The organism is Flavisericum labens, from assembly GCF_045446075.1.
Taxonomy (GTDB): domain Bacteria; phylum Bacteroidota; class Bacteroidia; order Flavobacteriales; family Flavobacteriaceae; genus Flavisericum; species Flavisericum labens.
Window position 1 is genome coordinate 173015 of the sequence record NZ_JBJJBQ010000003.1, and the last position, 57213, is coordinate 230227.

Below are 57213 nucleotides of genomic sequence, written 5' to 3' on the forward strand. Positions count from 1 at the left end.
CTGAATTTGCCAAAAAAACACGAGGGGAACAGTATTTTTTTGTCAATAACCGATTCATAAAAAGCGCTTATTTAAATCATGCCATTGGATCTGCCTTTGAGGGTTTACTGAAAAGTGGAACACACTCCAGTTACTTTTTAAATCTAGAAGTTAATCCGCAAACAATAGACATAAACATCCACCCCACAAAAACCGAAATTAAGTTTGATGACGAACATACGCTTTACGCCTTGTTGCGTTCGGCTGTTAAACATAGCTTAGGACAGTTTAATATCGCTCCGGTTCTCGATTTTGATCGCGACCCCAATCTAGATACACCATACAGTTATAAAAGCAATAAAGCTGAAACTCCAAAAATTGAGGTTGATAAAAGCTTCAACCCTTTTAAAAATGAAACGAAATTTTCAGGCTCTGGGAAGCAGTCCGAATCATTTAAGCCAACACCAAATAATTGGGATAGTCTGTATGTGGGCTTAGAATCAAAAGAAAATGAAGCACAAAACGATTTTAGCGAAGTGCATTTTGAGAGTGAGGAGCATACTGCCAGTATGTTTGAAGGTGAAAACGAAGTCAGTTCAGCAAACACTACCTATCAGCTTCATAATAAATATATTGTAAGCACCATAAAATCGGGAATGTTGGTAATCGACCAGCACCGTGCGCATCAACGTATTTTGTACGAAGAATTTCTTCAAAACATAACCATTAAAGAAGCTATAAGTCAACAGCTTCTGTTTCCGTTGCAATTACACTTTTCATCCCAAGACATTCTTATTGTAAAGCAGCTTAAAGAAGATTTAGAGTATACCGGATTTGTATTTTCAAGTGTTGAAGACAATCAAATTGAAATAACAGGTGTGCCCGTTGGTGTTCCAGAAAGTGAAGTGTCTATCATTTTAGAGCAACTTATAAGTGATGTTGAGAATGAAGTGCCCGAGAGTAATTTTAGTGCCACCGATTTGCTGGCAAAATCTATGGCTAAAAGCCTGGCCATTAAAGCCGGGCAGTCATTAAAAAAAGATGAACAGGAACATTTGGTAAACCAGCTTTTTGCTTGCAAAGAACCTAATGTGTCTCCTACAAACCGAACCGCTTTTGTTACCATGAGCGTTGACGAATTGGATAAAAAATTTATATAAACTATGATGCGAATTTCAGAAACCGTTAAGCACTTAATCATTATAAATGTGATTATGTTTGTTGGAACAATTGCCATTGGTGATGGGTTACTGTTTAATAAATGGTTTTCTTTGTTTTTTCCACAAAATGATTGGTTTAAACCTTGGCAAATCTTAACACACATGTTTATGCATGGTGGTTTAATGCATTTGTTTTTTAATATGTTTGGACTTTGGATGTTTGGTACGCCAGTTGAACAGGTGCTTGGACGTAAGCGTTTTTTGTTTATTTATTTTTCAGCAGGACTCGGTGCAGTATTGCTACAGTTAGGGTACAATTTTTTTGTTTTTTATGATTTGACATCACCTTTGATTGAAAAAGGATATTCTCTTACAGACATTATTTCTGCAATGAACAGTAGCGGCTTAAATGAGGATTTGGTAAAATCAATCATTGGTAATGAAAATTTTAATAATCTTGAGGATACTTTTTATACTAGAATGGTTGGGGCATCTGGTTGTTTGATGGGTATTCTTGCCGCCTTTGGTATGATGAATCCCAATGCTGAATTGATGCTGATATTTTTACCTATTCCTATAAAAGCTAAATATTTTATTCCTGGTCTTATACTTTTGGATTTGATATCAGGTATTAGAGGTCAATCAATTTTTGGCTTTGGTAATATTGCCCATTTCGCCCACGTCGGTGGAGCATTAACGGGCTTCATCATTATGTGGTACTGGAAAAGAAATCAGTTTAATCAAAACCGTTGGTATTAAATGAGTTCGCTCTCTCAAGACATAAAATATAAACTTTCTAGACTTAATGTACTAGAAAAAATTATCGTTATAAACATAGTGGTTTTTGTATTGGGTTTGTTGTTAAAACCTTATATGATTTGGTTTAAGTTGCCCAGTGATTTTGGCGATTTTATATTAAAACCCTGGAGTATTATCACTTATGCTTTTTTGCATTTTGACCTCTGGCATCTGTTGTTCAATATGCTTTGGCTGTACTTTTTAGGACGAATGTTTTTAAACTTGTTCAGCCCGAAAATGGCATTGAATGTTTATTTTTTAGGAGCGATATGTGGAGGATTCATATTTATGTTAGGTTATACCATTTTGCCCAGTTTTTTTGGCGGGTATTCTAATTTGGTAGGAGCTTCGGCAGCTGTGCGGGCATTATTGATTTTTCTATGCGCCTATATGCCCAATCAAGAAATCCGTTTTTTCACCTTTAATTTAAAATTGTGGTACGTTGGGGCAGCCATTGTGGTTATAGATGTTTTGGGATTGTTCGGAGCTAATTCTGGTGGAAATTTGGCACATTTAGGCGGTGCTATACTGGGGTATTTTTATGCAAAACAATTATTTAAAGGTAATGATATCGGTAAAGGTTTTGAGCGCGTTATGGATACAGTGGCGGGTTGGTTTAAGCCATCCAAAAAAGGGCCGTTAAAGACCGTGCATAAGAACAAGGGTAAAATGGGCGGGTATACTAAAACAGATTTTAAGGAGTTTAATAATCAGAAGAAAATTGATGTTATTCTTGATAAAATTAGTAAAAGTGGCTACGATAGTTTAACTGCCGAAGAAAAGGAATTTTTGTTTAGATCAGGTAAGTAGTACCATGAAAAACTTAGGCTTAATAAACAAAATTATTTATTTAACAAATGTGGTTGCTGCGGTTCTACTTTTGTTGTCTTTTGTTTTTCCTTTTTTACCGCCCAAAACGTTTGCTGTTTTAGCCGTTGTGAACTTGGGGGTGTCGTTTTTAATAATTCTTAATGTGCTGTTCTTTTTCTATTGGTTGGTCAAGGTTAAAAAACATTTGACCTTATCACTGGTAGTACTCGTTATTGGTTATTTTTCTTTTGGGTCACTCTACAAGTTTTCATCTTCGAAAAAAATTGAAAATGCAAATAATATAAAGGTTATGAACTACAATGTTCGGTTGTTTAACCTTTACGAGTGGATACCTGAAAAAGGTGTTGAAACAAAAATAAAAGATTTTATAAAGGAAGAGGCACCAGATATTTTATGCCTTCAAGAATACCATCCACATAAAAATATAGATTTATCGTTCTTCAGTTATAAGTTCGAAAAGTTATCTGGAAAAAAGGCTAAATACGGACAAGCCATTTTTTCAGAATACCCAATAATTAATTCTGGCTCTATTGAATTTCCCAATACGGCTAACAATGCTATTTATGCCGATGTTGTAAAAGGCGTTGATACCATACGGGTTTATAATATTCATTTGGAATCATTGCGAATAAATACCAAACCTGAAAGTTTGCAAAAAGAAGATTCTGAGCGACTTTTAAAGCGCGTTAGTAATTCCTTTAGAATGCAGCAATTTCAAACGGAGCTGTTTTTAGAGCATAAAAAACAATGTCACTATAAAATGATTGTATGTGGTGATTTTAATAATACCGCTTTTTCATATGTATATCAAAAAATAAAAGGTGATTTAAACGATACTTTCAAAGAAGCTGGAAATGGTTTTGGACGGACCTACGATTTTAAATTTTTCCCAGTAAGAATTGATTTTATCCTTTCGGATGAGGCTTTTGAGGTTAATGGTTTTAAGACTTATGATCAACATTATTCTGACCATTACCCGATTATGACTACGTTGTGTTTGGGTGAATAAAACTAACCTTTTACATAAAAGAACAGTCCACACTATCTGCTATGATATGGATAGCCAACCCCAATCCAATTAAACGCGTTTTCTTTGGAACCAATAAAGCTAAATAAACAATCATGGCGTAATAGGTGTGCAGCGGATGAAAATGGATACTACAGCGATTGGGGTCAAAAATGGGATTGGCCAACAAGTGGTCTAAATCAATTAGTATCCCAGCGAACATAATTAAAAATGCTATTTTCCATTGTGATTTAAACCAAATTAAAGCCACAACCAAAGGAAGCAAAATATGACATCCGTAATGTGCAAATGTTTGAAGCATCAGGGAAGGTTTAGGTTTTGGGATTCTAAGTAATTCAGTGCGTTAGGGCCTTCATTAAAAAGTAAATCCAAAATACTGAGGTTAGAGATAAAACCATGCTTATTGCTGAACACTTGTGTGTAGGTCTCGAAGTTCTGAGGCACTTCTTTTTTGGCATGGACTAAAAACCGGCAATCTGTTTGGTAATCTGTTTTCTTTTGAAAAGTTTTGGTTTTTGATGTGTTTAAATCCAGTTGCAAACAATCGCCAATAGTTTCAAAACATTTTAGATTAAAATCTAAGATAAACTCTACTTTTTCAGTGAATAAAGGGTGAAGTTCGTCTTCATAAAATTCAAAAAAAGGTGATGTTCTGTAGGCTGAAAGTAATGATTTCCAATGCTGACTTTGCCAGTTTTCTTCATTAAAAATCTTTACGTCGCGATACTTTTGCCTGTTTTTTTGCGAATGCACTACCGGAATATTCAAAGCTAATTTGCCATTAGCTCCATAAACGTAAGCACGGTTACGGTAGGTTTGCTTCACAAAATTATCCTCCATTTCAAGAACAACTTCCGAAGCATTTACCATAGCCACAAATTGGGCGATGTTTGGAAAGTATGTGGGATGGATTAAAATGTTCATATACTTGTCATTCCTGCGAAGGCAGGAATCCAACTTAGTTAATTTAGTTTGATAGATTCCTGCCTTCGCAGGAATGACAAAATTAATTGTTTGCCTTCTTATGTTTCCTCCATTTGCTAAAACCTATCCATCCGAATAGTAATACTAAAAACGGAATGAAATATGAGGTAGCCTTGCCTTCTCCGCTAACGGTAGTGAAGAAGCGCTCCCAACGCGGACTAGCACCATCCCAACTCATCCAAATAAATACGGGTTTTCCAACAACGTGGTCAAATGGTACAAAACCCCATGCACGAGCATCTATAGAATTATGGCGGTTATCACCCATCATCCAATAGTAATTTTGTTTAAATGTATATTGATTGGTAGTTTCACCGTTTATTAATATTTGGTTGCCTTTTACTTGTAATGTGTTACCCTCGTACTCGGTAATAACACGTTTGTAAAGCGGTAAGTTTTTTAGGTTTATGTTAATGGTTTTTCCTTCTTCAGGGATATACAGTGGACCAAACTGATCGACATTCCAATTGTAATCTGGGTGATGCGGAAATATATTGGGGTCGCGAACACCTTTCTCTTTAATGTTAGGGGTTATACTAACAACATTGGGATGATTTTTGAATTTGGCCAAAGCTTCATTTGAAATCGCTGAAAAATAATATGTATTTTGGTTATTGATAATTCCGAAGCCATCAGTGATATCATAACGTTCTTTTACAAAATTAGGATTAAACCGATTGGTTTTTGGTTGCACGTAGTAACTAAACTGTAAATGTGCCCTGTCGGGTAATTCGTTTTTCTCGCCATTGATAAAAACAAAGCCATCACGTACTTCTAAAGTATCCCCAGCAATACCAACGCAACGTTTTACCAGATTGGTTTTTTTGTCGATGGGTTTGTAGTAGTTTCGGTCTGGATGAAAATCATTCATGTCCAGAAGGGTATCGGCTGGTTGGTTGAAAACTACAATGTCGTTACGTTCTATATCTTCAAATCCCGGAATTCTTAAATAGGGGAGTTGTAATTTGTTTTTCCATGAATTACTGCCTTTATGGTCGTCAAACAAATACGACTTTGTGCCCAATTTAGGAATGGTGTCGTGTACCATAGGAGCAGCAACCGTAGTCATTGGAACTCTTGCGCCATAATGGAATTTACTAACAAAAAGGAAATCACCAACTAAAAGTGATTTTTCTAATGAAGACGACGGAATGGTAAACGGTTGAATAAAATACGTGTGAACAATGGTTGCAGCTACGATAGCAAAAAGTATGGAACTTGTCCATTCACCAGAACCCGATTTAGGTTGTAAACTACGGTCTTCAATGTATTTTACATCGGCTGCATAATTTAAATAGTAATTGTAAAAACCTAAAGTGATGACTGCCAAAAAGGTGTCTAGAGTGGTATTTTTGCCAAAACTTCTGGCGGTCTCTACCCAAATTACAGGAAACATGATGAGGTTGACGATGGGCAAAAATAACAGAATGGTCCACCACCAAGGCCTGTTGATAATTTTCATTAAAACAGCTGCATTGTAAATTGGAGCAAAAGCTTCCCAGGCTTGTCGGCCAGCCTTAACGTACAATTTCCATGTGCCTAGCCCATGAATAACCTGAATGATTAAAATGAAAATAAACCACTGTGTCCACGTCATAATCTTAAAATTTTATTGTTTGTTTGTAGTAACACAAGTCTTTTTTGTTACACGTTTTTTATGTGTTAACCAATATTTAACACATCGTTCATGGTGAAAACACCTGTTTTTCCAGAAATCCATTCGGCAGCAATTACTGCACCCAAAGCGAACCCTTGTCTATTGTGGGCCTCGTGTTCAATAGTAATGGTATCTACCTCACTTTTATAAGTTACGGTGTGGGTTCCCGGAACATCTACAATACGTTTAGCAACAATAGGGATGGTGTTGTCAGCACTTTCGTCCAGTTTCCAATTTTTGTAGCTGCCGTGATTTTCAATAATGTCGTTCGCTAAAGAAATTGCTGTTCCACTGGGTGCATCTAATTTTTGGGTATGATGGATTTCTTCCATTGAAATGTTATACTGCTCTAAGGCGCTCATCATTTTGGCCAAGGTTTTGTTAAGCTCGAAAAAGATGTTAACACCTAAGCTGTAGTTTGATGCATAGATAAATGCACCATTTTTTTCTTTACATAAGGCTACGGCGTCGTCATATTTGTCTAACCAACCGGTAGTTCCAGAAATTACAGGAATACCATGGTTTAAACAGTTAGAGATGTTGTTGAAAGCCACATTCGGGATGCTGAAATCTATCGCTACATCGGCTTTTGTGATGTCGTAGTCGGTGTCATCTTTATCAATAGTTAAAACGACATCGTGCCCACGTTTTATGGCAATTTGCTCAATGGTTTTTCCCATTTTCCCGTATCCAAGTAATGCTATTTTCATCTTTATTTTTTTGTTTTTTTATCAGCCTAATCTAAAATTTAAAGTTTAGGGTTAGTCCCAAATTACTAGAGGCATCCATTTCGTTAAATTTATAATGCGGTGCCAAAGATAAGTTTTCGTCTACATTATATTGCATTAAATGGGCATCAACATTGGCGTCGATAATATTTAGTGCGTATAGACCAAATGTAACCAATAACGAAATTTCTTTGTTTCGCCTGTAAAATTTTTGAGCATCTTCAAGCCTGTTAGTGCTGATTCTTGGTGTTGTTAATTTGTTGCCGTTGCCATCAAAATAAAACTCGTCGGTTTCAAAACCAGCCAATCGACTTTTATAAGCATCACGGTATCGGTTATATTCTTTGTTGTTGTTAATGTAGAAATATACACCAGTACCAATAGCTCCGTAAACAATAGGGATTTTCCAGTACTTTTTATTGTAAGCTTGCCCTAAACCGGGTAAAATAGCCGATAGAAATGCTGCTTTGGCCGGAGCAAGCGGGTTGATGCGCTCTCGTACTTTTGAAATAGAATCGGTAGCTATAACGGGGTCGGGGAGTGTTTCCTTTACAGGGTCTTTATCTTGGGCTAAAAGCGACATACTGCACAAAAACGTGAATGCAGCAACCCATAACAATTTATTTGGAATCACCTTTAACTAATTTTTTAATACGATTAAAATCTTCTTCTGAATGAAAAGGTATGGTTATTTTCCCTTTCCCGTTTTTAGAGACTTTAACGTCAATTTTGTGCCCAAAGTATTCAGAAAATGCCGTAATACCTTTTTTAACAAATTTTGGAATATCGTCTTTTTCTGGCTTTTTGGAAGGAATTTCATTGCCTTCTGAACCATTGAAGGTCCTAATCAAATTTTCAGTTTCCCTAACCGAAAGTTTGTTAGAAAGTATTTTTTCGTAGATATCAAGTTGAGCAGATTGGTCTTCTACCGCTATTAAAGCACGGCCATGCCCCATAGAAATAAAACCATCACGCATGCCAGTTTGTATAATTGGGTCTAACTTTAACAAACGTAAATAATTGGTTATTGTAGAACGCTTTTTACCTACACGTTCACTCATTTGTTCCTGTGTTAGGTTAATCTCGTCTATTAATCGTTGGTACGACAATGCGATTTCAATAGGGTCTAAATCTTGGCGTTGGATGTTTTCAACCAAGGCCATTTCCAACGATTCTTGGTCGTTGGCAATTCTAACATAGGCTGGAATGGTTTCCAATCCTAATAATTTTGAAGCTCGAAAACGACGTTCACCAGAAACCAATTGGTATTTGTTCAATCCAACTTTTCTAACGGTTATAGGTTGGATGATGCCCAATTCCTTAACCGAAGAGGCCAACTCACGAAGTGATTCTTCACTGAAATTAGTTCGTGGCTGAAAGGGGTTAACTTCAATAAAATCTAAATCTAGCTCAACTATATTCCCAATGACTTTGTCGGCATTGGTATCTTGTGCCGATTGTATATCGTTGTTCGGGTCTTTTAATAGCGCCGACAAACCTCTACCCAAAGCCTGTTTTTTAGTTGCCTTAGCCATAATTTAGGAGTTTTTATTGATAATTTCTTTTGCCAAACTTAAGTAATTGTCGGCACCTCTACTACTGGCATCGTAATTTATAATACTTTCGCCGTAGCTGGGTGCTTCGCTTAAACGCACATTACGCTGAATAATGGTTTGGAAAACCATATCGTTGAAATGTTTTTGAACCTCTTCCACAACTTGGTTTGATAGTCGTAAACGCGAATCATACATGGTAAGAAGTAAGCCTTCAATATCCAATTCAGCATTATGTATTTTTTGAACACTTTTTATGGTATTTAATAATTTACCCAAGCCTTCAAGCGCAAAATATTCACATTGAATAGGAATAATAACGGCATCTGATGCCGTAAGGGCATTAAGCGTTAATAAACCTAATGATGGAGCACAATCTATCAGAATGTAGTCGTAATCATCTTTAATAGGTTTTAGTGCTTTTTTTAGCATATACTCACGTTCATCCTTATCAACCAATTCTATCTCAATAGCGACTAAATCGATATGGGCCGGAATAATGTCAAGATTTGGCGTTTCTGTCTTTACGATAGCATCTTTGGCTATATTGGAATGTTCTAAAAGCTGATAGGTTCCAATTTCAACAGATTCTACGTCAATGCCAATTCCAGAGGTTGCATTTGCTTGAGGGTCGGCATCTATTAGTAACACTTTTTTCTCAAGAACGCCAAGTGACGCTGCTAAATTTACCGAAGTAGTAGTTTTGCCTACACCACCTTTTTGATTGGCAATAGCAATGATTTTACCCATTAATTAATTAGGTTTGATGAAGCGCAAAAATACGATTATTTATTAGGAATAAAAACCCAACTAGTTAATATAATCGATAAGATAAAAAACATCAATTAAGTAGGGCTTTAATCGATTAAAATCTTTAAAACTTTAGTGGCGGCATCACTAATTTTTGTTCCTGGGCCAAAAACAGCTACGGTACCGGCATCAAACAAAAATTGATAATCTTGTTTTGGTATAACACCACCAACAATAACTAAAATATCGTCTCTACCATAGTTTTTTAATTCTTCAATAACTTGAGGAACGAGCGTTTTATGCCCAGCGGCTTGGGAAGATATGCCTAAAATATGGACATCGTTTTCTACGGCTTGTTTGGCGACTTCTTTGGGTGTTTGAAACAACGGGCCTATATCAACGTCAAACCCTACGTCAGCATAGCCAGTGGCAACTACTTTTGCACCACGGTCATGCCCATCTTGTCCCAATTTTGCAATCATAATGCGCGGACGCCTGCCATCCTGTTCTGCAAAAATATCGGCTAGTTCTTGCGCTTTTTTAAAGCTTTCGTTGTTTTTTATTTCTTTACTGTACACACCTGAAAATGATTTTATTTGTGCTCTGTACCTGCCAAAAACAAGTTCTAGAGCACTGCTTATTTCGCCTAAAGTGGCACGTTGGCGAGCTGCTTCAACAGCTAAAGCTAATAAATTTTCTTTACCATTTTGGGCTGCTGCCGTTAATTTTTCAAGAGTAATTTTTGCGTTTTCGGCATTTCTAGAGGCTTTAATTTTTTTTAGACTTTCAATCTGTTGGTTTCTCACGGTTTGGTTGTCGACCTCAAGCGTAGAAATGGAGGCTTCTTCATGGAGTTGATATTTATTAACCCCAACAATAATATCTTTTCCAGAATCAATTCGAGCTTGTTTTTTAGCGGCGGCTTCTTCAATTCTAAGTTTTGGTATGCCAGCTTCGATAGCTTTTGTCATACCACCAAGTTCCTCAATCTCTTCAATAAGTTCCCAGGCTTTTTGGGCGATATCGTGCGTTAGCTTTTCAACATAGTAGCTGCCCGCCCAGGGGTCGACAGTTTTCGTTATTTTGGTTTCTTCCTGTAAAAATATTTGAGTGTTTCTAGCTATTCTTGCTGAAAAATCGGTTGGTAATGCCATGGCTTCGTCCAGAGCGTTTGTATGCAAACTCTGGGTGCCACCAAATGCAGCAGCGGCAGCTTCAATAGTGGTGCGTGCTACATTATTGAATGGGTCTTGTTCGGTTAAGCTCCAACCACTAGTTTGACAGTGCGTGCGCAAAGACAAGGATTTTTCATTTTTAGGGTTGAATTGTTTTACCAATTTAGCCCATAACATCCTTCCAGCCCTCATTTTGGCGATTTCCATAAAATGATTCATCCCAATACCCCAAAAAAAAGATAGCCGTGGAGCGAAAGTGTCAATATCCATTCCGGCCTCAATGCCTTTTCTAATGTATTCAAGACCATCTGCGAGGGTATATGCCAACTCAATATCACACGTTGCACCGGCCTCTTGCATGTGATAACCAGAAATACTGATACTATTGAATTTGGGCATGTTTCTACTCGTATATTCAAAAATATCCGATATGATTTTCATAGAAGGCGCAGGCGGGTAAATATAAGTGTTGCGCACCATGAATTCCTTTAAAATATCGTTTTGAATGGTACCGGCTAATTGTTCTGGTTTTACGCCTTGTTCTTCGGCGGCAACAATGTAAAATGCCATGATTGGTAAAACAGCACCATTCATGGTCATAGATACGCTCATTTTTTCCAATGGGATTTGATTGAATAGTACCTTCATGTCTTCAACCGAATCGATAGCCACACCTGCTTTGCCTACGTCGCCAACAACACGATCGTGGTCGCTATCATAACCGCGATGTGTAGGTAAATCAAAAGCCACCGAAAGTCCTTTTTGGCCTGCAGCCAAGTTACGCCTGTAAAACGCATTGCTTTCTTCTGCTGTTGAAAACCCAGCATATTGCCTAATGGTCCATGACTTTTTAACGTACATGGTGCTATATGGCCCACGAAGGTATGGCGCAATACCTGCGGCAAAGTTTAAATGGTATACATCTTCAATATCTCCTTTGGAATACACAGATTTTACCTCAATACCTTCAGCAGTTTGAAAGTTTGTTTTCTCTGGTTCTGTGCTTCTTGCTTCAGATTTTAATTCGATATGTTGAAGATTTTTTCTCAAATTTTAGTTGTTGTTTGAAGTATGGGCGTCTAAGGGTTATGGCTTAGGTGTTTTATTAAAATCAACTTTTTCTTCTTCAGCAGGTTTATCGAAATTCACTTTCGAGAAATCAAAATCAAACATCTTGGCATAAAATAAATCTAAGGCAATGTAAAGTGCCAAATATTTGTCGTTCATGGCCGAATTATATTTAGTAATTAATGGTGCACCAAATAATTTTGGGCTCATGGTTTTTGTTGATAAAAGAGCGTCTAATGTAGTTTTTAAAGCTTGGTCTTTAATGTTATTTGAAATACACCCCATGGTTTTGCCGTCATAGTTTAAATGGCTTTTGTTGTTGTTAGCATCCCAAAGGGCGGTTTCGTTTTTTAGGGCTTCAAATACTTCGTAAGTATGTTTGGAGACGATTTGGTCAAACTTTAATTGCGAATTAACCGATGTTCTTATGGTTTGTATATAAGATCTAGCTAAAGTTGTATTTTGGTTGCCTTTGCCGTAAAAATTTAAAATGTCGTTTTCAAATGAATAAACGGCTTCGTTGTACAATTTTGAGTTCACGCCTTCGCATGATATAACAGCAGGTTTGTCGGCATATTTATAATTGGTAAATGTTTTGTCTTTTTTACAGCCAACTAAAGTGAATAGTGATAAAAATAAAATAAGTGGAAGTTTTGTGTTCATTTTAATCTTCATTTTTTAATCTTTTTTGTTCTAAATTTTCAGTTAATCGTTTTTCTAATATTGGTTCAATAAGTGTTTTTCTAAGATTCGTCTTTAAAAAAGGATAAAGCTCAAGTTCGCCTTTCATTTGATCGTTAGGATTCACGTATTTATTGGTTCCTACTAAAATTTCTTCTTCATTATTGAATTGTTCTAGCTCTTTTGAGGCGCTTTCCTTTATTTTCCGTTGGATGGTGCCATTTTTTAACTGTTTTAAGAAACCGCCTTGATCTTCAATTTCTTTAAAAAGATTCAGTGCTTTTTCGGCAAGTTGACTCGTTAAACTTTCAACGTAATATGACCCATCGGAAGGGTTGTTAACCGTATCAAAATAGCTTTCGTGCTTTAAAATAAGCAATTGGTTTCTCGAAATGCGCTCTCCAAATTTGTTGGTTTTATGGTAAATACCGTCATAGGGTAAATTACAGATAGTGTTTGCCCCACCAAGCACAGCACTCATACATTCGGTTGTGGTGCGTAACATGTTGGTATTGTAATCGTAAAGGGTTTTGTTACGCTTTGAAGGCGAGACAAAAATATGGCAGTTGGGATTTGTGTTGTATTCTGCAGCAAGAGTTTCCCAAAGGAGACGTAAAGCTCTTAATTTCGCAATCTCGAAAAAATAATTGGTACCAACGGAAACATTAAAAGTTGCTTTTATGTTCTCGACGGAACTTTTGTTTTGGTTTTCAAAATGGTTTAAATATTCATTGGCATGGGCCAATCCGTAAGCTAACTGCTGAACCATGTTGGCTCCGGTATTTTGGTAAAGTGCCATGTCGACGGAAAACGATTTTGTGGTTTTTACAATGTTCCCGAATTCTTGAAAATCATGGTTTAAGTTTTTGAAGAAGTTGCCTGTTTTGGTCAAATTACCGATAATGTCGGTATGGATTTTTGCTTTCTCTGGAAGTTTTTTGATAAAGGCTTCCGATAGAAAAAGCGGTTTAAAATGAATTTGAATATGGTTTAAGTCGATGTTTTTAATAACATTTTTTACAGAAATATCTTCAGAAGGGATTATAAATAGAATACTTTCAGCACCGCCTTCAATAGAATGAATGGCGTTTAAATTCGATTTTTCAACATCGGCAACATAAATAGACTGACAGATGTTCCATTTTGAGGCTTTAGTGTTAGAAATTTCAGGAAGCGCAACAAAATCATCTGCATGGTAGAATGGCTTAACATCAATGCCCTCATTCGATTTCCAAATGAGCGTGTCGTTGTAGTTGGCTCCTTGTAAATCGTACTGTATTTTTTGCTTCCACTGTTTGGCAGAAACTTTGTTAAACTCGCTAAATAGCGATTTACTCATTATCCTCGGTTTTTAAACTGTCTTCGTATTCTATGATATAAATTTCTTCGTTGTCGCGTTTCATGTAGTATTCTTCGCGAGCAAATTTTTCTAAGCCATCTTCCGTGCTTAATTTTTCTAAGTCGGCTTTATCTTTTTCTATTTCCTTTTTATAATACTCTTTTTCATTTTCCAAGTCTTCAATTTCGGTGTTGAGTTCATGATGAATTAGCCATGAATTGGCATCAAAAAAGAACATCCAAACAGCAAACAATACTAAAATAAGCAGAAAAATATTTTTAAACGGTTTTAAATATTTATTGTTTTTAAGGCTCATGATTATAGCTTTTGGGTGATTATAGTTCTAACAATATCAATAGCCACGTTGTTGTATTTATTGTTAGGTATAATGATATCGGCATATTCTTTCATAGGTTCAATAAATTCATCGTGCATAGGTTTTAGCGTAGTTTGGTAACGAGTTAGAACTTCGTCTAAATCTCTGCCACGTTCCGAAATATCACGTTTTAAACGTCTAATTAAACGTTCGTCGCTATCGGCATGCACAAATATTTTAATGTCGAACATATCTCTCAATTCAGGATTGGTAAGAATTAAAATGCCTTCAACAATCATCACTTTCCTGGGATGGGTTAAAATAGTGTCGTAAGTTCTGTTGTGCTTAACAAACGAATATACGGGTTGGTTTATAGGGTTGTTTTTTTTTAGCTCCTTTAAATGAGACGCCAACAGGTCGAAATCTATTGATTTTGGGTGGTCAAAATTAATTTTCACCCGCTCGTCATAACTTAAATGCGTGGTGTCTTTATAATAGGAATCTTGCGAAAGAATACCAACTTCACCTTCTTTAAGTTCGTTAAGTATTTGATTGACCACCGTGGTTTTGCCACAGCCCGTGCCACCTGCAATTCCAATAATGAGCATGATTTTTGCTTTTTACAAAGTTAGTTAAATGAACTCATATTGACTTTTTCTATTTCCTAAAAAATGGCTTAAATTTACCCAGATTTCTTTTCTTTTCTTAACCGTAGCCATGCTATGCCTTTCAAAAAGAGCCTCATCTGGAAAAATTTAATCTCATTTTCGGTAAAACATAAAAAGTCAATATGAGTTCAATGAAAAAATCATAACGATTGAAACCTGATTTATTTTTTGATTTTAGCAACTTCCTCCTCAGTAACCATTTTTTCGTTTTTATTGCCCCAACTATTGGTGATGTAATTCATAACGTCAGCTACTTCGTCATTACCTAAGCCCATGGGAGCCATAAAGCCGTTATACTTTTGGCCGTTTACCACAATTTCGCCTTTCTGCCCAAATTTAATGCCTTTAATACTGGCAGTTCGGTTGTTCATTAAATAGTCTGATTTTGCTAAAGGCGGATAGGTTTTTCTAACACCTTCTCCTGAAGGAAGGTGGCAACTCACGCAAAAATCTTGATAAATATCACTTCCGCGCTCCATACTTTCTTCTAAAGGGGTGGTTTGCCAATATGCATTTTTTTCATCCTCAACTTTAGATATAAATGATAAAATTGCAAAACAGATAATAATGATTTTCATTTTGTAGGTTTTATTTTTTAGGAATTATTTTAAAAATGCCTTGGCCTTCAACGCCTATGTAAATATAACCATCTGGTGCTTGAACAACGTTTCTCAGCCTTCCAATGCCTTCAAATAGTTTTTCGCGTTTTGTTACTTTGTTGTTTTCTATTACCAAACGCTCTAAATATTCAAACTTTAAAGCACCCACAAGCGCGTTGCCTTTCCATTCAGGGTATTTTTCAGAAGATACAATGGTCATTCCGCTAGGAGCGATAGATGGCACCCAATAAAACAAAGGTTGTTCCATGCCTTCTTTTTCGGTAATTTCAGTAAAGGTTGTGCCACTGTAATTAATACCATATGAAATTACTGGCCAGCCATAGTTTTTTCCTTTTTCAACAATATTGATTTCGTCTCCACCTCTGGGCCCATGTTCGTTTACCCAAATTTGTCCCGTAAATGGATTTTTTACCATGCCTTGAGGATTGCGGTGCCCATAGCTAAAAATGGCCTTTTTAGCACCTTGGGTGTTAACATAGGGATTGTCATTGGGAATGCTTCCGTCGTCATTCAATCTGTATATTTTGCCGCAATCTCGCATTATATCCTGAGGGTTTACATCTCTGTTTCCACGATCTCCAACTGAAAAGTAGAGGTAGCCATCATTGTCAAATGCTATGCGCGACCCCCAATGTTGTCCTTTTTTAGAGTTAGGTACTGCTTTATAAAGTAGCTGCTTTTCAATTAATTTGTTGTCCTTTAATTTGGCACGCATAATAGCAGTGTTGCCGCCGTCACCTTCGCCTTTAGCTGAACCAAAGGTGATGTAAATCCATCCGTTATTTTCGTAATCTGGATGGGTTTTTATATCCATTAGGCCACCTTGTCCGCGTACATAAACATCTGGAGCACCTTCAATATTTGTTTTGTTTCCGTCTTTAAAGAGGATGATTTCACCTGTTTTTTCGGTAATGAGCATGCTTCCGTCAGGTAAAAACGTCATGCCCCACGGAATCATCAAATCCGGAACAATCAATTGGGTGGTGTACTCTAAATTTTGTGGTTCCTCTGCTTTAACGCTTGACTCTTTCTGTTGCCCACAGGCCGAAATCGCTATAAGTATTAATACAAAAAGGGAATTTAAATTCTTCATGTTCATCTTGTTTGTTTTAACATTTCCTTAAAATAAGTAATTTACATTAAAACCAGCGTAAAAATTTAAGGGATTACCTGGATAAAAATAGCGAGGGGCATTACCTCCAAAACTTGATGCGTTAATTAAAATTTGAGACGCATAGACCGTATCAAATATATTGTTTAAACCGAAAAAGGCATTTAACTTTAGGTTTTTATTAAGATTTGTACTGTAGCCCAATTTGAGATTGGTTAAGCTGTACATGTCGGAATAGAGTAGGTTGCCATCCGTAATGGGCATTTTTCCAACTTGTTGAAAATTAACGTTTCCATACAAGCCTATTTTAGAGTTAACATCAATCCCTAGGTTAAATACATGCGATGGAACCCCAGTTAAATCATTGCCAGAGAAATCGTTATTACCATCTATAAAATCTTTAAAAGTAAAATGGTTCCATGTTAAATTAGAGAATATGTTTATAGAAATACGTTTGCTGCCTTTAATTAAATATTCTGCGGATGTTTCCAGTCCGTCGTGCTGTGTTTTTCCGGCATTAACGCCTATAAACTGATCTTGACTCGTTCTTCTGGAAACTAAAAGATTTTTAATGTTTAAACGAAACACAGATAGACTGTAACGAAATCGTTCGTTTAATGCGCTGCCTCGCGAACCTATTTCGAAGTTCCAACCTGTTTCTGGTTTTATATCGGGGTTAATTTGGCCGTCTGGAAGCAATGTTTCGTTCAGTGAGATTGGAGAAAAGCCGTGATTAATATTACCGAAAATATTTGCGTTTTTTGATATAATATAAGAAACGCCAAATTTTGGCGAAACAATATTTTTAAATTCAAATCTTCCTGACTGGTCTGCGTTTGTATCTGATACCGGGAAATTATCAGATAATCGATATCCCGTTTTGTTGAGGTTAATGCCAGTTGATAATGTGGTTTTTTCAGAAAGCTGGAAATTAACTTCGGCAAACGCATTATAGTTATACCGCTTTTCTTTGAAGTTTGATAGTTGGTTGCCAGCTACGCTTCCTGTTCCTTCAGGGAAATTTTTATATAAATTTTCAAACGTCTCATAGTTGTATGAATCCCTAAAAAGTTCTCCACCCAATGAATAATTTACTTTTTTATTGAATAATTTTGTACGCCCCACGAATCGACTTCGCAGTCCGTAGGCTAGGGTTTCCTCTTTCAAAATATTGAATGGTCTGGGTTCGTAAGCGTTTCTGAAGGATAGAAAAACACTAGAGATTAAGTCTGTATTTTCATTTAAATTATGGTTCCAAGAAACGCCAAAAACACCCCTTTTTGAGTCTTCAAAACCCTTTGCATTTTTCCAATTTGTGTCTGCCATTTCTGGAGCGTTCAAATATGTGGTTTCGTTTATTGAACTCGGAATAAATGCCTTTAAATCAATATAACTGGCTAAAACCGATATTTCGTTTTTTAAGTTAATATTGTGATTCGAGTTTAGTGTTACGGTTTGCCTGTTATATTGATTGTTTTCTCTAAATCCATTACTTTGTGTGGTACTGCGTGTTAGGTATAAGTTGTTTTTATCCTGTCCGTAATTTAATGTCGTTACACTTTTTAACAAGCCAAAAGAGCCGGTAGTGAGTTCAGAACTTATTGCCGATTGGTTTACTACGGACTGTTTGGGAACCAAGGTAATCGTGCCGCCCAAACCGGCGCCATAAATGGTAGAAATAGAACCTTTAATTATTTCAATTTTGCCTATTGATGCTAGTTCAAAGTCTTCAATATTGGTTTCGCCACTGCCGTTTGTTAAGGGGATATCCTTAAAATAGGCCCTGATTTTTGAGGTGCCAAACAGGTTTCTAGACCCAATTCCGCGAATGGTTACTCTATTGGTGTTAAGTGCACCGCTTTGCATGAATACTCCTGGAACACGGTTTAGGCTTTGAGTAAAATTAATATGGTTTGCACGTTCAATATCTTTATTTGAAACAATATTTACAGTCGCAGGCGTCCTTTTTAAAATAGAAGAAGTTGTACTGGTGGTTATTACTACTTCATTTAATTGTGAGGGGTTTTTTTGCAAATGAATAATTAAATCCTTTCTATATTTTAAAGTTAATGTGCTTTCTAAATAACCTTCTTTTTTAAATAGAAAGACTCCTTCAGCAGCAACTTCAAAATATCCGTGTTGATTGGAATTTATTGTGTCATTGGTTTTAACGTTTATGACAATCACATTGGCCAAAGGTTCTTTGGTCTGGCTGTCGATAGTCTTGCCCGTTAGTTTTATTTGTCCAAGGGATAATGAGCTACATCCAATATATATAAAAAAAGAGAGGTGAAGTTTGGTAAAATGCACGTTTTGTATTGAGTTTTTTTATTAAAGTAAAAGTATAACAAATAAATAATTCGATTGTGTTTGAAATTATTTTTTTTCAAAAACATCCTTTAGGATAAATAAAAAAAAGTATATTTGCACCCCGTTAAGATAATCAATTCGGGGTGTAGCGTAGCCCGGTTATCGCGCCGCGTTTGGGACGCGGAGGTCGCAGGTTCGAATCCTGCCACCCCGACAAAAAATCAACTAAAACCTTTTGAACTTTGTTCAAAAGGTTTTTTTTTTTGAAGTAATTTGAAATACCAACCCAAACAAGTTTTCTCGTAATATGTGGTTTTCTGTTAAAACATATTATTAAAGTTTATATAAATTTGTTTATTATTAAAACAAACCAAAATATTCAAAAATGAATTTATTTGATTTAAAAGATAAAGTTGTACTTGTTACTGGCGGAGGCGGTGTACTTGGTGGTAGTATGGCAGAGTATCTATTGCAGAACGAGGCCAAGGTAATCATTCTCCATTATAAAGAAAAAACGGTTACAGAAACGGTTCAAAGAATGTCGGCTATTAGTAATAATGTAGATGGTTTTGTTTGTAATGTTGTTGAGGAGGAGAGCGTTCAGAAAACCTCTGATGCTATTATGGAAAAATATGGTCGAATAGATATATTAATAAATGCAGCAGGAGGTAATATGCCTGGGGCTACTGTAGGTCCAGACCAATCATTTTTTGATATGAAAATGGACGATTTTAAAAAAGTAGTCGATTTGAATCTCTTTGGAAGTATAATCCCGACTATGGTTTTCGGTAAAGTAATGGCTAAGAAAAAGCATGGCATTATAGTCAATATTTCGTCTATGGCATCAGACCGAGCCATAACGAGGGTAGCGGGATATTCAGCATCAAAAGCAGCTATAGATAATTATACTAAATGGCTTTCGGTAGAATTAGCATTAAAATATGGAGATGGATTGCGGGTTAATGCTATTGCTCCAGGTTTTTTCATAGGAAATCAAAACCGGGCCTTACTGCTCAACGAAGACGGAAGCTACACCGATAGAGGGAATACCATTATAAGCAACACTCCAATGCAACGATTTGGTGAAGCGGATGAACTACATGGCGCATTACATTTTTTATGCTCAGACGCGTCAAAATTTGTAACAGGTATTGTTATTCCTATTGATGGTGGTTTTAGTGCCTTTAGTGGCATTTAATATTAAATTACAGAAATATGCAAGAAACATTCAGATGGTTTGGAGTTACAGATCCAGTTAAATTATCATATATAAAACAAGCGGGGGCAAAGGGAATTGTTACAGCTTTACACCATGTAGCCAATGGTGAAGTATGGGAAGTAAATGAAATTCAGAAAGTGAAAGATGAAATTGAATCCCATGGTTTGGAATGGGCCTTTATTGAAAGCATTCCTATTCATGAAAATATAAAGTTGCGAAAAGGTGATTATTTAGATCGTTTAGAAAACTATAAGCAAAGTTTAAGAAATGTGGCCACTTGCGGTATTAAAAATGTGTGCTACAATTTCATGCCGGTTTTAGATTGGACGCGTACACAATTATTTTGGAAATTGGCTGATGGAAGCACAGCACTTCGTTTCGATAAGGTTGAAATGGCCGTTTTTGAAAAGTTTATCATGAAACGCGATGGTGTTGAAAACGCCTATACATCTGAAATTTTAGAATTGGCCGAATCTCGTTTTTCAGAAATGACTGATGAAGAAAAACAACAATTGGAAGATAACGTTTTGAAAGGTCTTCCAGGAACGGTTGACGATCTAACCATTCCCGTCTTTAAGGACATGATAGCGCAATACGATAGTTTGTCGCATGCTGATTTAAAAGCTAATCTATCTTATTTCCTTAATGAAGTCATTCCCGTTTGTGAAGAAAATGGCATTGTAATGGCCATTCATCCTGACGACCCACCAATGGATATTATGGGATTACCCAGAATAATAAAATCTGAACAAGATTTGGATGATTTGGTGAATTTTGTTGATAGCCCATCCAACGGAATAACATTTTGCACAGGGTCTCTCGGAGCCAATGCTGATAACGATTTACCTAATATGATTAGAAAATTTGCCAATCGCATTCACTTTTTGCACTTACGTAATGTAAGACGTGAGGAAGACGGGAGTTTTTATGAAGATAATCATTTAGAAGGTTCTTCAGATATGTGTGAAATTGTTAAGGCTGTTCTAGAAGTTGAAAAACAACGTGGTGTACAATTGCCTATGCGCCCTGATCACGGTCATCAAATGCTAAACGATTTGGAAGACAACCATGCTTATGCGGGCTATACGGCCATAGGGCGGTTGAGGGGTATGGCAGAAATACGCGGTTTGGCTCTCGCTATTTCTCGAAATTAAATCATTTTATCGGTTTACTACATTTTTAGGGTTGCCATTTAAAAAAGCTTTCAGGTTTTCAATGGTGGTTTGCATTAGCCGCATTCGTGCTTCTTTTGGAGCCCAAGCAATGTGAGGTGTTATTATGCAATTTTTTGCTTTTAATAATGGGTTGTTTTCTTTCATGGGTTCACTTGAAATCACGTCAATAGCAGCTCCGGAAAGTTTTCCACTGTTTAGAGCCGTAGTTAGGTCTATTTCATTTATTAACGGACCGCGAGAAGTGTTTATGAGCATGGCGCCATCTTTCATTTTTGAAATATTATTTTCATTTATAATATTTTCGGTTTCTGGAGTTAATGGGCAGTGAAGGCTAATAATGTCCGTACTACTAAGTAGCTCTTCCAGCGAAACGAATTTTAAGTTTTCGTTTTCAAATTCAGTATAGATGGTTCGGTTGTATACTTTAATTTTTAATCCGAAAGCTTGAGCAATTTTGGCTGTTGCTTTCCCGATTTTACCAAAGCCAACAAGTCCCATTGTTTTGCCTGATAGTTCAATTAAAGGATAGTTCCAAAATGAAAAATCTTTGCTTGCTATCCATTCGCCTTTTTTAACAGCAGAGCTATGCGCACCAATGCGATGGCACATTTCTAAAAGCAAGGCCAATGTAAATTGAGCTACGGCAGTTGAACTGTAATCTGGTACGTTAGTAACTGTAATACCTTTGTTTTTAGCGAAATCGACGTCAATAACATTAAAGCCGGTTGCCAATACTCCTATGTATTTTAAGTTAGGCGTATTTTTAATAACAAATTGGTTAATAGGAGTTTTGTTGCTGAAAATTATTTCGGCATCACCAATATTTTCAATAATCGCCTCGTCGTTATATGCCGTTCGGTCAAAAACTTTGAGGTTTCCAAATTGTTTTATGCCATCCCAAGTTAAATCACCAGGGTTTAGGGTGTATCCATCTAGTACAACTATATTCATAAAAAAGTTTGGCTTAAAAGATAGGAGTTGTGTGCACCAAATACTTATATGTTTGGTCTTTTATTGTACTCGATGGTAAGTTTCGGCGTAAATGGGGTGGCCTAAACTGTCTTTTTCAATTTGGGTAAAAGAGGTTTCATCTATAACAATTTCAAAATCAAATATCTTATTTGCCTTTATGCGCCTTCTCATAGCTTTTGAGCCGTATTCTAGATTTTCAGTTAAAATACCATCTTCAAAAGTATAGTCGCCCACACCAAACCAGTCTAACGAGTCGCCCGTGCGCAGGCGGCTCCACATAATTTTGGTTTCGGAAAACATTTTCATCTGTTTAAATGTATTTGATGTTTGTATGGTATCCACGGTGCCATCTCCACTATAATTTAAAAAACTCACTAATTCCCAAGCGCCCTCTATTGACGGGGTTTCATTTGCTTGTTCATCAGTTTCAGGCATAGCAGTTTCATTGTTGTTTTTACAGCTTATAACGGTAAGCAGCATAATCAGAATTAAAGATAAATTTTTTCTCATGACGAAATTGTTTTGTTAGTGGTACTTAAATTTACAAAAAAAAATAACATAATTATGCTCTATAAATTTTAAATATGGGGCTATAGTAAAGTGTTAATAACTTCTATGTAAGGTTTTCATCAAAAATTCTACTTTTGTTGTTCTAAAATGAAATGATTATGTCTGAAGATATTGAAAGAATAAAATGCTTAATTATTGGTTCTGGACCTGCGGGTTATACTGCAGCAATTTATGCGGCAAGAGCTAATATGAGCCCCGTGCTGTATCAAGGTACACAGCCCGGAGGACAATTAACAACTACGAACGAAGTAGAGAATTTTCCGGGGTACCCCGATGGTGTTACAGGACCAGAAATGATGATGCAACTGCAGACCCAAGCACAACGTTTTGAAACGGATGTGCGTGACGGATGGGTAACTAAAGTTGATTTTTCAGGAGAAGTCCATAAAGTTTGGGTTAATGGTTTAAAGGAAATTCATGCCGATACCATAATTATCTCAACGGGAGCTTCAGCAAAATACTTGGGATTGGATTCTGAGCAAAAGTACTTGAAACTAGGTGGTGGTGTTTCGGCATGTGCCGTTTGTGATGGGTTTTTCTACAGAAATCAGGAAGTGGTTATTGTTGGTGCAGGAGATTCGGCCTGTGAAGAAGCGCACTACTTATCGAAACTTTGTAAAAAAGTTACTATGTTGGTTAGACGTGATGAGTTTAGAGCATCAAAAATAATGGAATCGCGCGTTAAAAATACCGAGAACATCGAAATTTTATTCAACACAGAAACCGATGAGGTTTTAGGTGATGGGCAAGTTGTTACTGGTGTTCGTGTTTTCAATAACAAAACCGATGAAAAACATGAAATTCCCGCAACCGGATTTTTTGTGGCGATTGGGCATAAACCTAATACCGATATTTTTAAAGATTATTTGGATTTAGACGAAACTGGTTACATCATTAATAAACCAGGAACTTCAAAAACCAATATTGAAGGGGTTTTTGTTTCTGGTGATGCAGCCGACCATGTTTACCGTCAGGCAGTTACCGCAGCCGGTACTGGGTGTATGGCGGCACTTGATGCAGAGCGTTATTTGGCAGCCAAAGATTCTAGTTTTGAGGTGTCGACATCTACATATAACTAAAAATAACAGGTTATAAAATATTGAAAGTCCGAAGCGAATGCTTCGGACTTTTTGTTTCAATAGTCAATTGGGACTTAAAATTGTAATTTATACAGCAACTGCAACCACATGCTGCTTTTTAAATTCGTTAGGTGTTATTCCATATTTTTCCTTGAAAATTTTCGAAAAATAACTTCGGCTTGTAAAACCTATAGTGTAAACAATTTGAGAGATATTGAGGTCAGTAGTGGTAATTAAATCTCTAGCAACTTCCAGTCTTACGTGTCTAATATACTCGGTTACGGTTCTTTTAAATAAAAATTTAAAGCCGTCTTGAAGTTTTGCTTGAGATAGGCCAGATTCAGTTGCTAAATAACCTAAAGAGTAATCTTTTGATGGGTTTTTTATAATACCGTTTGCAAGCTTTCTTATAACGACAAGTTCACTTTTTATTAAAGAGGTTGGCAATGGAATACCTTGGTCTAATTTATTATGCTGCTGGATGTGCATGGTTAAAATTTCATAAAGTATCGCTTCTATTTTTAAAATTCTTAGCATACCCTTCGATTTTATTTTCCAGAGCTTTTTTACTTGATCGGCCATTTTTAAATTTAAAATCCCAAAGTGCCTAAAACGGTTTTCATGATCGGTATCAACAAAAACCTCGTATAGCTTTTTATTTAATGTTGATATATTGGTGGTACGTTTCTTTAAAAAATGCCTTCTTGTAATTTCTATGACATTAATTTTCAAATCGACATCTTTTGGCAATTTCAAGTAGTTTTTGCCACCCGTCTTATTTGTAAATATCAAAGATTGAAATTGTTCAATTTCCTCACCATCACTATCAATTTCAAATTGATGGATAAAACTTCCACTAAGCGGATAGATAAACCTAATAGGATTGAATTTGGATGCATATATTTCTAAATTAATATCATCGCTAAACCTTATATTATAATCTAATAAATTAATGCCCCAATCAAATGGAATAAACCGAATACTGCCACAAGCTTTATCATTATCAACGACTAAAGTACATTCGTTCCATTTTTCTTCAATAATCCCACCAATAAATTTTTGGATTCTTTGAAGAACGTCTTTAGTATTGTCTGCAATTATTTCAATTTCTATCATGCTTTTTTTATAGCCTTTGGTGAATAATCGAGAATTTATTTAACATAAAACGAATTATTCTCTTTGTAGATATCCATTTGCGTTTTTGAAAAATGGACTCATTTTATTCAGTAAAAAAACTAAAAGTAAATATATCCTTTAACTGAGAAAAACCCACAACAAAGCAAAGATATACACTACCTGTCATAAGAAACTAAAGGTAATATTATTTTTTACATAAAACCATAATTTGATTTGTAAAAACCCATTTGAGTTAATTCTTAATTGGTTTGAACTAAGCAATCAGCTAATTAAATAATAGCTTTGATTTAGTTAACACTAAAATTGATGAATATTTTTGAAGCCATAAGAAAAGACCACGATACTCAAAGAGAGTTGCTGAAAAAGTTAATAAATACGACGGGAGACTCGAAAAACAGAGATAAGATTTTTAAAGCTATAAAAAATGAATTGGAGGTTCATGCTAATGCAGAAGAAAGGCATTTTTATAAACCACTAATAAGCAATGAAATGATGCAGGAAAAGGCCAGACATGGTATTGCAGAGCATCATGAAATTGATGAATTAATTGAGCAGTTAGAAGAAACTGATTATGATAGTTCGGCCTGGTTGAAAATAGCAAAAGATTTAAAGGATAAAGTTGAACATCATTTGGATGACGAAGAACATACTTTTTTTCAGCTAGCAGGTAAAGTGTTTTCTGAGACTCAAAAGCAAAATCTTGCAAAACATTACATTGACTATATGAAAACCAATGTTTAGTTTTTACAAAGCACTGGCGATGTAACTCTTTTTCTTTCCAAATGGCGTACTAAGTATTTTTAAACTAATTGCTATGAAAAATGATATTGAATACATCTTAACAAGCTTAATAAAAAAAACTTCAAATACAGGAGAGGCGTTTCGGAAAGCAGCCAAACAAATATCAAATACCTCTTTAAAATCTTATTTTAAATTAAAGGCTCAAGAACGGAACAATTTCGAGCAAGAGCTTGAAACAGAATTACAGGCGCTAAACGAAAACCTCAATAAAAATCAAACCGATAGTAGCAGAGATACGAAGCAGCCAACTTGGGTTAACTTTGATGCCATTGCTTTATACAGCCAAGAGGAATTGATTTTAGAAGAAGTTATAAATGGAGAAAGGGCAGCTTTAGATGAATACACTCGGTTAATCCGTAAAGCCCAACTACCTTTGCGTACTAAAAGCATTTTAAACTCTCAGAAAAATAAAATACAAAGAGGTCTCTCAACAATAAAAACCTTTGAAGAATTGTATTAGCATGGGTTTAAAAGCTATACGCCTTTGTATGGGTTAATATAAGAACCATTACAGTTAAGGTGTGGTAAATTTGTTAACTATCTTGTTTTTAGTTGTTTGAGAGGCAAGCAAATTAATTTTTAAAATAATAACTATGTTACGTTGGACAATAATATTTGTAGTCATTGCAATAATAGCAGGAATCTTAGGTTTCGGTGGAATAGCAGGGGCCTCAGCAGGAATAGCAAAGATTTTATTCTTTGTATTCTTAGTGCTATTTGTACTTTCATTGCTAAAAGGATTAGTTAAGAAATAAATTTACAAACCAAAAAAATGAACATTATGAGAATAATAGGAAAAATATTTATAGTGCTTTTTACGTTTTCAGCTTTGTTAACTAGTTGTAGAGAAGAAAAAGAAAATAAGGTAGAAGATGCCGTTGAAGAGGTAGGAGACGGTATAGAGGATGCAGCAGATGAAGTCGAAGATGCAGCAGACGAAGTTGAAGATGCCGTTGAATAAAGAAATTATACAAACCATTAAAGTTTAGCACGCTAAACAAGAAGAAACAATTTTCATTGAGTATGAAAATTGTTTTTTTATATGAAATGAGAAGCTAAAAACGTTAAAATAAAGGTTGGTTCAATCTTTTGTAAATATAAATTTTCAAATGATTTTAAAAATTGTTTTCTTTGCCCTCCTATGAAAGCGGGATGTGGCGCAGTCCGGTTAGCGTACACGGCTGGGGGCCGTGTGGTCGCAGGTTCAAATCCTGTCATCCCGACAAAAAAACCAGTAAATTTTTACTGGTTTTTTTGCTTAATAATGGTTTTGGTTTTTTAGAATCTCAGGTATTCAATTTGAAGTTTATTTGGCAATAAAGATTCCATGATATTGGGATTTCCGTTAGTAAAAAATTGCAATTTTACTATTGATTCTTGGGTGTTCAGTAAATCTTGTTTTTCTAAAACCGCTTTAGTCTGCCTAGCAACTGCTTCACCAGAGTCTATAATTTTCACATGATTTGGTAAAAGTTCTACTAAAATAGGTATTAAATAAGGGTAGTGGGTGCAGCCCAAAACCAAATAATCGATATTGGCAGCAATCATGGGATTTAAATAGATTTTTAAGAGCGATTTCATTTCTTCTGAATGAAGTTTACCGCTTTCAATAAGCTCTACAATGCCATCGCCAATCTGCTCTACAACTTGAATGTTTTTGGTAAATAAATTGGAGGTTCTATGAAACAATTCACTGCTTAAAGTGCCTTCAGTAGCCAAAATGCCTACTGCGCTTGTTATTGTTCGTAAGGCTGCTGGTTTAATAGCTGGCTCAATACCTATGAACGGGACATCGTAAAGGTCTCTTAATAAATCAATAGCGTTTGTAGTAGCGGTATTGCAAGCCACTACTATTAGTTTGCAACCTTTATTCAGTAAAAGTTCGGTATTTTTTATGCAGAAGTCGGTAATAACCTTTTTGCCTTTTGGGCCGTATGGGGCATTAATGCTATCGGCTAAATAAATGGTGTCTTCGTTTGGCAACAGTGCATGGATTTCTTTCCAAATGGATGTGCCCCCAACACCTGAATCAAAAATGCCGATAGGTTGTTTGTTCATAGTTTAACAAAAGTAAAAAAGCTGCCCTTTTAAAGGGCAGCTTTTCATTTTTTTATTCAAGACTTTCTATTAGATGCCCAATTTCTTTTTAACATCTTCTAAAATATCTTTTCCGTCAGCAACAATTAGGGTAGCTCTATCTAAAACATACTGGTAACCTTGCTCTTTTGCTACCTCGTTAATCGCTTTCATAGCATCCTCCTGTATTGGTTTGAATAGCTCAGCTTCTTTTTTTGCTAAATCTTTTTGCGCATCGGCTCTAAACTGTTGGATACGTTGTTGTTTTTCTTGAAGCTCTAAACCTCTTTTCTGGTTTTCTTCATCAGTTTTAGTTGCAGCTTCAGCTTCGTATTGTTTTACCGTGTTTTGGTACTCGGTAATGGACGCTTCAATATCCGTTTGATAAGTTTTTCCAAGAGCTTCAATTTCAGCCTGGGCCGACTTAGCTGCAGGCATAGCTGCGATTAATTCTTGGGTGTTTATATGAGCAACTTTTTGTGCTTGGGCAAAACTAACTGTTACAAGACATAGAGCAGTTGCTAATAATAAAGTTTTTAATTGTTTCATTTTTAAATAGTATTAAGTGTGTTATAAATTTATTTTATGTTTAATTTTTTCTAGCGTTTAAAATGCTGTCTCTTCGTTTTTGGCGTTCTTCTAAAATTCTTTGTTTTTTTTCCTCCAATTCTTTTTGTCTGGCCTCTCTTTCAGCTAATTTTTTTTGTCTGTTCTCTTCTATTAGCTCAGCTTGTGTTTTTGATTCACTTTCTGTCTTGGTCCCATCTTCGGTTTTGTTCTCTTCATTGGTTTTTTCATCGCTAACGCTTTCTTCCGATTTTGTGGATGAAGATGTTGTTTGCTTTCTGGCATCCAACTTGGCTTGTCTCGCTTTTTCTCTTTCTTCCAATATCTTTTGACGTCGTTCATCAGCTTCTTTTTTCTTGGCTTCTCGCGCTGCCAGAATTTCTTGTCGGCGTTTTTCAACCGCATCAGCTCTTGCTTCTTTCTTTTCTTCTAAAGCTTTTTCTCGAGCATCTAATTCTTCGTTCACCTCAGGAATTAAATCCTCTTGTTCAGCAGCTTTTCGTTCTGCCCTGTTTTGCGCCTGTTTACGTTTTGAAGTTCTGGTAATGCTTCTTAAAACCTGCTCGCTTAAATCAAACTGTTTCGCAGAAAACAGCATGGTAGCGTCTGAAGATTTATCAAAAATAAAATCATACTTTCTGCCTTCTGCCAAATCTTGAACGGCGGCAAAAATCTGATCCTGAATGGGCTGCATCAATTGTTTTTTCTGTATGAACAAATCGCCATTTGGTCCAAAACGTTTTTGCTGATAATCTAATATTTCAATTTCCTCAAAATCAATATCCTCTTTACGTTCTTCAATCAACTCGGTAGTCAAAAGGGCTTTTTCGTTGTTAAGAGCGGTACGCTTTTGCTCAACAGTGGCCAATTTTTCTTGAATTTCGTTTTTCCATTTTTGTGCTTTCGCATTTAATTGCTGCGAGGCTTCTTGATATTCTGGAACATTCTCTAAAATATATTCTGTGTCTATGTAAGCAATTCTAACTCCCCGTTGTGCGTGTAAAGAAGAAAAACTTAGCATAAAAACTAATGACAGTAAAAAAAGAACGTTGTTTTGCATCGGTTTAATTTTTTATAATTTATGGATTACAAATTCTAAAAACGACAAATGATTTTTGCTGCGCTTTTGAATTAGGTTTTCAAAATTAACGAATTTTAATCTTAAAAATTTTATTCTCATGCAAATCATCAAAGTGTTAATAGAAAATATCGTGCCAAAATAAATTTTATACTTAAAATTGTTGTCCAATAATAAAGTGAGTTTCCCAACCATGTTTCCCTGTTTCGCCTGGTATTGGGTCGAATCCGTGACCAAAATCGATACCTAATAAACCAAACGCCGGCATGAAAATACGAAGACCTAAACCTGCCGAACGGTTAATGTTAAACGGGTTGAAATCTCTAAAACTGTTGTACGAACCACCACCTTCTAAAAAAGCTAAGGCATAAATTTTTGCGGATGCTTTAAGGGTTATGGGGTAGCGTAACTCCAATGAATATTTATTGTATATGGTGCCACCATCTTGGTTTGATAAGGACTGATTAGGATAACCACGAAGCTGTATAGCTTCCCTACCGTCTAAACTGTAAGTGCCCAACCCGTCGCCACCAACAAAAAAGCGCTCAAAAGGAATAACACCTCTATCTTGATTGTAAGCACCTAAAAAGCCAAACTCTATAAGGGGTCTTAAAACCAGGTTTTTGGTTAGTTCTGTATACCACTCACCTTTAAAATTGACTTTATAGAATTCTAACCACTTGTAGCGTTCTTGGTCAATTTCCGTTATTTTGTCGTTGGCTTCAATGAAATCTAAATCTGCGGTGCTTTCTGCGTTCGCTCTTTTTTCTAAGGCCTCATCGTATTCTTCTGAAAGGGCTTCGTAATCCACACCGTTAAAAAGTGAGTAAGGAAAAGACATTTTTGCAGTTACCGAAAATTTAGATCCGCCCGTTGGGAAAATAGGGTCTACACTGGTGTTGTTTCTGCTTAGACCAGCAGTATAAGACAAGTTGTTTGAGTAACCGTTACCAAAAGTGAATAAACCAGTGTTGTAATTGTTTAGATCGTAACGTTGATAACTAATGGCCTGCGAAAGCGTAAAGAAATCATCTGGGACCGTTAAACGCTTTGCCAATCCAAAGGTGATACCTGTAATGTTGAAACTTCTACTTTTATCGGCGTTTCTGGTTTGAAAGTTATATAAAAACTGCTTGGTATGCGATATAGATGTTGAAAACTGAACCGGACGTTTGCCACCTAACCAAGGTTCGGAGAATGAAAAACTATAGGTTTGATAAAAACGACTGGCCTGCAAACGCAATGCCAATTTTTGCCCGTCGCCCATGGGGATAGGTTTATAGGCTTCTTTTTTTAATATATTTTTTATTGAAAAGTTATTGAACGATAAACCTAAAGTGCCAATAAAGCCACCGCCACCGTAACCACCTTGCAATTCGATTTGGCTAGAACCCGTTTCTTTTACAGAGTATTCCATGTCTATAGTACCTTCTGCTGGATTTGGATTATTAAAATTGGGCGATATTTCTTGAGCATCAAAAAAGCCCAATTGCCCCAGCTCCCTTACCGTACGCACTACATTGGCTTTGCTGTAAAGTTGCCCTGGTCGTGTGCGCAGTTCACGGTAAATAACGTGGTCGTTCGTTTTATCGTTTCCTACTACCGAAACACTGTTGAAGTAGGCTGGTTTTCCTTCAGAAATGCGTATTTCCAGATCAATAACATTGTTATCGGCACTTACTTCAACTGGGTTGATACTGGAAAACAAATATCCATTATTTTGGTATTGGTTAGTAATATCGAAAGCATCTGGTTTTGATTGGTCTGCAATTCTTTTTTGTAGTAAAACACCGTTGTAGGTGTCTCCTTTTCTAATGCGGAGTAAACGACTTAGGAATTCATTTGAGTAAACCGTATTACCAATAAATTTAATGTCCCCAAAAGTGTATTGTTCGCCTTCGTTTACATCAATATAAAGTGATATGGTTTTATCGTTGTTAACCACTAAACTGTCTGAAAGCACTCGGGCATCACGATAACCGTTTTCTTTATAGGCATCTACTAGGTGCCCCAAATCGGCTTGATAAGCAGAATCAATAAACTTTGAACGCTTTAAAATACGTAAGCGATTGATTTTTTTGGTACTCTTCATGGCTTTTCTAAGCCTTTTGTCGCTCAAAACGTCGTTGCCACCAAAAACAATATCTTTTATTTTTACTTTTTCGCCTTTATCAATGTTCAGCACCATATTTACCCTAGCTGTTTTAAGGGAATCGTCTGTAACTTCAATAGTATTTATATGAACTTTGGTGTTGTAGAAACCATCTTTTTTGTACTTTTTAACTAAGTGGTTTTTGGTAGTCGTGATAAGGTTTTCGGTAACCTTTACGCCTTTTTTAAGTTTGTTTTCTGTAATAATACCTTCAATTTTCCCTTTTTTAACACCATTAATTTTGAGTTCGTTAAGCTGAGGTAAATCTAAAAGTTGAATTTGTAAAAAAGCTTTATCACCTTCTATTTTAGTGACATAAACTTCAATATCGCTAAAAAGCTTGGAGTTCCATAGTTTTTTTATGGCGTTGGCAATATCTTCGCCCGGAATGGTAATTTCAGTACCTTTTCTAAGTCCCGAATAGGTTATAATGGTTTGTTCGCCAAACGAGGTATTGCCTAAAACCGAAATATCTTCTAATGTGTATTTTTTGCCTTTAACGTAATTAACATCTTGTGCCTGAACTGCAAAGCATCCCGCAAAAAATGTTATTGTAAAAAAGTACTTTAAAACTGTTATTGCAGGTAACTTAAGTAAGTTGTTCGCTTGTTTTCCCAAATCTTCGTTCTCTTTTTTGATATTCAATAATAGCTTCATACAAATGTTGCTTTTTAAAATCAGGCCACAATACATTTGTAAAAAATAATTCTGCATAAGCTATTTGCCATAGCAAAAAGTTACTTATACGTTGCTCTCCGCTAGTTCTAATAAGCAAATCTACGTCTGGTAAATTTTGCGTGTAAAGATGCTCATTTATAATTGATTCATCAATATTATCGGGCGAAATTATATTATTTTTAACTTTATTGCTAATTTCTTTTACCGTGTTTATTAATTCTTCCCTAGAACCATAGCTTAAAGCCAGCGTTAAAGTCATTCTTGTGTTGTTTTCAGTACTTTTAATGACTTCAAAAAGTTCTTTGTGGACTTTTTTTGGTAATGTGTTTAGCGAACCAATGGCACTTAGCTTTATGTCATTGTCTTGAAGTGTTTTGATTTCCTTTTTTAATGAAGACACTAAAAGTTTCATAAGGGTTTGTACTTCAAGTCTTGGGCGTTTCCAGTTTTCTGTAGAAAAGGCATAAAGTGTTAGGTTTTCTACGCCAAGTTCTGCACACGCCTCAACGGTTTCTCTAACCGACTTTGTACCGTTTTCATGGCCAAAAGCACGAGCCATACCCTGTTGCCTAGCCCATCGGCCGTTGCCATCCATAATAATCGCAATGTGCTTGGGTAATCGTTTTTCGTGTATTTTGCTTTTTAAATCCATTTTATTCTAAACAATAGCATGGGTTTTCTCCAAAGGTATAAGTAAGGGTAACACCAGAAAACACATACCAATCGTTGTTGTTTATATTGCCAAAACGGTATTGCTCTCTCCATTGGTCATCTGGTAGGCTGCCATCAATCTCATCTGAAAATGTATAACGTGCGCCAACTTCAATTGCTAAAATAAAATTGCGCAAAATATTAGTTTTGAAGCCTAAAGCCATTGGAATACCATAGGCCCAACTCGACGTGTTTTCAGAAGTTTGAACGCCATTAAGATAATAATAGTTGTCGTGGTGCGCCACACTAATGCCAGAGTAGAGATAGGGGGTTCCTAACTTTTCACCAGAATGCAAGTTAAAATCTATGAAAGTAAATTCCATACCTGCTGATAGTTCCACCAAATTTGAGTCAAAACTATATCCTCTTTGAATTCTTCTCGCGTCATCTGATTTCGAGTCATCTGCCTTCAAATCTGAGAAAATTAAAGATGCTCTCCAAGAATGTCTTTTGCTTTTATTCCATTTAAACATCAAGCCCAGTGTGGGGGCATTGGGGTTTATGTAATTTGTTGCTCCTACATCACCAATCAAATTGCTGCCACCGAAAAAACCACCGATTTCAAAAATTTGGGAATGGCTTATTTGAATACTTAAAATACTAATTATCAATATGCTTAAATGCCTCATAAAAATTCAAAAGTTTGCAAATATAATAAATAAGATGTGTCCAAAATAATCTGAACAAAATAGTCTGGTTTTAAAACAGAATTTCTTTTGAATTATTGTTTTTAGTTGCGTTTGTCTTCGCCCCAAAGCAGTTTTTTTCTAAGCGTGTCTAAAAAGCTTTCGTCGAAAAGGTCAATCATTTTAATTTTAAAATCGGCTTTTTTGATTTTGATTAAAGTGCCATTGTTTAGGGTGGCAATTCTGGAATCTAATGATACTAAATGCTGTTCTTCGCGACCATCTACCCTAAGTTCTATTTCGGTGGAGTCTGGAATAATTAAAGGGCGGGCGCTAAGGTTGTGCGGAGCAATAGGGGTGAGGGCAAAACTGTTAGTGCTGGGCGTTATTACGGGACCTCCACAACTTAATGAATAGCCTGTAGAACCTGTAGGTGTTGAAACAATAAGTCCGTCGCTCCAATAAGATGTGAGGTATTCACCATCCAAATAGGTTTCAACAGTAATCATAGAAGTAGTGTTTTTTCTGCTAACCGCAATTTCGTTCAATGCAAAATTTAGGGATTTGATATCAGAGTTTTCGGGAGATGTTTCCACCGAAAGTAAACTGCGTTCCGAAATTTTGTATTTGCCATCAATAATGCTTTGCATGGCGCGTTCGATCATGTTAACTTGAATGGTGGCTAAAAAACCAAGCCGTCCAGTATTTACACCAATAATGGGAATGTTCATATCTTTAACAAAAGTAATGGCTCTTAAGATGGTGCCATCGCCACCCATACTAACCAGTAAATCGAAAGAATTATCTAGTGTGTCGAATGTTTTAAAGGTGTTGAAATCTTTAATGTTGGGCGAATTATCGCTTATTATTTCAAAAAAATGGCTTTCAATATAGGCGTCAATATCTTTTTTAAGCAAATATTGAAAAAGTGTTTCGACTGATGCCGATGTTGTTTTATTGTAAAATCGTCCAAAAATGGCAACCTTCATCATATGCTTAGGTATCTTTTTAAATAATTAGATCGTTCTTTAAGGGTTTCGATATAGCCGTCGTCTTCGTGCCCCGAAATAATGTTATAACTGTATCTTCTAAAAGTTTGAATAATTTCGTTAAAACCAGTGTTCTTAATTTTTAGCGTTACTTGAATCAGGTCGGTGTTCATTTTTGAGATAAATGCTCCTAAAAGCCGGCCGCCGTTAGATTCTACAATTTGGCTTATTTCACTAAATGAATAATCGTTGATGCCTTTTTCAATCACTAATATGCCACCAGCTTCAGAGAAAAAAGGCGATTCGCCAAACAGGCTTATTACATCGTTCAATTCGTAATAACCTAAATAACGGTTATTGGCGTCCAAAACTGGCATGATGTTATTGGAGTTTACGGCAAACTCTTCTAATACATCTAGCCAAAGTGTTGTGTCACGCACAAAAAAATCTTCAATGGCGTACAAATATTCCTTTAGCGGTGTGCCACTGTCAAAACAATGGGCGTCGGTTTCAGAAAAACACCCTAAATAATTGTTGTTATCATCCTTAACTGGAATGTGAGAAAATGTAAGTTGATTAAAAAGGAGCTGTAGCTCACTAGCATTACTGCTAATGTTTAAGGGTTTGACATCATTTATTATGTATTCCGAAAGTCGCATGGTATCTTTTTAATTATGATGCAAATTAATCAAAAAAATACTATGTAAGCGTCTTCTACTTTGTATTTTTGTTGAATAAAACCGATTTATGACCAAGTTAAGTGTTAATATTAACAAGATAGCTACGTTGCGGAATTCAAGGGGTGGCGATGTGCCAAATGTGGTTCAGTTTGCTAAAGACGTGCAGCGTTTTGGAGCCGAAGGGGTTACTATTCACCCTAGACCAGATGAGCGGCATATTCGTTATCAAGATGCTCGCGATTTAAAATCTGAAGTATATACCGAGTATAATATTGAAGGCAACCCTATAAAATCGTTTATGAATTTGGTTTTAGAGGTGAGGCCTACGCAGGTTACGTTGGTGCCAGATGCTGAAGATGCTATAACGAGCAATGCCGGTTGGGACACTTTAAAGAATAAGGATTTTTTGGTTGATGTGATTAAGGAGTTTCAGCAAAACGGTATCCGAACTTCTATTTTCGTTGATCCCGTTTTAAAGCAAATTGAAGGCGCCAAAGAAACCGGGACGGATAGAATTGAATTATATACAGAAGGTTTTGCTCATCAGTATGGTTTGGGAAATCCTGATGCTGTTAAGCCTTATTCTGAAAGCGCCCAATTGGCCAATGAACTGGATTTAGGTATTAATGCCGGTCATGATTTGTCATTGGATAACATTAATTTTTTTAAAGACCATATTCCTAATTTATTGGAAGTGTCTATAGGCCATGCTTTGATAGCAGAAAGTTTGTATTTGGGTATCGAGAATGTTATCCAGATGTATTTGGGTAAATTGAAATAAAGAGGCCATCCTTAATCCTTCCCAAAAGGAAGGAAACGCTCATGTGTTAGTGCTTTAAGGAAAGCGTATGTGAAACGCGTATAGCTAAAAGGAAAAACGTAACAGTTCCCTCCATTGGAGGGGTTAAGTGAGTAAAATGATATTACATTCAAATATAATAGGCGAAGGAAAACCATTTGTAATACTACATGGTTTTTTAGGAATGAGCGATAACTGGAAAACCTTGGGCGGACAGTTTAGCGAGTTGGGATTCGAGGTGCACTTGGTAGATCAGCGAAACCATGGGCGCAGTTTCCAAAGCGACGATTTTAGCTATGAGCTTTTGGCTGAAGATTTAAAGAATTACTGCGAGGTAAACAACCTGGAAGATATTATTTTGCTGGGGCATTCCATGGGAGGTAAAACGGCTATGTTGTTTTCAGCTCTTTATCCCGAATTGGTTTCAAAATTAATGGTTGCCGATATTTCACCGCGTTTTTACCCGGTGCACCACGATGCTATTTTAAATGGATTGAGCGAATTAAATTTTGATGAGATAAAAAGTCGAGGCCAAGCCGATAAGGTATTGAGCGAATATGTATCTGATATGGGGACAAGGCAATTCCTTTTAAAAAACCTGTATTGGGTTGAAAAAGGCAAGCTAGCACTTCGCATTAATTTAGAAGTCTTGAAAAACGAAGTTGCCGAAATTGGTGACCCCTTACCTGCGCATGCTACTTTTGATAAAGACACACTTTTTCTCCGTGGAGACCGCTCGGAATATATTGGTATAGACGATGAAAATATTATTAAAAGACATTTTCCAAATTCTGAAATCGTAACCATCGCCAACTCTGGGCATTGGTTGCATGCCGAAAACCCAAATGACTTTTTTGAGGCTGTGGAGCGGTTTGTATCTTGATAAATTTTGTATATTTCATAAAAATATATTCAATTTATGAACCTCATTTTAAGACTTCTGTTAAATGCCGCTGCCGTATTTATTCTAGCCTATGGCTTATCTGGTGTAAGTGTTGACGGTTATGTTACGGCCATTATTGTGGCTCTGGTACTAGCAGTTCTAAACCTGTTGGTAAAACCCATTTTGGTTATTTTAACTCTGCCCATCACTATTGTTACATTGGGCTTGTTTTTGTTAATTATAAATGCCTTAATGGTACTTTTGGCCGATAAATTAATTGACGGGTTTTCGGTAAGCAGTATATGGACGGCGATACTCTTTAGTATCTTACTTTCCATACTGCAATCTATACTGCATTCGCTCTTTAAAGAAGATAAAAAATAGCCTATTAATCAAGCATTTAAAAACTTTGTTGGGTGGTAAAAATATTGTACTTTTGCCACCCAATTTTAGTTAAATAATTTTTTGGGTTTAAGCTAAACCCATATTGTTAATTGCCGAGCAAGGCTTTAGATCATTTTAAAATGAATATTACAAGAGAAAACGTTGATGCATTAAATGCTGTTGTAAAAGTAGATATCGCTAAAGAAGACTACAGCGATAAGGTTGAAAAAATCTTATCAGATTACAGAAAAACAGCAAACATTCCTGGTTTTAGAAAAGGACATGTGCCAATGGGCATGGTTAAAAAACAATACGGGAAAGCCGTTTTGGTTGATGAGGTTAATAAGTTATTGCAAGATGCTTTAAACAAATATTTAACTGAAGAAAAGTTAGATGTTTTAGGGCAACCGCTTCCAAAAACCCAAGATGAAATCGATTGGGATTCTGAAAAGTTTTCTTTTGAATTTGAATTAGGGTTAGCTCCAGAATTTGATGTTGATTTAAAAAGTAAAAAAGCCATTACACAATACAATATTGTTGCTGATGATAAAATGATTAACGAACAAATTGAGCGTATCCAAAAACAATACGGGAAGTTAGTGTCTCAAGACACGGTTGAAAAAGACAGTGAAATTACCGGAACCTTCAAAAATGAAGAAAAGGAAATTGAAAACACGGTAACATTAACTTTAGATAAATTCAAAGGAAAATCTACCGAAAAGCAATTCATAGGAGCCAAAGTTGGCGATGTTATCACTTTAAAGACCAAAGGACTTTATGATGATGAGCACGAATTGATGCATGCTCTTAAATTAGGTCATGACGATGTTCACGGTCTTGATATTGAAGTCACTTTTGAAATCACTGAAATCAACGAGCGTGAATTGGCTGATTTAGATCAAGAATTGTTCGATAAGTTGTTTGGAGAAGGTGCCGTAACTTCGGTAACAGAACTTAAGGCTAAAATAAAAGAAGATGCTGAAAAGCAATTTGTTCAGCAAGCCGATCAAAAATTGCTAAATGATGTAACTGAGCATTTAGTGGAAAACACCAAATTTGATTTGCCAGCTGAATTTTTAACCAAGTGGTTGCAAACTTCAGGCGAAAAAGAATTGGATACTGATCAGGCTAGAGAGGAATACGAGAAGTCTGAAAAAAGCTTGCGTTACCAGTTGATTGAAGGTAAGTTGATTGAAGAGCACAATGTCCAAGTGACTATGGATGATATTAAAAATCACGCTAGAGAAATGATTAAGGGGCAAATGGCGCAATTCGGTCAAATGAATCCTTCAGATAAAGAGTTGGATGATATCGCTGCTCGTGTATTGTCAAACCAAGATGAGGCACGCCGAATTTCAGAGCAATTAATTAGTCAAAAACTATTATCGCTTTACAAAGAAAAAGCAAATCTCAAAGTAAAGGAATTAAGCTATGAAAACTTTGTTAAAGAGGTTTATGGAGATAAATAAGTAAATAATAAATGCTTATATTTAGGCGCTTAAACCAGTAAGGTTTAAGCGCCTTTTTATTCAAAACAAACCATCAATAACAAAAGGAGTTAGCTCATATAGATGTTAATCAATGGGTTAATCAAATAAATTATAATTTAAACTATGGATTACGGTAAAGAATTTGAAAAATTCGCGATAAAAGACCAAGGTATCAGCAGTACATATTACAACAAGATTTTAAGTAGTATGTACCCCACCAACTTAACGCCAAACATTATTGAAGAGCGCCAAATGAACGCCGTAGCGATGGATGTATTTTCGCGTTTAATGATGGACAGGATCATATTTATGGGTACTGGTATTAACGATCAAGTAGCTAACATTATTCAAGCCCAGTTACTTTTTTTAGAAAGTACTGATGCTTCTAAAGACATCCAGATTTATATCAATTCACCAGGAGGAAGCGTTTATGCAGGTTTGGGAATTTATGATACCATGCAGTTTATAAAACCAGATGTAGCAACCATATGTACAGGGATGGCAGCTTCAATGGGGGCTGTGTTATTGTGTGCTGGACAAAAAGGTAAGCGAAGCGGTTTGACACATTCTCGCGTTATGATTCACCAACCATTAGGTGGTGCACAGGGTCAGGCGAGTGATATTGAAATTACCGCGAGAGAAATCATAACTTTAAAAGAAGAACTCTACAAAATAATAAGTAAGCACTCTGGGCAAGATTACGACAAAGTTTACGAGGATAGTGATAGAGATTATTGGATGAAAGCCGATAAAGCTAAAGAATATGGCATGATCGACGAGATTTTGGCACGCAATTAAATTAAAATTTGTAATTTTAATACTCATGTAATGAGGGATTTAGTAAGTTTTTCCCGAAAAAAATAGAATAGATTAATGGCAAAAGAAGAACTAGAATGTTCGTTTTGTGGTCGTAAAAAACCAGAAACAAATTTATTAATAGCAGGCTTAGATGCTCATATATGTGATAGGTGTATTGAGCAGGCACATGGTATTGTATTGGAAGAATCTAAACAAAATGATAGCGACGATTTATCAGCAGAATTAAAGCTTCGTAAACCACTACAGATTAAGTCTTTCCTAGACGAGTACATTATTGGTCAAGATACTACTAAGAAAGTAATGTCTGTTGCCGTATACAATCATTATAAAAGATTATTGCAACCAAATACCCAAGACGATATCGATATTCAAAAAAGTAATATTATAATGGTTGGGCAAACAGGTACAGGTAAAACCTTAATGGCAAAAACCATTGCTAAAATGTTAAATGTGCCATTGGCCATTGTTGATGCCACGGTATTAACAGAGGCTGGTTACGTTGGTGAAGATGTAGAGAGTATTTTAACGCGTTTGCTGCAGGCGGCCGATTATAATTTGGAAAAAGCAGAGAAGGGTATTGTGTTTATTGATGAAATTGACAAAATAGCCAGAAAAAGTGATAACCCATCGATTACCAGAGACGTTTCTGGTGAAGGTGTTCAACAGGCTTTATTAAAACTATTAGAAGGTACCGTTGTTAATGTGCCGCCAAAAGGTGGGCGTAAACACCCAGACCAAAAATTTATTGAGGTTAATACCGAAAACATACTGTTTATAGCTGGTGGTGCTTTTGATGGGATTGACCGTGTGATTTCGAAACGATTGAATATGCAAGCCGTTGGCTACAGTGCCTCTATGTCTGATGATATCGTAGACCATGAAAATTTGTTACAATATATTATACCCAAAGATTTAAAGGACTTTGGTTTGATTCCAGAAATTATTGGACGTTTACCAGTATTGACACATATGAATCCTTTGGATGCAGAAACTTTAAGAGCCATACTTACAGAGCCGAAAAACGCCATTATAAAACAGTATAAAAAGCTGTTTGAAATGGATGAAATCGATTTCTCTATTACTGATGGTGCACTTGGTTTTATTGTTAATAAGGCCATTGAATATAAACTAGGAGCTAGAGGTTTACGTTCATTATGCGAGGAGATTCTAACAGATGCCATGTTTGAAATGCCTAGTAGTGACGAGAAAAAATTAAACGTAAATAAGGCTTACGCTGAAGATAAATTGACAAAAACAACTTTGAAGAAGCTAAAAGCTGTTTCTTAGTAAACAGATTAAAATGAAGGCAAAAAACCACGCCAATTGGCGTGGTTTTTTATTTATGGAAATTAATTAATAATGGGTTTGCAGTATATAAATTTGTAGTATTCCTATTATTTATTTTAAAAATAAAGCTAATTTTATGACGGACAAAGTTTTTAAACTTGTTTTAGACTATTAGACAAAATACTCGTTCAAAATCTTTTGACCTTGCATTTAATCGGTTATTTCTCTTTTTATAGAAGGTATGTTCGGTTGTAGTTAGTCTAAAATTACTTTTCAACTCGACACTGTTGGCTTGTAGATTTTAAGCTGAGCAATTGGCTTTAAAGGTTCAATCTTAAAAGTTCTTCCATGTATTCTCTAGTATTTGAAAGCCTAGGTATTTTATGCTGTCCGCCAAGTTTGTTGTTCAGTTTTAACCAATCGTAAAAAAGGTTTTTACGAGCTAAGCTAATTTTCGGCTTATTAAGGGTGATGTTGTTATATCGTTTGGCTTCATAATCTGAATTTAATGCCTTTAGGGCATTATCAAATAATTCATTAAAATAGTCGATATCCTTTGGAAGTGTTTTAAACTCTATTAACCATTGGTGGGCTCCCTTTTCTTTACCTTGCATATATATGGGAGCGGCCGTGAAATCAACAATTTCTGCTTTGGTACGTTTGCACACTTTTTTTAGTGCGCTCTCGGCATTTTCGATAATGAGTTCTTCTCCAAAAACATTAATATGATGCTTGGTGCGTCCTGAAATTTTAATCCTGTACGGGTTTAAGGAAGTGAATTTTATAGTATCTCCAATTTTATATCGCCATAATCCGGCATTGGTAGTGATAATGACGGCGTAATTTTTGCCAAGCTGTACTTCGCTCAACGGTATGGCTTTTTCTTTTGATGTGCCATATAGGTGCATGGGTATAAATTCATAAAAAATACCATAATCTAACATCAGTAAGAGCTCACTAGAATTATTGCGGTCCTGGATGGCGAAAAAACCTTCTGAAGCGTTGTAGGTTTCGTAGTATTTAAAAGATTTACTTGGTAATATTTTTTTGTATTGGTCTTTGTAAGGAATAAAACTAACACCACCGTGAAAGTAAACTTCCAGATTTGGCCAAACATCGAGAATGCTATTTTTACCAGTGGTTTCTAAAACGTTGTTAAGCAATACCAACATCCATGATGGCACACCAGCGAGGCTGGTAACTTTTTCGTTTATCGTTTCATTTACTATGGCTTGCATCTTGTGTTCCCAATCGCTCATTAGCGATACCTTATTACTTGGTGTGCTGCTAAATTCGGCCCAAAATGGCATATTGTCAATCAAAATTGCGGATAAGTCGCCAAACACAGTTCCGTTTTCTTTGTAAAGCTCTTTGCTGCCACCAAGCCTTAGGCTTTTTCCGGTGAATAGTTGTGAGTTTTCGTTGTTGTTAAGGTACATGCAAAGTAAATCTTTACTAGCTGCATAATGGCAGTCTTCAAGCGATTCTAAGCTTACGGGAATAAATTTACTTTTAGCCCTTGTGGTGCCACTTGATTTGGCAAACCATTTAATAGGTGTGGGCCAAAAGATATTGTTTTCGCCTCTTCGACTACGTTCGATATCGTCTTGCCAGTCATCGTAGTTTTTTATAGGAACGCGTTCTGCAAATGTTTGGTAATTTTTAATGGATGCGAAATCATAAGTTTTACCAAACTCTGTGTTTTTGGCCGTGTTGATAAGGCTTAATAGTAATTCGTTTTGTACTTCGTTGGGGTATTTTAAAAAAAGTTCGATTTGGTGGAACCGTTTTTTTAGAAACCAAGAAGCAATGGAATTTACTATCGGTATTGGCATATTTCCTTTATCTTTAAGTTTTTAAAAATAATACTTTTTTTTATGACCTACCAAGGTGTTTTAACAAAAATGGAAACAGAATTTTCAAGCCCCATTCAATATTATTTGGTGTTTGATAGCGACTTTATAAATGTGAACCAATTACTTGGTAAAACTATTGGTTTGCAATTTGTTAAATACCAATGTTTAAATTGTGGTTTAAACAAGCCTATTTACAGGCAAGGGTTTTGTAAAAGTTGTTTTTATGATGTGCCTCAGGCCGCCGATTGGGTAATGCGACCAGAATTAAGTACTGCACATTTAGATAAAGAAGACCGGGATTTAGAATATGAGAAAAAAGTTCAGCTCCAACCACATATTGTTTATTTGGCTAATTCCAGCAATGTAAAAGTAGGGGTGACCAGAAAAAGTCAAGTACCCACGCGTTGGATTGACCAGGGGGCGCATGAGGCTATTGAGATAGTGGAAGTACCCAATAGATATTTAGCAGGAATAACAGAGGTGGCGTTAAAAGAACATGTGAGCGATAAAACCAATTGGCGTACCATGCTTAAAAATGAAATTAAGGATGAAAATTTGGTAGAGTGGCGCGAAAAATTGAAAGACTATATACCTGATCAGGCACGGGAATATTATATTGAAAGCAATAGTGAAACCAATTTAGAATTCCCAGTTTTAAAATATCCTGAAAAGCCAAAGAGTTTAAATATTAAAAAAGAAGAACACTACACTGGAAAATTAGTTGGTGTAAAAGGACAGTACCTCATTTTTGAAGATAATACCGTTTTTAATGTACGTGCTAATGAAGGTTTGGTGGTGCAAATAGGGATTCAATAAGCTGGGGGCCAACGATAAAAGTTGATTAAGTGCTGGATTTTTACTATATTATAAATAAAAAATGAAAATCCCAGTTATGTTTTACGTGGCTCTCGCCACGTTTATTCTCGTGATGCTAACCATCATGGTAAGTATGAATATGCCCTTCGGTATTGTGTTTTACACTATGTGTTTTGGGCAGCTAATTGTTTTGATAATGGTGTACAAGGCTTTGAAAGATAAGTATACTACAGACAAAACATTCGATAATTTCTATGAAGACAGACCTATTAACTATAACAAAGAATAAAAAACGCCTCACCATATTTTAATAAAAAGGCGAGACGTTTTTTTATATTAAATATCTTCTTGGTCTCTTAAATTTTGAATGTAAGCCGCTTTTTGAATTTCGCGACGTCTTTTAACAGAAGGTTTTGTGAAAAATTGATTTTCCCTTAAGTTTTGCATCACTTTAATGTTACGGTGTTTACGTTTGTAGCGTTTTAAGGCACGCTCTATGTTTTCGCCATCTTTTACAATAATTTTTAACATATATCGATTTTTGTCTATTTAATGATTTAGGATTATCCTAAATACGTTTTTAATACTTTACTTTTTGAGGTATGTCGTAATCTACGGATACCTTTTTCCTTTATTTGTCTTACCCGCTCTCTTGTTAATCCAAAAGCATCGCCTATTTCCTGTAGGCTCATCGAGTGTTTTTTGCTAATGCCGTAATAATGCCTAATCACTTCGGCTTCTTTTTCAGATAGCGTGTCTAGCGCACGGTTAACTTCTACATTTAGCGAATCTTTAATTAAATCAGAATCCGGACTCGGCATTTCTTCCGTTTTAACGACATCGTACAAACTAAAGTCTTCACCATCCTTTAAAGGTGCATCCATCGATACATGTCTGCCCGAAATTTTCAGAGATTGCTTTACATTGTTTTCTGTAAGTTCCAAACTATTGGCAATTTCATGGGCGCTTGGTGCTCGTTCGTGTGTTTGCTCTAAATGCGAATAGGCCTTATTGATTTTATTTATTGATCCAATTTTGTTCAAAGGTAATCTAACTATTCGAGATTGTTCGGCTAAAGCTTGAAGAATTGCTTGACGAATCCACCAAACGGCATAAGAAATAAATTTAAAGCCACGGGTTTCGTCAAATCGTTTAGCTGCTTTTACCAAGCCAGCGTTGCCTTCGTTGATTAAGTCGGGGAGTTTTAAGCCTTGATTTTGATATTGTTTTGAGACAGAAACTACAAAGCGCAAATTCGCTGTTGTAAGTTTATCCAATGCCTTTTGGTCTCCTTTTTTGATACGCTGGGCTAATTCTACCTCCTCGTCTGCGGTAATTAAGGGTATTTTGCTAATGTCTTGAAGGTATTTGTCTAAGGATTTCGATTCGCGGTTGGTAACTTGTTTCGTGATTTTTAATTGCCTCATATATTGTTTGTAAGTTTTATTATATATTTATACAACATAAACGATTTAATCGAAAATCCTAATAAAACGGAATTTTTCTTTGAAAAAGAGCGTAAAATTAATAAAATTTAACTATTTTTTAAGGTTTTTGGGTTGAAATAGGAAAAATGCTTGGCTGGGATTACTGGCTTTTGGATGGGGTGCGTTAGGGATTGCAGAGGAAATCCTTTTTGTAAAGTATGAGCAAAAAGATTGAAAAGAAAAGCCCGACCCTCCCGATAGCTATCGGGAAGGGTAACGCCATAATTATTCTTTAAACCAATTGGAGTATTTTATGTAATTGTTGGCAATGCGGTTAATTTCACCCGAGATTAATTCCTTACTAACATCTTTTACTTTTTTTGCGGGCACACCGGCGTAAATGCTTCCGGCTTCTACCTTGGTGTTTTGGGTAACTACGGCACCGGCCGCAATAATGCTGTTACTTTCAACGATGGCGCCATCCATAATAATGCTTCCCATGCCTACCAAAACATTGTCTTTTATAGTACAGCCATGCACCAAGGCGTTGTGTCCAATAGATACGTTGTTTCCAATGGTAGTGGCGTTTTTTTGGTAAGTGCAATGTATTACGGCACCATCTTGCACGTTAACTTTGTTGCCCATTTTTATGAAATTTACATCGCCTCGAACCACAGCGCTAAACCATATACTACATTGTTTGCCCATGGTTACATCACCCACAATGGTTGCGTTTTCGGCTATAAAACAATCATTTGGTATTTGTGGAGATTTTCCGTTTACAGGTTTTATTACTGGCATGGCAATGAATTTTTTGGGTGTTGTTGTGAATAAATTACGTACTGTAAATATAAAGTAAACCATTTACTTTTTATTAATTTGCTGCAGAATGATGAAGTCAACCAAATTTTACATTGCACTAGGTAGCAATAAAGGAGATAAGTTTAAAAACCTGCAAAGTGCGGTTGATGCGATTTATAATGACATTGGTCATATTACCAAGATTTCAAGAGTTTATAATTCGCAGGCATTTGGTTTTGAAGGTGACGATTTTTTAAACTGTTGTTTGGCCTTAAGTAGTAGATTGCAGCCACAAAAAGTACTAGATAAACTGCTTGAAATTGAAACAGAATTGGGAAGGGTTCGAAGCGCAGGAGCGGGCTACGAAGCTAGAACTATTGATTTAGACATCGTTTTTGCTGAAGACCATGTTGTCAATACTGAAACTCTACAATTACCACACCCCGAAATGCAAAATAGGCGCTTTGTATTGTTGCCGCTAAACGATATAGCTCAAAAAGAAAAGCATCCAGTTTTGGGTAAAGAAGTATCGATATTGTTGGAGGAATGTATGGACCAATCGGAATTGGAGCCGGTTAATATATGGTTAAAAAACCCCAGTAAAACTTTTGGTTTTTCAGACTACAACTACATAGCCATTGAAGGTAATATCGGTGCAGGAAAAACCAGTTTAGCCAATAAAATAGCAAATGATTTTAATGCAAAATTGATTTTAGAACGATTTGCCGATAATCCTTTTTTGCCTAAGTTTTATGAGGATGCCAACCGTTACGCCTTTGCTCTTGAAATGTCGTTTTTGGCCGACCGTTACCAACAAATAAGTGATGATTTAGCGCAACTCGATTTGTTTAAAGATTTTATTGTAAGTGATTACGATGTGTTTAAATCGATTATTTTCTCGAAAATCACTTTGCATGAAGATGAGTTTATGCTGTACAGAAAGTTGTTTAATTTGATGTACAAGGATTTAAAAAAGCCTGATTTATATGTTTATTTATATCAAAACACCAAACGTTTACAAATCAATATAAAAAAACGGGGTCGTGATTACGAGCAAAATATTGCCGATGATTATTTAGAAAAAATAAACATAGGCTATTTGGATTTTTTGAAATCGCAAACCGACTTTAACATAAAAATAATCGATATTTCCGATAGAGATTTTGTGGAAATCCGTGCCGATTATTTGTGGGTTTTGGGTGAGATTTGTGGGGCGTAGATTTTGTTTACCACGCCCCTGAATATGTCAGTTTTCTAAATCACTTTCTTCCAAAAAGATTCCAGTTCAAAATTAATAAAAGCGTTATCTTTTTATTGCTCCCGAAGTGTCTCCTTCCATTAAGTCTATTACGTTTTCTAATGATACTAAATTTACGTCTCCAGGAACGGTATGCTTGAGAGCACAAGAAGCTGTTGCAAAATTCAAAGCCTGTAGATCGTCATCATAATGCAAAAGACCATAGATTAGACCAGAAGCAAAGGCGTCGCCTGTGCCAACACGGTCAATCACATGGGAGATGTTCAATAATTCGGCCTTTATGTAGTCCTCGCCATTCCATATTTTTCCTTGTATTTGCTGGTGCGAAGCGCTTATGGACTTCCTTGTTTTTCTAACTACTTTTTCAATTTTTGGAAATTTATCCATGAGCTTTTCTGCTGAATCCTGGAATTTCCTACCAACTTCACCAATCCCAAACATCTCATTGATTCCACGCGAGCTAGTGATTACAATATCACAATTTTTCACCAACTCTGGCATTACTTCTTGCATGGTCTTTCCATATTTCCACATATTCTTTCGTGAATTAATATCCCCAGAAACTTTTATGCCCATTTTGTTGGCTGTTTTAATGGCTTCTAAACAACACAATGCAGCACCTTCCGAAATGGCGGGGGTGATTCCGGTCCAATGGAACCAGTCAGCATCTTTAAGAACGTGTTCCCAGTCTATCATTGATGGTTCAATTAAAGAGAAAGCGGAACCTTCCCTTTCATAAATGACCTCACTTGGCCGATGTACAGCGCCTTTTTCGAGAAAATATTTCCCCATCATTTTGTCGCCATAAAACACATGTTCTGTGCTTAACCAATGTTTGCGTAAAAATTGAGTGGCCGCTCTTCCAAGTGCATTTTCGGGAAAGCGGGTAACATGGGCTGCTTTCATGCCGAGGTAGGCACATGAAATGGCTACATTCGCTTCGCCACCTCCATAAACAAGTTCCAGAGAATTTGCTTGGGCGAATTTTGAATAGCCAGGTGGGGATAGGCGCATCATGACTTCTCCAAATGTGATTAGTTTTTTGGGCATACCTTTTAGTTTAGTTTATTGTTTTTGTTTAGAACGGTAAGCTAACATCATTCTTCAGTAATCATAAATTTAGTAAAAAAGAATTTAAACCCTAAAAAGGAATATTATAAGTAATGAACTGAAGACGCTTTTGTCATATTGATTTAGGTGAGAAAATAATGTTTTAGAATAAAGGTTAATCATTTTGAAAAATTATAACCAATTCCAAAAAGTATGGTGTGCGAAAAAGTTTCGTGCCTATATTCACTTTTTAGCATTAAGCCTTTATAAAGGTCTGCTTCAATGCCTCCTCCAAATAAAAAGCTTATTCCGAAGTCTTTTTGAAACCCTTTTTCTAAATCAAACCTTTTATCGCTGCTATTTCGCCTTAAGTAGCTAACATTTGGTCCAGCAAATAAATATGGGCGGATATTTTTGTTTAGTAAATTTTGTTGAAACTGTATCGGTACAGATATTAACGATTGATCTATTTCAAGATTCAATGCAGAATATTGGTAGTTAAAATAATTAAGGCCTATATTTATTGACGTACTTCTGCTTATTTTAGGATTGAATATTCTATATATAGCTTGGAAAAAGTATTCTTGTTCGTTTTTTCCGGTTCCGGCGCCAGCCATGATGATAAAATGCCTAATTGTTTTTTCTATGTATCTAATATCTCTGCTTTCAAAACCTTTTAAAGTATTGAATTTAGTTATGACTTCGATAAAATCCCTTTCGCTAAACGAAACATCGGTATTGTTTTCCCTTAACATGTTTTCTGTAACCAAGTTTAAGATTCCATAGTAGTTGTACCTGGTTATTTTTGAATCTCCTGTTTTTAGTTCGTCTTTCTGTAAAGCAAAATTTTCCTTGCTTTTGGAAACGATATAGAAAGTGGAAGATTTATAGATGCTTTTATATAATGCCGTTTCGCCTTCAAGAATCAAGTTGGCAAAAACAGAGATTTCTTCTTTCTTATTGTTTATTTTCACTTTTAATAAATCAAATATTTTCCCTGTTTTAGTTCTGAATGATTTTAAATCTGAAGTGTTAAAAATATTACTTTCATCATCTTCAAGGTTTGTTTTAAACGAAACATTACAAGAAAACCCCTTTAAGTCATCAGTTTTAATATATCCGCGAAGTGTATCGTTATTGGTTTTTACTACAAATCCTTTTTCATATAATTCTTTAAGTTGGGCATTCATCAAACAAGTGAATAAAAAAAACGACAGGATGATAAAGTTTTTGAGCATAGTTGGTTTTTTGTGATATTATTTAAATAATAGTGCCAGTAGATGTACGAGAATTAAAAGTATTGGTTTACTAAGCCAAAGTAGATAAAAAATATTTTAGAAGCATTCTAAATTGTAAGAAAAATAACTAAAATTTTCTTAAAAAAGATGGAATATTCAACTTAAAAGAATCCGTTAAGTTGTCATTGGTAGTAATTGTAAGGTTGTTACTCCATTTATGGTGCATAAAATTCAATACTCCATATTCCTCTTACTTGATTTTCAGAATAGCCTATAGCACGGTCTTTAGGGTATAATTTCAATATTTTTTCTGCAATTTCAGGATTTATGTCTATGCTTGTACCATGGCATTGCAGGCACATTGAGTTGGTAACAATGGGGTAATAAAAATGAACTTTACCATCTCTTTCAATTACAGTAGGTTGAATGGTATTGTTTTGGCTGACTTCTTTTTTATAAAGATCTATATATTGCAATTCTTCACTATTAGCATTGTTGTTTGGGTTTCTGTATTTGTCTGAAACTCTTTTGATTTTTGCATTATTGCTAACCGACATACTATCGGTTAGTGGTATGGCCCTAATGTTACAAAATTCTAAGGCTTCAAGAGCACCTTTTGTTTGTATGGCACCTATTAAATTTTTTCCCAAAACTTTTTTTGTAGAGAGGGCATATTCCAAACCTAAGCCCTCTAGGGTTTTTTCTGTTTCGTTCAGTACTGATGTTTTGCGCCCTGTGTTGTAGTTTTTAAACCCTTTTTCTTTGATGTGGTCTTTAAACCAAGCAGGCTCTTCAATTTGATAATCATATAAATATTCCGCAATTTTTTCAGCCGTTCCCATAGGAAAAGCTTGTTTTGGCATCAGACCGAATCTTCTAACCGCTCCATAAAGAATAGCATTATCCTTATTCGGGTTATTTGTAAACGCAGTAAAGGCATCAACGAAATCTTCCTTAGAGTTGTAATAGTCTAAATAACGGGCTTTAATGGCGACCATTGGGGGCGCAATTCTTCCGTTGCCTTCGGGGGCCTGAGCGTTATGGCACACGTAGCAATACGTTTCCATAAGTTTTTTGCCAGGAGGCTCGGACCTAATTTGGCTAATGTCTTGGGGAAAAGCGGTTGTTTTAGACTTTTCAATGTTGTTGCAGCCCATAAGCAGCAAGCTCAGAACGAAAATTTGTATTAGTTTCATTGCAAGAGTAATTTGTACTACAAATATCTTACAAAAACAACACTTTGAAAGTCACTAATGTTACTTAGGTGGTGGTTTTATATAAAGTGTTGTTTAGTTGTAAATGGACCTTTCCACCTTGTTTTTTACAGGCGGTATGGTTTGCAGGTATTCAAATATAGCGCCCGCCTCTTTGTCAGTTAACTGGGTGTACGGCATCATGGGGTATTGAAGTGCGTTTTCGCCTTTTTTAATACCATATTTTACGGTGTTAATAAAGTCTTCTTTTGTCCAATTCCCAATTCCAGTTTCTTTATCGGAAGTTAAATTTTGGGTCAGCATCACCCTTCCGTGTTCATCTAAAGGTTTATTGCCCCCAGCAAAATAGCCCTTACTTAAAGTAGGGTCTAAGTAGTTGTTGGTTTTAAAATCTGCTGAATGGCATGAAAAACAATCCAGGTTGTGTGCTAAATATTTCCCTAATTCCACTTCATTAGTCGGGTTAGGTAATTCAATTTTTTCGGTTGGCATCTCAAATGGTTTAAATGCCATACGGCAAAGCAGTTTGGTTAAAAATGAAGGTTTCGTTGGTATGTCTGGTGTGGCATTAGCGACAACCATGTGATTGTCTGATTTTAAAAACGAAATTATGGCGTTAATATCTTCGTCGGCCATAGTTGGTAACTTTGCCATATACGGCGGACTATACTGTCCATTTTTTTTAATCCCTGTTCTTAATAGATATACCAGTTCTCCATCAGTCCAATTCCCAATGCCGTATTGTTTATCTTGTGTTATATTTTGTGAATAGACCTCACCAAATTCTGGCGGGGCATCAAGCATTCTTTTTCCCGTTAGTTTTCTTGTTTCTGAGTTCATGTGACAATTTGCACATAGCATCATCGTCAATTTCTTTCCGCGTTCAATAGATTCTGGTGAGCTTTGTGCTTGGAAATTAACTTTTTCAATGGCGTAAGAAGGGATGTCTGTGATACCCACATATAAAAGAAAAACACCAACTGCCCCTATTATAATTGCAGCAATAATTCCTGAAATCTTTAAATATTTCTTCATCTTAATTTATTGGTAAGATAGGTAAGAAGGGATTTTGAGGAGATTAAATTTACATTTTTTAAAATTTGTATGCAAGTTTGTGTAATTGGGCCTTTTTATAGAAATAAAGAATAGACCCGGATAATTGCTGATATAAAGAGTTGGGCGTTTTTGTTTGCTTACTATTTATTATGCTTTATAAAATTAATATTATCCGTCTGCGGAGTTTCATTGGGAAAGGCAAAATTTTTATAATCGGAAATGATATTGATGTTTTCCATTGAAATATTTTTGCTTTCAAGGATGTCTACGATACTATCGGGTGTGGCTATTTGGGTATTTTTAACCGTTATGTTTTTACCGTCATGAATAATGGCCAAATTAGAGCATTTAGCGTCTACATTGTCAATAGTTAAATTGGTAAGTGGCGACTCCGGTATGCCGTAAATCTTTAAAAAGTGGCTGCCGTTTTCAATAATAATATTGCTTATGGAAATATCGCGATAAAAAGGTGTTAACGCATTAACTTCTCTTGCTGGCAGGCGCTCGGCTAATTCACCAACATAGGCAGGTGTGCCTAACATATCCCATTTTATGCAAGTGGCTTCTAGATTCATTCGTATCCTGTCGTAAAATAAATGTTCACCGCCGCCACCTCTAGGACGTCGCGTTTTAAATCGGATACCGACTACCGTGCCTTCAAAAACGCAATCGTGAACATAGAGATTTCGAATTACACCAGCGGTTTCACTTCCGCAGGTAATGCCACCGTGCCCTTTTTGTGCCAAACAATAGCGCACTACTATATTTTCGGTAGGTTTGTTCACTTTTAATCCGTCCTCGCCACGACCCGATTTCATAGTAAAACAATCGTCACCCGTATTTAAAGTACAATATTCAATAAGCACATTTTTTGAAGATTCCACATCAATGCCATCGCCACGAGGAATACCATATGAATCAACATAAATCCCACGGATAATCACATTGTTGCAATAAGTAGGGACAATGTTCCAAAATGCGGTCTTTTCCAATGAAACACCTTCGATGTAAACATTTTTGCAATTGATGGGTGAAATGAATTTTGGGGGTAAAATCCAGTCTTCTTGAGAACCATCATGAATACGTTCTTCAGCAGGTTTTGATAAATCCACTAAACTTTCAATAGGCTGAGTGTAGGAGCGTTCTTTTATTTCGCCTGCAAAAGGACCAATAAGTTTTCCTTTTCCTGTTAAAGCGATGTTGTTTTGTCCATTAGCATAAATGCATGAGCCTAAAGACATCACTTCCAAACTTTCCACACGCGTAAAAACTGCCGGTTGGTAATCTTTAACATCGGTGCTAAAGCGAAGGGTGGCACCTTCTTCAATATGCAGGTTAACGTTGCTTTTTAGTGAAATCCGACCTGTTTTCCATTCGCCTTTGGGAATAATTACGGTTCCGCCACCAACTTCCGAAAGTTCATCTATAGCACCTTGAACTAAATCCGTTACCAGTTCATTTCCATTTGCAGTAAGCTTCTCAATTAGATTTATGGTTGCATCAGGAAAAGTTGGTTTTTTAAAAGAGGGCATGTTAAACGGTGCCGATACGGGTGCGATGGTATCTGGCATAACCAAATGGCCGACTTGTTCTTTGGTTGGTATATCATCCAGCAGGCTATAATCAGGGCCGGCTTGGGTAGCTTGTTCGCAGCTTAAAGCTAATACTAAGGTGAAAAAAGCGATTAAAAGTCTCATGGGTTTAGTTTCGATTTCTGGTATGTAAAAATATAGGGTTTCTATGAACGGAAACCTAAATTTTGTTCATTGTTTTTTCTTGTAATAGTTGTGTCGTTACTCTGCTTTCAATTAAAACACTTGATACAATTTGGTTACAATTCGCCCCTTGCCGTTTGCTAGTATATGTTCGCCAAAACATAGCTCTACCTTAATCTTAAAATTAAAAGGCGCTTTTAAAATATCGACACCACTGTTTTTCTTAATTCTGATACCTTGTCCAGAAATAATATCCAAATTGGGCAAAAAATCTCCCAAAGGAATATGTTCGCTAAGAATGACATATTTATAATGGGACAATTTGTTTAATATGTTTTGTATTTCTGAATTAGGTAAATGCTGAAGTACCTGCCTTAAAATAAGACAATCTGTCGAAGGGAGTTCATCTTTTGAAATATCTAGGCAACGGAACTCTAAGTTGTTTGCTTGGTAAATGATTTTGTTGCGTTCAATTAGTTTTTCAACAATATCTACGGCTATATATTTTTGCGAATATTTAGAGAGATGTTTACCTATATTAAAATCGCCACAGCCCAAATCGCAAATTTTTAGAGGTTCTTTGAAAGACTTTAAAAAAGCAACGACGGTTTCCAAATACGGCTTTACGATTTCTTGGTCGTGTGAACCAAAACCAGAATAAAAATCAAATTCTGTTCCGCCCCAAAGATGCCTATCGTAAATTTGTTCCATTACCGCTTTGGTGGGCCATGGTGTTTTGGTTTTTTGTGCCACTTACTTTCTGATTTCTGAAAGTTTACTAAAAACATCCCAAACCACAACGCCACAACTCACCGAAATGTTCAAGGAATGCTTACTTCCAAATTGTGGGATTTCAATCACTACATCACTGGCAGATACCACATTCTGGGTCACACCTTTTACCTCGTTGCCAAAAACTAAGGCGTACTTGGTTTCGGGTTCAACTTTAAAATCGTTGAGCATAGTGGCGTTTTCAACTTGTTCGATGGAGCATACTGTAATCCCTTCCGTTTTTAATTGTTCAATAATCTCTAAAGTATCCTCGGCATACTCCCAATCAACTGTGTCAGTACTTCCCAATGCTGTTTTATGTATGTCTTTGTGCGGTGGTTTTGCTGTAATGCCGCAGAGATAAATTTTTTCAATTAAAAAAGCGTCGCTCGTTCTAAACACGGAACCGATGTTGTTTAAACTTCTAATATTGTCTAAAACAACAATGATGGGTGCTTTTTTTGCTTCCTTAAAAGCATCGACGCTCAGTCGGTCTAATTCGCTATTTTTTAATTTTCGCATTTTGTTTAATTCAAGTCATTGCGAGGACGAAGGACATGGCAATCTTTTTAAGGGATGCTTCGACTGCCCTCAGCATGACAAAGTAGTATTGTTGAAATCTCATTTAAATTGTAGATAACTTATAAACTATCAACTTCAAAAAACATGAAATTAATAGTACATTGCATGCTACAATTTTGTCAAAAATAACATTAAAAAATCACTTTACCATTGGCTAAAAAAGCAAAAAAGGAAACACCGTTAATGAAACAGTACAATACTATTAAAGCAAAGTACCCTGATGCTTTATTGCTATTTCGTGTTGGAGATTTTTACGAAACCTTTGGTGAGGATGCAGTTCGTGCAGCTGGTATTTTAGGCATTGTTTTAACCCATAGGAACAACGGCGGTGAAAAAACCGAGTTGGCAGGATTTCCACACCACTCGCTAAATACTTATTTGCCAAAATTGGTAAAAGCAGGGGAGCGTGTTGCTATTTGCGACCAATTGGAAGATCCCAAACAAACCAAGAAAATTGTAAAGCGGGGCGTAACGGAGTTGGTGACGCCTGGTGTAGCTTTTAATGATGAGGTGCTGGTTTCAAAATCGAACAACTTTCTGTGTTCGGTATATTTCGATAAAAAATATATAGGCATTTCGTTTTTGGATATTTCAACGGGTGAGTTTTTAACCTCGCAGGGTAACGCTGAGTATATTGACAAATTACTTCAAAATTTTAATCCGAGCGAAGTGTTGGTTTCGAAGCAAAAGCGCTCACTTTTTAAAGATACCTTTGGAGAAGACTTTCATACGTTTTATTTGGAAGATTGGGTATATCAAACTGATTATGCCTACGAAACACTAACAAAGCATTTTAATACGAAAACGTTGAAAGGTTTTGGTATAGAAGATTTGTACGAGGGCATTATTGCATCGGGTTCTATTCTTCATTATTTGGGAGAAACGCAACATCATAAATTAGAGCATATCACCTCCATTGCTCGTATTGCTGAAGACGATTATGTTTGGATGGACAAGTTTACCATTCGAAATTTAGAACTATACAATTCAACCAACAACAATGCAGTAACGCTGTTAAATATCATTGATAAAACCATTTCGCCTATGGGCGGGCGACTCCTGAAGCGCTGGTTGGCTTTGCCTTTAAAAAGTAAAGATAAAATTAAACTACGCCATGAGGTAGTTAGTTTTTTAACTAAGGAAGATGCTGTTCATCAAAAAATTCAAAACCATATAAAACATATTGGAGATTTAGAACGGTTGATTTCCAAAACGGCTACTGGAAAGGTTAGCCCACGCGAAGTCATTCAGCTTAAAAACTCCTTGGAAGCCATTGTGCCCATTAAAGTTTTGGCGACCAATTGCGACAATGAGTCGCTTAAAATTATTGGTGATACGTTACAAAGTTGCGAGGTGCTCCGCGAAAAAATAAAGCAAACCTTAAATGAAGAGGCTCCAGTAAATGTGCTAAAGGGTAATACGGTTGCCGTTGGTTTTTCTTCAGAATTAGATGAACTCAGAAACCTGTCAAAATCTGGAAAAGATTATTTAGACGATATGCTTGAGCGTGAAAGTAAGCGTACAGGCATTACGTCATTAAAAATAGCATCAAACAATGTGTTTGGTTATTATATTGAAGTACGTAATACGCATAAAGACAAGGTTCCCGAAGAATGGATTAGGAAGCAAACTTTGGTAAACGCCGAACGTTATATTACGGAAGAGTTAAAAGAATATGAGGCCAAAATTTTAGGAGCAGAAGAGCGTATTTTGGCCATCGAGCAACAGTTGTTTGGCGAATTGGTAAATTGGATGAATCAATACATAAAAGCAGTTCAACAGAATGCCTATTTAATTGGGCAGATAGATTGTTTATGTGGGTTTGCACAGCTGGCAAAGGACAATAATTACGTCTACCCAACTATTGATGAATCGCATGATTTAGATATAAAAAACGGTCGCCACCCTGTCATCGAAAAGCAATTGCCTTTAGGAGAGGCTTATATTGCCAACGATGTGTTCTTAGACCGCACGTCGCAGCAAATCATTATGATTACGGGGCCAAACATGTCTGGTAAATCGGCTATTTTGCGTCAAACGGCTTTAATCGTGTTGTTGGCCCAAATAGGAAGTTTTGTGCCAGCGCAAGACGCTAAAATAGGCTTGGTTGATAAAATTTTTACGAGAGTAGGCGCCAGTGATAATATCTCGATGGGCGAATCTACTTTTATGGTTGAAATGAACGAAACGGCATCTATTCTTAATAATATTTCAGATAGAAGTTTGGTTTTGCTAGATGAAATTGGTCGTGGTACGAGTACGTATGACGGTATTTCCATTGCTTGGGCTATTAGCGAATATTTGCACGAACATCCTTCAAAACCAAAAACGCTTTTTGCAACGCATTACCACGAACTCAATGAAATGACCGAAACGTTCGAGCGTATTAAAAACTTCAATGTTTCAGTAAAGGAATTAAAAGACAATGTGCTTTTTTTAAGAAAATTGGTTAATGGTGGAAGTGAGCATAGCTTTGGTATTCATGTAGCAAAAATGGCTGGA

At 36.1% G+C, this 57213-nt stretch carries 58 protein-coding genes and 2 tRNA genes (2 of these 60 only partly in view); 23 read left to right on the forward strand and 37 right to left on the reverse strand.

The features are described 5' to 3' along the window. The 4 genes in view from mutL to ACIEHO_RS07270 are tightly spaced (at most 4 nt apart) and all read left to right on the forward strand, a layout consistent with a single transcriptional unit that may run on beyond the window. Positions 1–1139, forward strand: the 3' portion of a protein-coding gene (mutL, locus tag ACIEHO_RS07255) for a DNA mismatch repair endonuclease MutL (RefSeq protein ID WP_406970160.1). It extends 718 nt beyond the left edge of the window; the window shows 1139 of its 1857 coding nt (coding positions 719–1857); its start codon lies beyond the left edge, outside the window; it ends in the stop codon at positions 1137–1139. Positions 1140–1142: 3 nt separating this feature from the next. Then, positions 1143–1898: a rhomboid family intramembrane serine protease gene (locus tag ACIEHO_RS07260; protein WP_406970162.1), complete on the forward strand. Its 756-nt coding sequence runs from the start codon at positions 1143–1145 to the stop codon at positions 1896–1898. Next, positions 1899–2747, forward strand: a complete 849-nt coding sequence (locus ACIEHO_RS07265; RefSeq protein ID WP_406970164.1) for a rhomboid family intramembrane serine protease — start codon at positions 1899–1901, stop codon at positions 2745–2747. It abuts the gene before it with no gap. Positions 2748–2751: 4 nt separating this feature from the next. Then, positions 2752–3777, forward strand: coding sequence for an endonuclease/exonuclease/phosphatase family protein (locus ACIEHO_RS07270; protein WP_406970166.1), 1026 nt, complete (start codon positions 2752–2754; stop codon positions 3775–3777). Positions 3778–3787: 10 nt separating this feature from the next. On the opposite strand, the gene ACIEHO_RS07275 is transcribed toward ACIEHO_RS07270, so the two are convergent. From ACIEHO_RS07275 to ACIEHO_RS07345, 15 genes are all read right to left on the reverse strand, one after another. After that, positions 3788–4096 carry a DUF6122 family protein gene (locus tag ACIEHO_RS07275; protein WP_406970168.1) on the reverse strand — a complete coding sequence of 103 codons (309 nt, stop codon included), beginning with the start codon at positions 4094–4096 and terminating at the stop codon, positions 3788–3790. Beyond that, the gene (locus tag ACIEHO_RS07280; protein ID WP_406970170.1) at positions 4096–4719 is read right to left on the reverse strand and encodes a WbqC family protein; all 624 of its coding nucleotides are present in this window, start codon (positions 4717–4719) and stop codon (positions 4096–4098) included. The genes ACIEHO_RS07275 and ACIEHO_RS07280 overlap by 1 nt, the downstream gene beginning before the upstream one ends. Before the next feature lie 82 nt (positions 4720–4801). After that, a complete protein-coding gene (lepB, locus tag ACIEHO_RS07285; RefSeq protein ID WP_406970172.1) occupies positions 4802–6376 on the reverse strand; it encodes a signal peptidase I in 1575 nt (524 codons plus the stop codon). A gap of 65 nt (positions 6377–6441) precedes the next feature. Beyond that, positions 6442–7146 carry a 4-hydroxy-tetrahydrodipicolinate reductase gene (dapB, locus tag ACIEHO_RS07290; protein WP_406970174.1) on the reverse strand — a complete coding sequence of 235 codons (705 nt, stop codon included), beginning with the start codon at positions 7144–7146 and terminating at the stop codon, positions 6442–6444. A 31-nt stretch (positions 7147–7177) separates the two neighbouring features. Next, complete coding sequence (locus ACIEHO_RS07295; protein WP_406970542.1) at positions 7178–7795, reverse strand: DUF5683 domain-containing protein; 618 nt, start codon at positions 7793–7795, stop codon at positions 7178–7180. Further along, the gene (locus ACIEHO_RS07300) at positions 7785–8699 is read right to left on the reverse strand and encodes a ParB/RepB/Spo0J family partition protein (protein ID WP_406970176.1); all 915 of its coding nucleotides are present in this window, start codon (positions 8697–8699) and stop codon (positions 7785–7787) included. Before ACIEHO_RS07300 ends, ACIEHO_RS07295 begins: the two co-directional genes overlap by 11 nt. Before the next feature lie 3 nt (positions 8700–8702). Continuing rightward, a complete protein-coding gene (locus ACIEHO_RS07305; RefSeq protein ID WP_406970178.1) occupies positions 8703–9467 on the reverse strand; it encodes a ParA family protein in 765 nt (254 codons plus the stop codon). 107 nt (positions 9468–9574) lie between these two features. Next, positions 9575–11692 (reverse strand): methylmalonyl-CoA mutase, encoded by a 2118-nt coding sequence (gene scpA / locus ACIEHO_RS07310; protein ID WP_406970180.1) that lies wholly within the window; start codon positions 11690–11692, stop codon positions 9575–9577. Between the two features lie 36 nt (positions 11693–11728). Next, positions 11729–12373: a hypothetical protein gene (locus ACIEHO_RS07315; RefSeq protein ID WP_406970182.1), complete on the reverse strand. Its 645-nt coding sequence runs from the start codon at positions 12371–12373 to the stop codon at positions 11729–11731. 1 nt (position 12374) lies between these two features. Further along, entirely contained in the window at positions 12375–13730 is a 1356-nt protein-coding gene (locus tag ACIEHO_RS07320) for a methylmalonyl-CoA mutase subunit beta (RefSeq protein WP_406970184.1), read from the reverse strand. Further along, positions 13723–14046: an FtsB family cell division protein gene (locus tag ACIEHO_RS07325; protein ID WP_406970186.1), complete on the reverse strand. Its 324-nt coding sequence runs from the start codon at positions 14044–14046 to the stop codon at positions 13723–13725. The genes ACIEHO_RS07320 and ACIEHO_RS07325 overlap by 8 nt, the downstream gene beginning before the upstream one ends. Before the next feature lie 2 nt (positions 14047–14048). Continuing rightward, positions 14049–14654 (reverse strand): uridine kinase, encoded by a 606-nt coding sequence (gene udk, locus ACIEHO_RS07330; RefSeq protein ID WP_406970188.1) that lies wholly within the window; start codon positions 14652–14654, stop codon positions 14049–14051. 221 nt (positions 14655–14875) lie between these two features. Next, entirely contained in the window at positions 14876–15292 is a 417-nt protein-coding gene (locus ACIEHO_RS07335) for a c-type cytochrome (RefSeq protein WP_406970190.1), read from the reverse strand. Positions 15293–15302: 10 nt separating this feature from the next. Next, the gene (locus ACIEHO_RS07340; protein WP_406970192.1) at positions 15303–16427 is read right to left on the reverse strand and encodes a PQQ-dependent sugar dehydrogenase; all 1125 of its coding nucleotides are present in this window, start codon (positions 16425–16427) and stop codon (positions 15303–15305) included. Positions 16428–16454: 27 nt separating this feature from the next. Then, the gene (locus ACIEHO_RS07345) at positions 16455–18755 is read right to left on the reverse strand and encodes a TonB-dependent receptor family protein (RefSeq protein ID WP_406970194.1); all 2301 of its coding nucleotides are present in this window, start codon (positions 18753–18755) and stop codon (positions 16455–16457) included. Between the two features lie 139 nt (positions 18756–18894). Here ACIEHO_RS07345 and ACIEHO_RS07350 point away from each other — a divergent pair. From ACIEHO_RS07350 to uxuA, 3 genes are all read left to right on the forward strand, one after another. Then, positions 18895–18969: transfer RNA gene (locus ACIEHO_RS07350), tRNA-Pro, on the forward strand. Positions 18970–19140: 171 nt separating this feature from the next. Next, positions 19141–19953, forward strand: a complete 813-nt coding sequence (locus ACIEHO_RS07355; RefSeq protein ID WP_406970196.1) for an SDR family oxidoreductase — start codon at positions 19141–19143, stop codon at positions 19951–19953. A gap of 17 nt (positions 19954–19970) precedes the next feature. After that, positions 19971–21128: a mannonate dehydratase gene (gene uxuA / locus ACIEHO_RS07360; protein WP_406970198.1), complete on the forward strand. Its 1158-nt coding sequence runs from the start codon at positions 19971–19973 to the stop codon at positions 21126–21128. A 6-nt stretch (positions 21129–21134) separates the two neighbouring features. Here the strand turns inward: uxuA and ACIEHO_RS07365 are convergent, their stop codons facing one another. Continuing rightward, complete coding sequence (locus ACIEHO_RS07365; RefSeq protein ID WP_406970200.1) at positions 21135–22100, reverse strand: D-2-hydroxyacid dehydrogenase; 966 nt, start codon at positions 22098–22100, stop codon at positions 21135–21137. A gap of 60 nt (positions 22101–22160) precedes the next feature. Further along, complete coding sequence (locus ACIEHO_RS07370; protein WP_406970202.1) at positions 22161–22631, reverse strand: hypothetical protein; 471 nt, start codon at positions 22629–22631, stop codon at positions 22161–22163. A gap of 158 nt (positions 22632–22789) precedes the next feature. On the opposite strand from ACIEHO_RS07370, the gene trxB reads away from it, so the two are divergent. After that, positions 22790–23770: a thioredoxin-disulfide reductase gene (gene trxB, locus ACIEHO_RS07375; RefSeq protein WP_406970204.1), complete on the forward strand. Its 981-nt coding sequence runs from the start codon at positions 22790–22792 to the stop codon at positions 23768–23770. A gap of 87 nt (positions 23771–23857) precedes the next feature. Here the strand turns inward: trxB and ACIEHO_RS07380 are convergent, their stop codons facing one another. After that, the gene (locus ACIEHO_RS07380; RefSeq protein ID WP_406970206.1) at positions 23858–24886 is read right to left on the reverse strand and encodes a helix-turn-helix domain-containing protein; all 1029 of its coding nucleotides are present in this window, start codon (positions 24884–24886) and stop codon (positions 23858–23860) included. Between the two features lie 327 nt (positions 24887–25213). On the opposite strand from ACIEHO_RS07380, the gene ACIEHO_RS07385 reads away from it, so the two are divergent. From ACIEHO_RS07385 to ACIEHO_RS07405, 5 genes are all read left to right on the forward strand, one after another. Then, a complete protein-coding gene (locus tag ACIEHO_RS07385) occupies positions 25214–25648 on the forward strand; it encodes a hemerythrin domain-containing protein (RefSeq protein WP_406970208.1) in 435 nt (144 codons plus the stop codon). 73 nt (positions 25649–25721) lie between these two features. After that, the gene (locus ACIEHO_RS07390) at positions 25722–26168 is read left to right on the forward strand and encodes a DUF2383 domain-containing protein (RefSeq protein WP_406970210.1); all 447 of its coding nucleotides are present in this window, start codon (positions 25722–25724) and stop codon (positions 26166–26168) included. Between the two features lie 133 nt (positions 26169–26301). Next, on the forward strand, positions 26302–26463 hold the full coding sequence (locus tag ACIEHO_RS07395; RefSeq protein ID WP_406970212.1) for a DUF1328 family protein: 162 nt from the start codon (positions 26302–26304) through the stop codon (positions 26461–26463). Between the two features lie 26 nt (positions 26464–26489). After that, the gene (locus ACIEHO_RS07400; RefSeq protein WP_406970214.1) at positions 26490–26669 is read left to right on the forward strand and encodes a hypothetical protein; all 180 of its coding nucleotides are present in this window, start codon (positions 26490–26492) and stop codon (positions 26667–26669) included. A 187-nt stretch (positions 26670–26856) separates the two neighbouring features. Then, positions 26857–26931 (forward strand) — tRNA-Pro (locus ACIEHO_RS07405). A 55-nt stretch (positions 26932–26986) separates the two neighbouring features. On the opposite strand, the gene murI is transcribed toward ACIEHO_RS07405, so the two are convergent. From murI to ACIEHO_RS07445, 8 genes are all read right to left on the reverse strand, one after another. Next, the gene (murI, locus tag ACIEHO_RS07410; protein WP_406970216.1) at positions 26987–27766 is read right to left on the reverse strand and encodes a glutamate racemase; all 780 of its coding nucleotides are present in this window, start codon (positions 27764–27766) and stop codon (positions 26987–26989) included. A gap of 69 nt (positions 27767–27835) precedes the next feature. Continuing rightward, positions 27836–28333 carry an OmpH family outer membrane protein gene (locus ACIEHO_RS07415; protein ID WP_406970218.1) on the reverse strand — a complete coding sequence of 166 codons (498 nt, stop codon included), beginning with the start codon at positions 28331–28333 and terminating at the stop codon, positions 27836–27838. A 40-nt stretch (positions 28334–28373) separates the two neighbouring features. After that, entirely contained in the window at positions 28374–29411 is a 1038-nt protein-coding gene (locus ACIEHO_RS07420; protein ID WP_406970220.1) for an OmpH family outer membrane protein, read from the reverse strand. Between the two features lie 172 nt (positions 29412–29583). Then, a complete protein-coding gene (locus ACIEHO_RS07425) occupies positions 29584–32238 on the reverse strand; it encodes a BamA/OMP85 family outer membrane protein (RefSeq protein WP_406970222.1) in 2655 nt (884 codons plus the stop codon). Then, on the reverse strand, positions 32171–32911 hold the full coding sequence (locus tag ACIEHO_RS07430; protein WP_406970224.1) for an isoprenyl transferase: 741 nt from the start codon (positions 32909–32911) through the stop codon (positions 32171–32173). Before ACIEHO_RS07430 ends, ACIEHO_RS07425 begins: the two co-directional genes overlap by 68 nt. A 1-nt stretch (position 32912) precedes the next feature. Then, positions 32913–33599 (reverse strand): type IX secretion system protein PorG, encoded by a 687-nt coding sequence (porG, locus tag ACIEHO_RS07435; RefSeq protein WP_406970226.1) that lies wholly within the window; start codon positions 33597–33599, stop codon positions 32913–32915. A gap of 101 nt (positions 33600–33700) precedes the next feature. Beyond that, entirely contained in the window at positions 33701–34585 is an 885-nt protein-coding gene (locus ACIEHO_RS07440; RefSeq protein WP_406970544.1) for an NAD kinase, read from the reverse strand. Continuing rightward, entirely contained in the window at positions 34585–35244 is a 660-nt protein-coding gene (locus ACIEHO_RS07445; RefSeq protein WP_406970228.1) for a CBS domain-containing protein, read from the reverse strand. The genes ACIEHO_RS07440 and ACIEHO_RS07445 overlap by 1 nt, the downstream gene beginning before the upstream one ends. An 88-nt stretch (positions 35245–35332) precedes the next feature. On the opposite strand from ACIEHO_RS07445, the gene ACIEHO_RS07450 reads away from it, so the two are divergent. The 6 genes from ACIEHO_RS07450 to clpX all read left to right on the forward strand — a co-directional run bounded on the left by ACIEHO_RS07450 (position 35333) and on the right by clpX (position 40927). Beyond that, positions 35333–36046: a pyridoxine 5'-phosphate synthase gene (locus ACIEHO_RS07450; protein ID WP_406970230.1), complete on the forward strand. Its 714-nt coding sequence runs from the start codon at positions 35333–35335 to the stop codon at positions 36044–36046. A gap of 136 nt (positions 36047–36182) precedes the next feature. After that, the gene (locus ACIEHO_RS07455; RefSeq protein ID WP_406970232.1) at positions 36183–36947 is read left to right on the forward strand and encodes an alpha/beta fold hydrolase; all 765 of its coding nucleotides are present in this window, start codon (positions 36183–36185) and stop codon (positions 36945–36947) included. A 36-nt stretch (positions 36948–36983) separates the two neighbouring features. Next, positions 36984–37331: a phage holin family protein gene (locus ACIEHO_RS07460; protein ID WP_406970234.1), complete on the forward strand. Its 348-nt coding sequence runs from the start codon at positions 36984–36986 to the stop codon at positions 37329–37331. A gap of 140 nt (positions 37332–37471) precedes the next feature. Next, the gene (tig, locus tag ACIEHO_RS07465; protein WP_406970236.1) at positions 37472–38800 is read left to right on the forward strand and encodes a trigger factor; all 1329 of its coding nucleotides are present in this window, start codon (positions 37472–37474) and stop codon (positions 38798–38800) included. 144 nt (positions 38801–38944) lie between these two features. After that, positions 38945–39619: an ATP-dependent Clp endopeptidase proteolytic subunit ClpP gene (clpP, locus tag ACIEHO_RS07470; RefSeq protein ID WP_406970238.1), complete on the forward strand. Its 675-nt coding sequence runs from the start codon at positions 38945–38947 to the stop codon at positions 39617–39619. 75 nt (positions 39620–39694) lie between these two features. Next, positions 39695–40927 carry an ATP-dependent Clp protease ATP-binding subunit ClpX gene (clpX, locus tag ACIEHO_RS07475; protein WP_406970240.1) on the forward strand — a complete coding sequence of 411 codons (1233 nt, stop codon included), beginning with the start codon at positions 39695–39697 and terminating at the stop codon, positions 40925–40927. 320 nt (positions 40928–41247) lie between these two features. On the opposite strand, the gene ACIEHO_RS07480 is transcribed toward clpX, so the two are convergent. After that, a complete protein-coding gene (locus ACIEHO_RS07480) occupies positions 41248–42762 on the reverse strand; it encodes a GH3 auxin-responsive promoter family protein (RefSeq protein ID WP_406970242.1) in 1515 nt (504 codons plus the stop codon). Between the two features lie 42 nt (positions 42763–42804). Here ACIEHO_RS07480 and ACIEHO_RS07485 point away from each other — a divergent pair, with 42 nt between their 5' ends. Together ACIEHO_RS07485 and ACIEHO_RS07490 are read left to right on the forward strand one after the other, a co-directional pair. After that, positions 42805–43599, forward strand: a complete 795-nt coding sequence (locus ACIEHO_RS07485) for a DUF2797 domain-containing protein (RefSeq protein ID WP_406970244.1) — start codon at positions 42805–42807, stop codon at positions 43597–43599. 61 nt (positions 43600–43660) lie between these two features. After that, entirely contained in the window at positions 43661–43888 is a 228-nt protein-coding gene (locus tag ACIEHO_RS07490; RefSeq protein WP_406970246.1) for a hypothetical protein, read from the forward strand. Between the two features lie 47 nt (positions 43889–43935). Here ACIEHO_RS07490 and rpsU read toward each other — a convergent pair whose 3' ends face one another. The 3 genes from rpsU to ACIEHO_RS07505 all read right to left on the reverse strand — a co-directional run bounded on the left by rpsU (position 43936) and on the right by ACIEHO_RS07505 (position 45827). After that, positions 43936–44130, reverse strand: coding sequence for a 30S ribosomal protein S21 (rpsU, locus tag ACIEHO_RS07495; protein WP_406970248.1), 195 nt, complete (start codon positions 44128–44130; stop codon positions 43936–43938). 32 nt (positions 44131–44162) lie between these two features. Continuing rightward, complete coding sequence (locus ACIEHO_RS07500; protein ID WP_406970250.1) at positions 44163–45026, reverse strand: sigma-70 family RNA polymerase sigma factor; 864 nt, start codon at positions 45024–45026, stop codon at positions 44163–44165. Positions 45027–45311: 285 nt separating this feature from the next. Next, the gene (locus ACIEHO_RS07505) at positions 45312–45827 is read right to left on the reverse strand and encodes a gamma carbonic anhydrase family protein (RefSeq protein WP_406970252.1); all 516 of its coding nucleotides are present in this window, start codon (positions 45825–45827) and stop codon (positions 45312–45314) included. Between the two features lie 91 nt (positions 45828–45918). Between ACIEHO_RS07505 and folK the strand changes: the two genes are divergently transcribed. Continuing rightward, complete coding sequence (gene folK / locus ACIEHO_RS07510) at positions 45919–47046, forward strand: 2-amino-4-hydroxy-6-hydroxymethyldihydropteridine diphosphokinase (RefSeq protein ID WP_406970546.1); 1128 nt, start codon at positions 45919–45921, stop codon at positions 47044–47046. 84 nt (positions 47047–47130) lie between these two features. Here folK and ACIEHO_RS07515 read toward each other — a convergent pair whose 3' ends face one another. The 7 genes from ACIEHO_RS07515 to ACIEHO_RS07545 all read right to left on the reverse strand — a co-directional run bounded on the left by ACIEHO_RS07515 (position 47131) and on the right by ACIEHO_RS07545 (position 54651). Next, the gene (locus ACIEHO_RS07515; protein ID WP_406970254.1) at positions 47131–48135 is read right to left on the reverse strand and encodes a sugar kinase; all 1005 of its coding nucleotides are present in this window, start codon (positions 48133–48135) and stop codon (positions 47131–47133) included. A gap of 179 nt (positions 48136–48314) precedes the next feature. Then, positions 48315–49373: a hypothetical protein gene (locus ACIEHO_RS07520; protein WP_406970256.1), complete on the reverse strand. Its 1059-nt coding sequence runs from the start codon at positions 49371–49373 to the stop codon at positions 48315–48317. Between the two features lie 215 nt (positions 49374–49588). After that, positions 49589–50569 carry a Tll0287-like domain-containing protein gene (locus tag ACIEHO_RS07525; protein WP_406970258.1) on the reverse strand — a complete coding sequence of 327 codons (981 nt, stop codon included), beginning with the start codon at positions 50567–50569 and terminating at the stop codon, positions 49589–49591. 93 nt (positions 50570–50662) lie between these two features. Beyond that, the gene (locus ACIEHO_RS07530) at positions 50663–51622 is read right to left on the reverse strand and encodes a cytochrome c (RefSeq protein ID WP_406970259.1); all 960 of its coding nucleotides are present in this window, start codon (positions 51620–51622) and stop codon (positions 50663–50665) included. A gap of 161 nt (positions 51623–51783) precedes the next feature. After that, positions 51784–53340 (reverse strand): glycoside hydrolase family 28 protein, encoded by a 1557-nt coding sequence (locus ACIEHO_RS07535; protein WP_406970261.1) that lies wholly within the window; start codon positions 53338–53340, stop codon positions 51784–51786. Positions 53341–53451: 111 nt separating this feature from the next. Then, the gene (locus tag ACIEHO_RS07540) at positions 53452–54111 is read right to left on the reverse strand and encodes a class I SAM-dependent methyltransferase (protein WP_406970263.1); all 660 of its coding nucleotides are present in this window, start codon (positions 54109–54111) and stop codon (positions 53452–53454) included. Continuing rightward, positions 54112–54651, reverse strand: a complete 540-nt coding sequence (locus ACIEHO_RS07545) for an RNA methyltransferase (RefSeq protein ID WP_406970265.1) — start codon at positions 54649–54651, stop codon at positions 54112–54114. Positions 54652–54861: 210 nt separating this feature from the next. On the opposite strand from ACIEHO_RS07545, the gene mutS reads away from it, so the two are divergent. Further along, positions 54862–57213, forward strand: partial view of a DNA mismatch repair protein MutS gene (gene mutS, locus ACIEHO_RS07550; protein ID WP_406970267.1) — the 5' portion only. Its footprint extends 258 nt past the window's final position; only the first 2352 of its 2610 coding nucleotides appear in the window; the start codon lies at positions 54862–54864; the stop codon falls past the right edge of the window.

What these genes read in the sequence shown, in the direction of transcription:
- ACIEHO_RS07260 (WP_406970162.1), top strand. Translation starts at nt 1,143, where the DNA reads ATGATGCGAATTTCAGAAACCGTTAAGCACTTAATCATTATAAATGTG.
- ACIEHO_RS07265 (WP_406970164.1), top strand. Translation starts at nt 1,899, where the DNA reads ATGAGTTCGCTCTCTCAAGACATAAAATATAAACTTTCTAGACTTAAT.
- ACIEHO_RS07270 (WP_406970166.1), top strand. Translation starts at nt 2,752, where the DNA reads ATGAAAAACTTAGGCTTAATAAACAAAATTATTTATTTAACAAATGTG.
- ACIEHO_RS07275 (WP_406970168.1), bottom strand. Translation starts at nt 4,096, where the DNA reads ATGCTTCAAACATTTGCACATTACGGATGTCATATTTTGCTTCCTTTG.
- ACIEHO_RS07280 (WP_406970170.1), bottom strand. Translation starts at nt 4,719, where the DNA reads ATGAACATTTTAATCCATCCCACATACTTTCCAAACATCGCCCAATTT.
- lepB (WP_406970172.1), bottom strand. Translation starts at nt 6,376, where the DNA reads ATGACGTGGACACAGTGGTTTATTTTCATTTTAATCATTCAGGTTATT.
- dapB (WP_406970174.1), bottom strand. Translation starts at nt 7,146, where the DNA reads ATGAAAATAGCATTACTTGGATACGGGAAAATGGGAAAAACCATTGAG.
- ACIEHO_RS07300 (WP_406970176.1), bottom strand. Translation starts at nt 8,699, where the DNA reads ATGGCTAAGGCAACTAAAAAACAGGCTTTGGGTAGAGGTTTGTCGGCG.
- ACIEHO_RS07305 (WP_406970178.1), bottom strand. Translation starts at nt 9,467, where the DNA reads ATGGGTAAAATCATTGCTATTGCCAATCAAAAAGGTGGTGTAGGCAAA.
- ACIEHO_RS07315 (WP_406970182.1), bottom strand. Translation starts at nt 12,373, where the DNA reads ATGAACACAAAACTTCCACTTATTTTATTTTTATCACTATTCACTTTA.
- ACIEHO_RS07320 (WP_406970184.1), bottom strand. Translation starts at nt 13,730, where the DNA reads ATGAGTAAATCGCTATTTAGCGAGTTTAACAAAGTTTCTGCCAAACAG.
- ACIEHO_RS07325 (WP_406970186.1), bottom strand. Translation starts at nt 14,046, where the DNA reads ATGAGCCTTAAAAACAATAAATATTTAAAACCGTTTAAAAATATTTTT.
- udk (WP_406970188.1), bottom strand. Translation starts at nt 14,654, where the DNA reads ATGCTCATTATTGGAATTGCAGGTGGCACGGGCTGTGGCAAAACCACG.
- ACIEHO_RS07335 (WP_406970190.1), bottom strand. Translation starts at nt 15,292, where the DNA reads ATGAAAATCATTATTATCTGTTTTGCAATTTTATCATTTATATCTAAA.
- ACIEHO_RS07340 (WP_406970192.1), bottom strand. Translation starts at nt 16,427, where the DNA reads ATGAAGAATTTAAATTCCCTTTTTGTATTAATACTTATAGCGATTTCG.
- ACIEHO_RS07355 (WP_406970196.1), top strand. Translation starts at nt 19,141, where the DNA reads ATGAATTTATTTGATTTAAAAGATAAAGTTGTACTTGTTACTGGCGGA.
- uxuA (WP_406970198.1), top strand. Translation starts at nt 19,971, where the DNA reads ATGCAAGAAACATTCAGATGGTTTGGAGTTACAGATCCAGTTAAATTA.
- ACIEHO_RS07365 (WP_406970200.1), bottom strand. Translation starts at nt 22,100, where the DNA reads ATGAATATAGTTGTACTAGATGGATACACCCTAAACCCTGGTGATTTA.
- ACIEHO_RS07370 (WP_406970202.1), bottom strand. Translation starts at nt 22,631, where the DNA reads ATGAGAAAAAATTTATCTTTAATTCTGATTATGCTGCTTACCGTTATA.
- trxB (WP_406970204.1), top strand. Translation starts at nt 22,790, where the DNA reads ATGTCTGAAGATATTGAAAGAATAAAATGCTTAATTATTGGTTCTGGA.
- ACIEHO_RS07380 (WP_406970206.1), bottom strand. Translation starts at nt 24,886, where the DNA reads ATGATAGAAATTGAAATAATTGCAGACAATACTAAAGACGTTCTTCAA.
- ACIEHO_RS07385 (WP_406970208.1), top strand. Translation starts at nt 25,214, where the DNA reads ATGAATATTTTTGAAGCCATAAGAAAAGACCACGATACTCAAAGAGAG.
- ACIEHO_RS07390 (WP_406970210.1), top strand. Translation starts at nt 25,722, where the DNA reads ATGAAAAATGATATTGAATACATCTTAACAAGCTTAATAAAAAAAACT.
- ACIEHO_RS07395 (WP_406970212.1), top strand. Translation starts at nt 26,302, where the DNA reads ATGTTACGTTGGACAATAATATTTGTAGTCATTGCAATAATAGCAGGA.
- ACIEHO_RS07400 (WP_406970214.1), top strand. Translation starts at nt 26,490, where the DNA reads ATGAGAATAATAGGAAAAATATTTATAGTGCTTTTTACGTTTTCAGCT.
- murI (WP_406970216.1), bottom strand. Translation starts at nt 27,766, where the DNA reads ATGAACAAACAACCTATCGGCATTTTTGATTCAGGTGTTGGGGGCACA.
- ACIEHO_RS07415 (WP_406970218.1), bottom strand. Translation starts at nt 28,333, where the DNA reads ATGAAACAATTAAAAACTTTATTATTAGCAACTGCTCTATGTCTTGTA.
- ACIEHO_RS07420 (WP_406970220.1), bottom strand. Translation starts at nt 29,411, where the DNA reads ATGCAAAACAACGTTCTTTTTTTACTGTCATTAGTTTTTATGCTAAGT.
- ACIEHO_RS07425 (WP_406970222.1), bottom strand. Translation starts at nt 32,238, where the DNA reads ATGAAGCTATTATTGAATATCAAAAAAGAGAACGAAGATTTGGGAAAA.
- ACIEHO_RS07430 (WP_406970224.1), bottom strand. Translation starts at nt 32,911, where the DNA reads ATGGATTTAAAAAGCAAAATACACGAAAAACGATTACCCAAGCACATT.
- porG (WP_406970226.1), bottom strand. Translation starts at nt 33,599, where the DNA reads ATGAGGCATTTAAGCATATTGATAATTAGTATTTTAAGTATTCAAATA.
- ACIEHO_RS07440 (WP_406970544.1), bottom strand. Translation starts at nt 34,585, where the DNA reads ATGAAGGTTGCCATTTTTGGACGATTTTACAATAAAACAACATCGGCA.
- ACIEHO_RS07445 (WP_406970228.1), bottom strand. Translation starts at nt 35,244, where the DNA reads ATGCGACTTTCGGAATACATAATAAATGATGTCAAACCCTTAAACATT.
- ACIEHO_RS07450 (WP_406970230.1), top strand. Translation starts at nt 35,333, where the DNA reads ATGACCAAGTTAAGTGTTAATATTAACAAGATAGCTACGTTGCGGAAT.
- ACIEHO_RS07455 (WP_406970232.1), top strand. Translation starts at nt 36,183, where the DNA reads ATGATATTACATTCAAATATAATAGGCGAAGGAAAACCATTTGTAATA.
- ACIEHO_RS07460 (WP_406970234.1), top strand. Translation starts at nt 36,984, where the DNA reads ATGAACCTCATTTTAAGACTTCTGTTAAATGCCGCTGCCGTATTTATT.
- tig (WP_406970236.1), top strand. Translation starts at nt 37,472, where the DNA reads ATGAATATTACAAGAGAAAACGTTGATGCATTAAATGCTGTTGTAAAA.
- clpP (WP_406970238.1), top strand. Translation starts at nt 38,945, where the DNA reads ATGGATTACGGTAAAGAATTTGAAAAATTCGCGATAAAAGACCAAGGT.
- clpX (WP_406970240.1), top strand. Translation starts at nt 39,695, where the DNA reads ATGGCAAAAGAAGAACTAGAATGTTCGTTTTGTGGTCGTAAAAAACCA.
- ACIEHO_RS07480 (WP_406970242.1), bottom strand. Translation starts at nt 42,762, where the DNA reads ATGCCAATACCGATAGTAAATTCCATTGCTTCTTGGTTTCTAAAAAAA.
- ACIEHO_RS07485 (WP_406970244.1), top strand. Translation starts at nt 42,805, where the DNA reads ATGACCTACCAAGGTGTTTTAACAAAAATGGAAACAGAATTTTCAAGC.
- ACIEHO_RS07490 (WP_406970246.1), top strand. Translation starts at nt 43,661, where the DNA reads ATGAAAATCCCAGTTATGTTTTACGTGGCTCTCGCCACGTTTATTCTC.
- rpsU (WP_406970248.1), bottom strand. Translation starts at nt 44,130, where the DNA reads ATGTTAAAAATTATTGTAAAAGATGGCGAAAACATAGAGCGTGCCTTA.
- ACIEHO_RS07500 (WP_406970250.1), bottom strand. Translation starts at nt 45,026, where the DNA reads ATGAGGCAATTAAAAATCACGAAACAAGTTACCAACCGCGAATCGAAA.
- ACIEHO_RS07505 (WP_406970252.1), bottom strand. Translation starts at nt 45,827, where the DNA reads ATGCCAGTAATAAAACCTGTAAACGGAAAATCTCCACAAATACCAAAT.
- folK (WP_406970546.1), top strand. Translation starts at nt 45,919, where the DNA reads ATGAAGTCAACCAAATTTTACATTGCACTAGGTAGCAATAAAGGAGAT.
- ACIEHO_RS07515 (WP_406970254.1), bottom strand. Translation starts at nt 48,135, where the DNA reads ATGCCCAAAAAACTAATCACATTTGGAGAAGTCATGATGCGCCTATCC.
- ACIEHO_RS07520 (WP_406970256.1), bottom strand. Translation starts at nt 49,373, where the DNA reads ATGCTCAAAAACTTTATCATCCTGTCGTTTTTTTTATTCACTTGTTTG.
- ACIEHO_RS07525 (WP_406970258.1), bottom strand. Translation starts at nt 50,569, where the DNA reads ATGAAACTAATACAAATTTTCGTTCTGAGCTTGCTGCTTATGGGCTGC.
- ACIEHO_RS07530 (WP_406970259.1), bottom strand. Translation starts at nt 51,622, where the DNA reads ATGAAGAAATATTTAAAGATTTCAGGAATTATTGCTGCAATTATAATA.
- ACIEHO_RS07535 (WP_406970261.1), bottom strand. Translation starts at nt 53,340, where the DNA reads ATGAGACTTTTAATCGCTTTTTTCACCTTAGTATTAGCTTTAAGCTGC.
- ACIEHO_RS07545 (WP_406970265.1), bottom strand. Translation starts at nt 54,651, where the DNA reads ATGCGAAAATTAAAAAATAGCGAATTAGACCGACTGAGCGTCGATGCT.